Origin of the sequence: Curtobacterium sp. BNK-1 (assembly GCF_048685235.1) — a bacterium.
GTDB lineage: Bacteria > Pseudomonadota > Gammaproteobacteria > Enterobacterales > Enterobacteriaceae > Pantoea > Pantoea agglomerans.
In genome coordinates this window covers 114,635-172,305 of record NZ_JBLQTJ010000002.1, presented here as the reverse complement: position 1 = coordinate 172,305, position 57,671 = coordinate 114,635, and the positions used below count along the sequence as shown (strand labels likewise).

General features: G+C 53.0%; 48 protein-coding genes and 1 pseudogene (1 of these 49 cut by a window edge). 23 read left to right on the top strand and 26 right to left on the bottom strand.

All coding sequences use genetic code 11. The annotated features are described in order from the left end of the window. The first annotated feature begins 1,955 nt into the window (after positions 1–1,955). Positions 1,956–3,029, top strand: a complete 1,074-nt coding sequence (locus tag ACMGGP_RS19815; RefSeq protein ID WP_010256943.1) for a RepB family plasmid replication initiator protein — start codon at positions 1,956–1,958, stop codon at positions 3,027–3,029. Positions 3,030–4,395: 1,366 nt separating this feature from the next. On the opposite strand, the gene ACMGGP_RS19810 is transcribed toward ACMGGP_RS19815, so the two are convergent. The 4 genes from ACMGGP_RS19810 to ACMGGP_RS19795 form a co-directional block, all read right to left on the bottom strand. Further along, positions 4,396–5,583 carry a diguanylate phosphodiesterase gene (locus ACMGGP_RS19810; protein ID WP_498798758.1) on the bottom strand — a complete coding sequence of 396 codons (1,188 nt, stop codon included), beginning with the start codon at positions 5,581–5,583 and terminating at the stop codon, positions 4,396–4,398. A gap of 251 nt (positions 5,584–5,834) precedes the next feature. Next, entirely contained in the window at positions 5,835–6,044 is a 210-nt protein-coding gene (locus tag ACMGGP_RS19805; RefSeq protein ID WP_033759908.1) for a YdgH/BhsA/McbA-like domain containing protein, read from the bottom strand. A 199-nt stretch (positions 6,045–6,243) separates the two neighbouring features. Then, positions 6,244–8,028 carry an EAL domain-containing protein gene (locus ACMGGP_RS19800; RefSeq protein WP_346551378.1) on the bottom strand — a complete coding sequence of 595 codons (1,785 nt, stop codon included), beginning with the start codon at positions 8,026–8,028 and terminating at the stop codon, positions 6,244–6,246. Between the two features lie 520 nt (positions 8,029–8,548). After that, a complete protein-coding gene (locus tag ACMGGP_RS19795; RefSeq protein ID WP_033770153.1) occupies positions 8,549–8,773 on the bottom strand; it encodes a DUF3606 domain-containing protein in 225 nt (74 codons plus the stop codon). A 371-nt stretch (positions 8,774–9,144) separates the two neighbouring features. Here ACMGGP_RS19795 and ACMGGP_RS19790 point away from each other — a divergent pair, with 371 nt between their 5' ends. Together ACMGGP_RS19790 and ACMGGP_RS19785 are read left to right on the top strand one after the other, a co-directional pair. Further along, entirely contained in the window at positions 9,145–9,381 is a 237-nt protein-coding gene (locus ACMGGP_RS19790; protein WP_250489641.1) for a hypothetical protein, read from the top strand. Positions 9,382–9,556: 175 nt separating this feature from the next. Then, on the top strand, positions 9,557–10,045 hold the full coding sequence (locus ACMGGP_RS19785) for an Hsp20 family protein (protein WP_010256958.1): 489 nt from the start codon (positions 9,557–9,559) through the stop codon (positions 10,043–10,045). Positions 10,046–10,118: 73 nt separating this feature from the next. On the opposite strand, the gene ACMGGP_RS19780 is transcribed toward ACMGGP_RS19785, so the two are convergent. From ACMGGP_RS19780 to ACMGGP_RS19765, 4 genes are all read right to left on the bottom strand, one after another. After that, positions 10,119–10,883, bottom strand: coding sequence for a MerR family transcriptional regulator (locus ACMGGP_RS19780; protein ID WP_167423798.1), 765 nt, complete (start codon positions 10,881–10,883; stop codon positions 10,119–10,121). Between the two features lie 195 nt (positions 10,884–11,078). Next, complete coding sequence (locus ACMGGP_RS19775; protein WP_010256969.1) at positions 11,079–11,288, bottom strand: CsbD family protein; 210 nt, start codon at positions 11,286–11,288, stop codon at positions 11,079–11,081. 171 nt (positions 11,289–11,459) lie between these two features. Then, positions 11,460–12,677, bottom strand: coding sequence for a diguanylate phosphodiesterase (locus tag ACMGGP_RS19770; protein WP_010256973.1), 1,218 nt, complete (start codon positions 12,675–12,677; stop codon positions 11,460–11,462). Between the two features lie 1,268 nt (positions 12,678–13,945). Beyond that, complete coding sequence (locus tag ACMGGP_RS19765; protein WP_010256979.1) at positions 13,946–14,275, bottom strand: hypothetical protein; 330 nt, start codon at positions 14,273–14,275, stop codon at positions 13,946–13,948. Positions 14,276–14,917: 642 nt separating this feature from the next. On the opposite strand from ACMGGP_RS19765, the gene ACMGGP_RS19760 reads away from it, so the two are divergent. Both ACMGGP_RS19760 and ACMGGP_RS19755 read left to right on the top strand, forming a co-directional pair. Then, complete coding sequence (locus tag ACMGGP_RS19760) at positions 14,918–16,576, top strand: methyl-accepting chemotaxis protein (protein WP_498798757.1); 1,659 nt, start codon at positions 14,918–14,920, stop codon at positions 16,574–16,576. 1,622 nt (positions 16,577–18,198) lie between these two features. Beyond that, a pseudogene (locus ACMGGP_RS19755) lies at positions 18,199–19,104 on the top strand (methyl-accepting chemotaxis protein); the annotation flags it as partial. A 55-nt stretch (positions 19,105–19,159) separates the two neighbouring features. Here ACMGGP_RS19755 and ACMGGP_RS19750 read toward each other — a convergent pair. The 3 genes from ACMGGP_RS19750 to ACMGGP_RS19740 all read right to left on the bottom strand — a co-directional run bounded on the left by ACMGGP_RS19750 (position 19,160) and on the right by ACMGGP_RS19740 (position 23,718). Then, positions 19,160–19,960 (bottom strand): MBL fold metallo-hydrolase, encoded by an 801-nt coding sequence (locus ACMGGP_RS19750; RefSeq protein ID WP_498798756.1) that lies wholly within the window; start codon positions 19,958–19,960, stop codon positions 19,160–19,162. A gap of 77 nt (positions 19,961–20,037) precedes the next feature. Beyond that, complete coding sequence (locus ACMGGP_RS19745) at positions 20,038–21,153, bottom strand: metallophosphoesterase (protein ID WP_033759918.1); 1,116 nt, start codon at positions 21,151–21,153, stop codon at positions 20,038–20,040. A gap of 237 nt (positions 21,154–21,390) precedes the next feature. Next, positions 21,391–23,718, bottom strand: a complete 2,328-nt coding sequence (locus ACMGGP_RS19740) for an FdhF/YdeP family oxidoreductase (RefSeq protein WP_498798755.1) — start codon at positions 23,716–23,718, stop codon at positions 21,391–21,393. Positions 23,719–23,985: 267 nt separating this feature from the next. On the opposite strand from ACMGGP_RS19740, the gene ACMGGP_RS19735 reads away from it, so the two are divergent. Next, positions 23,986–24,516 carry a cyclophilin-like fold protein gene (locus ACMGGP_RS19735; RefSeq protein ID WP_223566300.1) on the top strand — a complete coding sequence of 177 codons (531 nt, stop codon included), beginning with the start codon at positions 23,986–23,988 and terminating at the stop codon, positions 24,514–24,516. Positions 24,517–24,689: 173 nt separating this feature from the next. On the opposite strand, the gene yajD is transcribed toward ACMGGP_RS19735, so the two are convergent. Then, positions 24,690–25,037, bottom strand: a complete 348-nt coding sequence (gene yajD, locus ACMGGP_RS19730) for an HNH nuclease YajD (protein ID WP_003850685.1) — start codon at positions 25,035–25,037, stop codon at positions 24,690–24,692. 791 nt (positions 25,038–25,828) lie between these two features. Here yajD and ACMGGP_RS19725 point away from each other — a divergent pair. Beyond that, positions 25,829–28,933 (top strand): efflux RND transporter permease subunit, encoded by a 3,105-nt coding sequence (locus tag ACMGGP_RS19725; RefSeq protein ID WP_045139847.1) that lies wholly within the window; start codon positions 25,829–25,831, stop codon positions 28,931–28,933. Between the two features lie 59 nt (positions 28,934–28,992). Here ACMGGP_RS19725 and ACMGGP_RS19720 read toward each other — a convergent pair whose 3' ends face one another. Both ACMGGP_RS19720 and ACMGGP_RS19715 read right to left on the bottom strand, forming a co-directional pair. Then, positions 28,993–30,018, bottom strand: coding sequence for an alpha/beta hydrolase (locus ACMGGP_RS19720; protein WP_033759924.1), 1,026 nt, complete (start codon positions 30,016–30,018; stop codon positions 28,993–28,995). 68 nt (positions 30,019–30,086) lie between these two features. Further along, positions 30,087–31,280, bottom strand: coding sequence for an MFS transporter (locus tag ACMGGP_RS19715; protein ID WP_498798754.1), 1,194 nt, complete (start codon positions 31,278–31,280; stop codon positions 30,087–30,089). Between the two features lie 133 nt (positions 31,281–31,413). On the opposite strand from ACMGGP_RS19715, the gene ACMGGP_RS19710 reads away from it, so the two are divergent. Next, positions 31,414–32,310: a LysR family transcriptional regulator gene (locus ACMGGP_RS19710; RefSeq protein ID WP_498798753.1), complete on the top strand. Its 897-nt coding sequence runs from the start codon at positions 31,414–31,416 to the stop codon at positions 32,308–32,310. 63 nt (positions 32,311–32,373) lie between these two features. Here the strand turns inward: ACMGGP_RS19710 and ACMGGP_RS19705 are convergent, their stop codons facing one another. The 3 genes from ACMGGP_RS19705 to ACMGGP_RS19695 all read right to left on the bottom strand — a co-directional run bounded on the left by ACMGGP_RS19705 (position 32,374) and on the right by ACMGGP_RS19695 (position 33,431). Then, positions 32,374–32,550 carry a con-10 family general stress protein gene (locus tag ACMGGP_RS19705; protein WP_010257023.1) on the bottom strand — a complete coding sequence of 59 codons (177 nt, stop codon included), beginning with the start codon at positions 32,548–32,550 and terminating at the stop codon, positions 32,374–32,376. A 354-nt stretch (positions 32,551–32,904) separates the two neighbouring features. Beyond that, complete coding sequence (locus tag ACMGGP_RS19700; protein ID WP_033759930.1) at positions 32,905–33,192, bottom strand: type II toxin-antitoxin system RelE family toxin; 288 nt, start codon at positions 33,190–33,192, stop codon at positions 32,905–32,907. Next, positions 33,192–33,431 carry a type II toxin-antitoxin system RelB/DinJ family antitoxin gene (locus tag ACMGGP_RS19695; RefSeq protein WP_010257033.1) on the bottom strand — a complete coding sequence of 80 codons (240 nt, stop codon included), beginning with the start codon at positions 33,429–33,431 and terminating at the stop codon, positions 33,192–33,194. Before ACMGGP_RS19695 ends, ACMGGP_RS19700 begins: the two co-directional genes overlap by 1 nt. Before the next feature lie 359 nt (positions 33,432–33,790). Between ACMGGP_RS19695 and ACMGGP_RS19690 the strand changes: the two genes are divergently transcribed. Together ACMGGP_RS19690 and ahr are read left to right on the top strand one after the other, a co-directional pair. Continuing rightward, positions 33,791–35,764, top strand: a complete 1,974-nt coding sequence (locus ACMGGP_RS19690) for a methyl-accepting chemotaxis protein (RefSeq protein WP_498798752.1) — start codon at positions 33,791–33,793, stop codon at positions 35,762–35,764. A 104-nt stretch (positions 35,765–35,868) separates the two neighbouring features. Next, positions 35,869–36,885, top strand: a complete 1,017-nt coding sequence (gene ahr / locus ACMGGP_RS19685) for an NADPH-dependent aldehyde reductase Ahr (protein ID WP_010257039.1) — start codon at positions 35,869–35,871, stop codon at positions 36,883–36,885. A 49-nt stretch (positions 36,886–36,934) separates the two neighbouring features. On the opposite strand, the gene ACMGGP_RS19680 is transcribed toward ahr, so the two are convergent. Continuing rightward, positions 36,935–37,603 (bottom strand): DUF2268 domain-containing putative Zn-dependent protease, encoded by a 669-nt coding sequence (locus tag ACMGGP_RS19680; protein ID WP_031292291.1) that lies wholly within the window; start codon positions 37,601–37,603, stop codon positions 36,935–36,937. 350 nt (positions 37,604–37,953) lie between these two features. On the opposite strand from ACMGGP_RS19680, the gene ACMGGP_RS19675 reads away from it, so the two are divergent. Beyond that, positions 37,954–38,733 (top strand): MBL fold metallo-hydrolase, encoded by a 780-nt coding sequence (locus ACMGGP_RS19675; RefSeq protein ID WP_346437355.1) that lies wholly within the window; start codon positions 37,954–37,956, stop codon positions 38,731–38,733. Between the two features lie 75 nt (positions 38,734–38,808). Then, the gene (locus ACMGGP_RS19670) at positions 38,809–39,801 is read left to right on the top strand and encodes a GlxA family transcriptional regulator (protein ID WP_045139854.1); all 993 of its coding nucleotides are present in this window, start codon (positions 38,809–38,811) and stop codon (positions 39,799–39,801) included. 91 nt (positions 39,802–39,892) lie between these two features. Here ACMGGP_RS19670 and ACMGGP_RS19665 read toward each other — a convergent pair whose 3' ends face one another. Next, positions 39,893–40,294 (bottom strand): H-NS family histone-like protein, encoded by a 402-nt coding sequence (locus tag ACMGGP_RS19665; RefSeq protein ID WP_010257048.1) that lies wholly within the window; start codon positions 40,292–40,294, stop codon positions 39,893–39,895. 361 nt (positions 40,295–40,655) lie between these two features. Between ACMGGP_RS19665 and ACMGGP_RS19660 the strand changes: the two genes are divergently transcribed. Both ACMGGP_RS19660 and ACMGGP_RS19655 read left to right on the top strand, forming a co-directional pair. After that, positions 40,656–42,131 carry a sensor domain-containing diguanylate cyclase gene (locus tag ACMGGP_RS19660; RefSeq protein WP_498798751.1) on the top strand — a complete coding sequence of 492 codons (1,476 nt, stop codon included), beginning with the start codon at positions 40,656–40,658 and terminating at the stop codon, positions 42,129–42,131. A 68-nt stretch (positions 42,132–42,199) separates the two neighbouring features. Beyond that, on the top strand, positions 42,200–42,646 hold the full coding sequence (locus tag ACMGGP_RS19655) for a VOC family protein (RefSeq protein ID WP_010671933.1): 447 nt from the start codon (positions 42,200–42,202) through the stop codon (positions 42,644–42,646). Between the two features lie 229 nt (positions 42,647–42,875). On the opposite strand, the gene ACMGGP_RS19650 is transcribed toward ACMGGP_RS19655, so the two are convergent. Next, positions 42,876–43,277, bottom strand: a complete 402-nt coding sequence (locus ACMGGP_RS19650) for an H-NS family histone-like protein (protein WP_010257055.1) — start codon at positions 43,275–43,277, stop codon at positions 42,876–42,878. A 773-nt stretch (positions 43,278–44,050) separates the two neighbouring features. On the opposite strand from ACMGGP_RS19650, the gene ACMGGP_RS19645 reads away from it, so the two are divergent. After that, on the top strand, positions 44,051–44,335 hold the full coding sequence (locus ACMGGP_RS19645; protein WP_498798750.1) for a DUF2256 domain-containing protein: 285 nt from the start codon (positions 44,051–44,053) through the stop codon (positions 44,333–44,335). A 52-nt stretch (positions 44,336–44,387) separates the two neighbouring features. On the opposite strand, the gene ACMGGP_RS19640 is transcribed toward ACMGGP_RS19645, so the two are convergent. The 3 genes from ACMGGP_RS19640 to ACMGGP_RS19630 form a co-directional block, all read right to left on the bottom strand. Further along, positions 44,388–44,690, bottom strand: coding sequence for a hypothetical protein (locus tag ACMGGP_RS19640; RefSeq protein ID WP_029519489.1), 303 nt, complete (start codon positions 44,688–44,690; stop codon positions 44,388–44,390). 105 nt (positions 44,691–44,795) lie between these two features. Beyond that, positions 44,796–45,338, bottom strand: coding sequence for a YfaZ family outer membrane protein (locus tag ACMGGP_RS19635; RefSeq protein ID WP_010257062.1), 543 nt, complete (start codon positions 45,336–45,338; stop codon positions 44,796–44,798). Between the two features lie 63 nt (positions 45,339–45,401). Further along, positions 45,402–45,638, bottom strand: a complete 237-nt coding sequence (locus ACMGGP_RS19630; protein ID WP_010257065.1) for a YgdI/YgdR family lipoprotein — start codon at positions 45,636–45,638, stop codon at positions 45,402–45,404. A 972-nt stretch (positions 45,639–46,610) separates the two neighbouring features. Here ACMGGP_RS19630 and ACMGGP_RS19625 point away from each other — a divergent pair. The 3 genes from ACMGGP_RS19625 to feoB all read left to right on the top strand — a co-directional run bounded on the left by ACMGGP_RS19625 (position 46,611) and on the right by feoB (position 49,344). Then, on the top strand, positions 46,611–46,991 hold the full coding sequence (locus ACMGGP_RS19625) for a YgiW/YdeI family stress tolerance OB fold protein (protein WP_010257071.1): 381 nt from the start codon (positions 46,611–46,613) through the stop codon (positions 46,989–46,991). A gap of 494 nt (positions 46,992–47,485) precedes the next feature. Beyond that, positions 47,486–47,710 carry a FeoA domain-containing protein gene (locus tag ACMGGP_RS19620; RefSeq protein WP_187512494.1) on the top strand — a complete coding sequence of 75 codons (225 nt, stop codon included), beginning with the start codon at positions 47,486–47,488 and terminating at the stop codon, positions 47,708–47,710. Continuing rightward, positions 47,710–49,344: a Fe(2+) transporter permease subunit FeoB gene (gene feoB / locus ACMGGP_RS19615; RefSeq protein ID WP_498798749.1), complete on the top strand. Its 1,635-nt coding sequence runs from the start codon at positions 47,710–47,712 to the stop codon at positions 49,342–49,344. Before ACMGGP_RS19620 ends, feoB begins: the two co-directional genes overlap by 1 nt. Here feoB and ACMGGP_RS19610 read toward each other — a convergent pair. The 3 genes from ACMGGP_RS19610 to intI1 all read right to left on the bottom strand — a co-directional run bounded on the left by ACMGGP_RS19610 (position 49,321) and on the right by intI1 (position 54,239). Next, a complete protein-coding gene (locus ACMGGP_RS19610) occupies positions 49,321–52,287 on the bottom strand; it encodes a Tn3 family transposase (RefSeq protein ID WP_039615449.1) in 2,967 nt (988 codons plus the stop codon). The two genes, feoB and ACMGGP_RS19610, sit on opposite strands and share 24 nt — an antisense overlap. A gap of 3 nt (positions 52,288–52,290) precedes the next feature. Continuing rightward, positions 52,291–52,851 carry a recombinase family protein gene (locus ACMGGP_RS19605; RefSeq protein WP_039615448.1) on the bottom strand — a complete coding sequence of 187 codons (561 nt, stop codon included), beginning with the start codon at positions 52,849–52,851 and terminating at the stop codon, positions 52,291–52,293. Between the two features lie 374 nt (positions 52,852–53,225). After that, a complete protein-coding gene (gene intI1, locus ACMGGP_RS19600; RefSeq protein WP_000845048.1) occupies positions 53,226–54,239 on the bottom strand; it encodes a class 1 integron integrase IntI1 in 1,014 nt (337 codons plus the stop codon). 145 nt (positions 54,240–54,384) lie between these two features. On the opposite strand from intI1, the gene ACMGGP_RS19595 reads away from it, so the two are divergent. From ACMGGP_RS19595 to ACMGGP_RS19575, 5 genes are all read left to right on the top strand, one after another. Continuing rightward, positions 54,385–55,176: an ANT(3'')-Ia family aminoglycoside nucleotidyltransferase AadA2 gene (locus ACMGGP_RS19595; RefSeq protein WP_001261740.1), complete on the top strand. Its 792-nt coding sequence runs from the start codon at positions 54,385–54,387 to the stop codon at positions 55,174–55,176. Positions 55,177–55,339: 163 nt separating this feature from the next. Next, positions 55,340–55,687, top strand: a complete 348-nt coding sequence (locus tag ACMGGP_RS19590) for a quaternary ammonium compound efflux SMR transporter QacE delta 1 (protein WP_000679427.1) — start codon at positions 55,340–55,342, stop codon at positions 55,685–55,687. Further along, complete coding sequence (gene sul1, locus ACMGGP_RS19585) at positions 55,681–56,520, top strand: sulfonamide-resistant dihydropteroate synthase Sul1 (protein WP_000259031.1); 840 nt, start codon at positions 55,681–55,683, stop codon at positions 56,518–56,520. Before ACMGGP_RS19590 ends, sul1 begins: the two co-directional genes overlap by 7 nt. 127 nt (positions 56,521–56,647) lie before the next feature. Further along, positions 56,648–57,148 (top strand): GNAT family N-acetyltransferase, encoded by a 501-nt coding sequence (locus ACMGGP_RS19580; protein ID WP_000376623.1) that lies wholly within the window; start codon positions 56,648–56,650, stop codon positions 57,146–57,148. 506 nt (positions 57,149–57,654) lie between these two features. Then, a protein-coding gene (locus tag ACMGGP_RS19575) for an IS6-like element IS6100 family transposase (protein ID WP_001389365.1) crosses the window boundary here: on the top strand, positions 57,655–57,671 show its beginning. Its footprint extends 748 nt past the window's final position; the window shows 17 of its 765 coding nt (coding positions 1–17); it begins with the start codon at positions 57,655–57,657; its stop codon lies off the right edge, out of view.

Sequence of the window (57,671 nt, the reverse complement as noted above, 5' to 3'; positions counted from 1 at the left end):
CAAAAACCTGGATTTTTTCTCCGCGATGGTGAGATGCAAGCAGTATTACTTTTGTGAATCACTGGAAAGTGAATCGCTTTGCTTTTTTGTCTTACAGGCTGGTTGAGACAGAGAACTTAAAATGGCGACATTAAACGAATATTTTAAGGACTAATGATTCGGAGCGGTGCATTCCGATTCTGATGAATCATCTGCCAGTCTGCAGGTTGCTCGTTAAATTGTTTTCGTGTTTTCAATGGTGTTTTCAGCATGAAAATTCAATAAAAGTTATTATAAATCATTTAATTACGTGTGAAATGGCTTGGTGAAAAATTTCCAGGATTAATGTACTTTCACTCAACATTTATTGCTGACGTAGAGTTTTACTCAGAAGCTATTACAGTGCTTTTGAACCTGAAGGAGTAGGCATAATGGTAAAGTACGCAAGTAATCGTTACCGCTATCATTGCTAAATTAAGATCACTGCTTCCAAATCCATACCTTTTATGCCTTGTCATTATGTAGCGTTCATAATCTGCGTTGCTGCCTGTCAACATAATGTCAGGCGTTTTTCCGCATAGGGTTTTTATTGCAAGGCTTAATCCAGAAAAGATAGGGATTTAATTCCCTTCATCATTATGTGATGTCACGAATCAAAATCATGTAAGAGTTAAGACTGCCGATTTAACAGCATGAGTAGGAGTAGAGAACAGGCTTAATGCGGCAAGGCTTAGAGCAATATTAATTGGGGCAAGTCACCATAATGTAGCTATGCCGGACAGTCAGAATTAACGCTCTGCTGTGCTTGATTCAGATCCGGATACTATCTTTTCATCTTCATGTCATTCTTACATTCCTGAAATTACTTCATTCACGCTAAGCCTATTTATTAGTTTAAGTTATTATGCCGAACGCATTTTTCTTACTGTCGTTCTTCCTGTTGTTCCTTCACTGGCACCTTATTAATTTCTTCCGGGAAAGTTATTTTAAGTGCCTTTTTAGTATGTCTGACAGATTCTGAGTACTGACAAAACAAAGATATTACGTTAAGTAAGAATCTTATGGTGTTTTCATCATGAAAATAAAAAATAATCCATTATTTATCAAATAGATAGGCGATTAACATCATGGTGAGTTTTCTGTATTTTCACTGACCGATTTTCTGAGGCCTGATTTAAACTTATAACCCTAAAGATTTAATGGTTATAGGTGTATGCAACATTCCAGTCTTACCTATGCTCAGCGTTAGATCGTTTTAGCAGTAAAAGACCTTCACAGATGTGCTTCTGATAAACCGCACATTCAGAACTGAAGGTGAAAATAACTTCTGACCGGGACTCTCAGCTAATTCTTTGTTTTGTGTGTTTTATCCCCGTTATTCACAGGCCAGATCCAATTGGTCGATCCTCAATAGATCAAATTGAGATCCTTAACAGATCCCTGCAGCGTCTGAAGCCTTGTAACACAAGGCCTGGAAGGGGGTCAGTAACCACTGTAGCGAGAAGAATAACCACTATAACGAGTATAACAACCACTATAGCGAGAAAAGCAACCGCGCTGGCGAGTACTCAACAACCACTATAGCGAGTAATTGGCCTGAATCGGTGTGCATAACCCTGATTATGCGTAGATGACGGCTTCTTCCAGGGTGCTTGCGATGAAAGAGGGAGATCCAGTAAAGGGGGAGGGCGGTGGCTCGACTCTTTTTCAGTTAGTTTTCTCAGGTTATCCACTGAATAGATCCAATAACAGATCCATTTAAGATCCTTATTAAGTTCCTTAAAGATCCCAGCACCGCCTCAGGCCACGGTATGACTACGTTAAAGCCGGGTCGCTAACCACTATAACGAGTAAAACAACCACTATATCGAGAGAAATAACCACTATGGTAAGTAGATTAACCGCTGTAGTGAGTGATAGTATCCACTGTATCGAGTAACAGCGGCTCTCGCCTGTTCACATCACGGATCTTCCTAATGCCAAGAAAAGAACCAGATATCCTGAACATAGCTGATGCGTTTAGCGAAACAGATAAACGTACAGGTGAAGTTGTTACTCTTACCCCCAACAGTAACAACACCGTCCAGCCGGTAGCATTGATGCGACTCGGTTTATTTGTTCCGACGTTAAAATCCACAGCGCGCAGTCAGAAAAACCAGATGAACGCCATGGATGTGACCCAGGATCTTAAACAGTTATCCCTGGTCAGGTCAGAAGGCTATGACAACATTAAGATTCTGGGTGCCCGCCTGGATATGGATAATGATTTCAAAACCTGGGTCGGGATCATTCGTGCATTCGCTACGCATGAGTGTCTGGGAGACACGGTAACGCTCTCTTTCGTTGAATTTGCCAAACTATGCGGCATACCCTCAGTGCGTCTCTCCTCGAAGCTCAGGAGCCGTCTGGATGCTTCGCTGACGCGTATTGCCTCTAACACCCTGACTTTTACCAGCAAGGGCGGAGAGAACTACACAACGCACCTGGTGCAGTCTGCGAAATACAGCATCAAGAAGGACACGGTAACGCTGCAGGCCGATCCCAAGATCTTTGAGCTGTATCAGTTCGACAGAAAGGTTCTGCTGCAGCTTAAAGCCATCAATGAGCTGGCACGCAAAGAGTCTGCTCAGGCGCTCTACACCTTCATTGAAAGCCTTCCGCCGAAGCCTGCGCCGATATCTATGGCGCGTCTGCGCGCAAGACTTAACCTGACATCGCGTGTGATTACCCAGAATGCCACCGTCAGAAAGGCCATGGAGCAGTTAAAAGAGATCGGCTATCTCGACTACACCGAAACCCGACGTGGCTCATCAGTCTACTTCTGGGTTCATTATCGTCATCCTAAGCTGCGCCCGGCCGAACTGCCGCTCAGTAAGTCAGGCCTGATCGATGATGAGATGGATGAGTTTGACGATCTTGATATCGATTCCGACGTAATTGACGTCAGCCTGCCTGAACCGGTGATTGAAGAGGATAGCAGTGAGCTGGTGATGGTCTCGCGTGAAGAAAAAGAGCTACTGAACAAAATCAGGAAGCAGAAGAAGCAATGACACGCTTTCTGCTAGCATGCATGCTACTCCGCTTTCAATCTCTTATCGGGAACGCCGGGCTGAAAGACAATAACCACTGTAGCGAGTAACGTTACTCACTATAGTGGTTACCAGCACGACAGCAACATACGTAACGCCTGTCTGAACAGGGCTAATCGCGCTATTCATTACTCTCCATCGGCAGGACCTGAATTGAGTCCGGTGCTGTGTTTACTCTCTATAGTGGTTAGTCTCTCCCGGAAGAGCGGCCTCAAAAGCGTAATAGCCAGAATGAGACCCAATGTTCACTCGCTATAGTGGTTACTTACCTGATCACAGCACAGAAAGTACGGCCGTCATGAAGTATTCACGCAGGCTGGGCAGGGGAATCGGTGTCATTACTCTACTCGCTATAGTGGTTATCTCCTCCGTTACCGCGCTTTTTCATCTCCCTTTTGTCCATCCAGGGTGGGTAAACTACTCGCTACAGTGGTTATCAGGTTGTTTTATCGCTAAAGCGTTCAGTTAATGATCGGATATTGGCGCTGATGAATGCGATATTCTCGCTACAGTGGTTGTTAATTGGGAGCAGAAATGAGGAGCTTACTCGCTATAGTGGTTGTTATTGTCACTGGCCTATGCTCGATATAGTGGTTACCTTAAATAGAGTAAGCACTCACTATCATTTATTGCACTGTCAGTAAAAGACTTCCTGTTAAATTGCCAAATTCCCACACCTAAAAATGGTTACTCGCCACAGCCGTTAAACGGTGTGCCGTGCTTCAGATTTTTGCAGTTAAAGAGCTTAGCTGCATTCATAAAAGCACCTTTGCGAGGACCCACACAGGGCGGATTCTGCAATCAAGGGTCAAAATTCATTGTTGAGAGGGAGATCGGTTTTTTACTCGCTATAGTGGTTATGACTGAATGAAACCGTACCTGGAGTACCTGAAACAAAGGCTAATGCGCCTTCGCGCTGCAATTTAGAAGGACGGATGACGATTTACTTGCTCTGCTTACTCGCTACAGTGGTTTCCGAACCCTGAATATCGTTACTTTACTCGCTACAGTGGATAGGCGATGAAGTTCGATCCTAAAAAGGATCCGCCACTGATTTGCTTACTGGAAGAGTTAAACAGGTAACTTTACTCGCTACAGTGGTTATCAAATAGAGCTAAGCCAGAATGAGTACAGAGATTAAGGTATGGCCAGAACCATCAGGAAGGAGCTGCCGTTATCCCTGTCACAAGATCGGGTCCGATGGGGGCGCGGGGGAGGGGAGGTGTTTAGCGGGGCCGCTGCGGCTTTGATACTGCTCTGCAGGACATCGGTGAAGAAAGCGGCCTCGCGCTGACGTACCGCTTTATCACCATTGGGACAGAGAGTGTTACATCGCCTCCCGGTATTCCGGCCAGGCAACGGATTGTGCTTCATAGCGCCCTGCGGCTGCGAACAGCGTGCCCTGGAAGTTGATCACACCTGCAGCCTCCAGCCACATCCACTCTTCTGCCTGTACGATCCCTGCTGCGATGACGGTAATTTCCAGCGCGGAACAGCATTTAATAATCGCCTGAACCACCGCCTGCTTTGGCCCACTGCGATGAACATCGCGGGTGATACCGGCATCAATACGAATGCGGTCGGGCTGAATGTGAGTCAGCAAGGACAATCCCGCAGAGCCGTCACCAAAATTGTCGATCGACAGACTGATTCCGACCGCTTTTAGCGCGCGTACGGCTTCAGAGAACGCTTCCAGCTGCGAGATCACTGCGGTTTCACTTACGCCAACTACAACCTGCTCAGGAACCAGTCCCGCCTGCTGAATAGCGGCCACAATATGATCGACGGCATTGGGTATCACTACAAGCGTCATAGGCAGCAGGCTGACGTACAGTGTCATACCGTCCGGGCAGACCAGGCCAGCATGGGCAAACGTCTTTTTCACGGTTTCCAGATCGTTAACATAAAGCTGATCGCCTGAGGTGTCGTCGGCGGGAGCAGGTCGCAGAGTGGTCGCCTCAATCGCTGTGACCTGACGAGCGAGGGGATCCACCACCGGGCGAAAGCTGACGCCTTCTGTCTCCGGACGGGAGTCCGGCACATCATTGTGCTCAGAAATAAACTCCCAGTAACCCGGCGGGAGGACCTCGTAATAGTTCTCTTTCTCACGAGACTCTACAAACGTGCGCAGGAATTGCAGTGCCCGATCATCATAGGTCAGACGATATTTTGACGTCCCTTTATCCAGCACGGCCTGCAGGAGCGATGAGCGATCGTGTTCACGCAGGTCAAAGAGTGCCATGCCCGCATTACCAAAGCGGCGGTAAGGCGCATAGTCGCGCATCAGCTCCACCACATTGTGGTGCCGTCGATCTGCACAAATCCTCTGATAGACTGCCTGAATGCCTGCTTCCGGACCCTCAAGCAATTGAAAAAAATGGGTACCGTTAAATAATAAGATGCCGGTCACGTCGTGAGTCGCATTTATTTTGCTGGCGTTGTCGACCATCGCGGGCAGGGTTCTGATGGAGAAGTCATCTGAAATATGGCTGCGGTATATTATGGTAGTCAGCATGTGCAGCTCCGTTTTATAAGATTGTTGCGCACACGCTAGCATTGTTCAAAAAATGTTTCATCTCTCCTTATTCACTGTCGCACAGACTGCACCACGGCAGGTGGCAATAAGCGAAACGGCAAATTACGGGGCACGGTTCCAACAATCATAATGGGATCAGAGACGCTGAACCTGAGCAGACGAACTTATGCTTCCTGCATAATAAAAAAGGCCGCCGTAATGGCAGCCTCATCGTATTGAAGGGGTAAATGTTATTTGATCAGTTCAGCAGAGACATAAGCTCGATTATCAACGCGTGCACCGGTAATTTTATAGGATGCACCTGCATCTTTGGCCTGTGCCGCGACTTTAGCTTCAGCAGCATCCAGGGTAGACGCGGTAGCGGTAATAGTCTGGGCAAAACTACCGAATGAAATCAGAGAAAGTGCAGTAACAGCAACGAAAATTTTGATGGGGTTCATGGTCAATTCCTTAGCGTATTTCAGTCAGGGAGAGGCGTTTTGCCTCGATGGAATGAATGATAGGCGCGATCTCGCCAGACTGATATAGCTAACTTTTGCTTATATTGATCAAATATTTTGAATATGACTTATAGGGAATATCAGAGCTCGATCTGATAGCTGAAAATGCAATCTGATATCAGATTGCGCCAGCTCCAGATTAATGACACTCGCCACGCAGCTTCCAGTGCAGCCAGTAATCCAATGCTTCTTCGTTCAACGGCTTCGAATAGAAATAGCCCTGAGCCTGATCGCAGCCATACTCGGTCAGGGATGTTACTGCATCCGGACACTCAACCCCTTCTGCCACCACGGTATAGTCCAGCTCTTTAAGCATGGCGATGATGCTGCGTGCAATGATGCGTGAAGCCGTGTCAGAGGAAAGCTCACTGATCAGGGAACGATCCAGCTTAATCACATCAAGCGGCATGCGACGCAGATAACTGATATTGCTGTAGCCGGAACCGAAATCATCGAGTGAAATAGTGAATCCTCGTGCTCTGAGCATCTCCAGCCCGCGCAGGGCGGTCGGGCTTTCAAGGATACGTTCGGTTTCCAGACATTCGATTCCCAGCAGAGAGGTTGGGAGCTTAGATTTGACCATCTTACTTTCCAGCGCTGAAGCGAACCCCTCGCGCGCAAAGTCACGTACGCTGACGTTTATCGTTAGCGGCAGCTGGATGCAGTTATTCCTCAGCCGGCTAAGGCGCTCAACCGCCCGATCGATAATCCAGGCTGTCAGCACAGAGAGCAGATCGGTCTGCTCAGCCAGCGGGATAAAGGCGGCAGGTGAAAGCTCGCCCCGGCTGGGATGTTGCCAGCGGATAAGCGCTTCCAGACCCACGGGTTTACCACTTTGCAGGCAAATTTTCGGCTGATAGACCATATACAGCCCGGTGTTCTCGCGTAATGCCGTTTTAAGATCGGTCATCAGCAGGAAATCTTCTGAACGCTGCGTTTCAGCCTCAGCGTCAAAGCGCTGAGAGGGCAGTCCGCGGCCGACCGCTTCATGCAACGCACTGACCGCACGGCCTAATATTTCAGATGCTGGCATGCTGCCAGCGACAAAGTCAGCCTCACCGGTATGGGGAGTCAGCGCGACCGACAGACCTTCATCCATGTCCGCACTGATACCTTCCAGACGACCGGCTACCCACGCGGCACTGAGTCGGCTATCCGCTCGGGTCAGGATAGCAAAGCGGCCGGTGGCCACCGTATAGATCATCTCCCCAACCGCCGGCCGCAGGCGCAGCGGCAGCAGAGTGGCCATATCTTTCAGCAGGCTCTCAACCGGGCTCATTCCCATGGTGCGGGCCAGTTCATAAGCACGCGACATATCGATGCAATCAATCAGAACCAGACGGCGTGGCGTGGTATCGCCGGCAACGGCAAGATATTGCAAATCACGTATCAGGCGCTGACGGTTAGGTAGCCCGGTCACCGGATCGGTAAAACCCGCCGAGTGCCAGGCTTCAAGAAAAGACATTACCAGCGTAGAGAGCAGCGTTAAGGTCGTCACCTGGTCACTGGGAAACGCATGCGGTTCGGTGTCGGTCACACATAGTGTGCCCAGAATAATGCCATCGCGTGTTTTCAGTGGCACACCGACATAAAAGCGGATAAAGGGTGAGCCAGTGATCAGGGGATGCGTGACAAAACGCGCATCGTAATAAGTATCAGGGACGATCACCGCACTGTCGCTATCAACCACGTGACGACAAAGTGAATCCGCACGCGTTGAGCGTTGCAGTTCAAAATTGTGTGATGCCCGAACGGTCTGGAACTCATCATCCAGCACCGATATAAAGCTGCCCGGGATACCCAGGGCCTGACTGGCTAACCGGACAAACTTCCGGAGAACTTCATCGCGGCTTTCATCAGGGTCGCGCAACGCCTGTAAGGCGCGGCTGCGGCGCTCATTGTCGCCGTTTAAATTGTTTAACATGTGTGTAGAACCCCCGCACCGGCTGATTACGGAGCGAAAAAAGAAAACTGTCCGGAGCGAAATGTGATTCGGGCGGCAGGAATTATGGCGTGATTTTTTATTTTCAACTTGATAATAAGGGACTATGCAGCGGGTGTCTCTTAATATTTTCTTTAACGCATTAAAGGGGTTGTTACGATTCGAAAATTTAATCGAAGATGCGCCTGATTATTTACATTTGTACATTTTATATAGCCAGGAGAGGGTTTTTACGGTTGTTAATGTTTATTTTCCGTCAGGAGATGAATAAGCATTCAGGGTGGTTAATGTTATTTCTAAGTCAGTTTTACAATTAAACAGGTCTGCAGCCAGAGACGGATCGCTATCCGCTGGTTGCTCAGGAAGATAACCTATTAAAAATACAGGTAAAAGCCTGAAAAAATGAAGACCGGCAGATATGACCTGTCAGTGTACTCCTGACTGCTATAGGTCAATCCACCGCAAGACCGCCAGTAACGCGTCGCTTCAGACAGTAATCAATTTAACCTTTCATGCCGTGTATGAATTGTGTCGGACGACGTGGCGGCGGGTTTTGCTCCAGCCAGTCACGAACCTGTTCGGTCCGCGGCCCTCGCTCGCGGATCGCGCGTGTCAGCCTTTCCTGTGTTGTCCTCAGTTCCTGGGTCCAGTAGGTGATTTGCCACTGTTCACGAATTTCCACCTGCGACAGATCGTCGGGCGAGCGACGCTGGATAGGATTTTTCATTCATTATCCTCCTCTTTTTCAATGATGCTGCCTGAACATGACCCTCAGGCTATACCTCTATCCTGATGAAGAAAGGGCGCTTGAGGTAGCGGATTAATCCCTGAATGGCCCTTAAGGCAAATAACAGGATAATTCCTGGCAGGAGGAATAAAGCACTCTATGGAAATAGAAAAGTCTCCGTCAGGGCGAAATATGCCGCTTCGCTTATAAAAAAGCATGCATGATTTTTAAACCTGAAATTTGACATTTATTTAAAATAGTCAATTATTCTGTGGTCTTTTCGTTATGGCCGCTCTCAGGTTGCTTCGCTTTTATTGATGGCGAAGCGCTGTGCCTTTGCGGTTTAATCATGTTGAAGGAGTCTTTGTTTGGTGAATCGTCCCCCCAGGCCGCCTGTGGTCGTCCAGAGTAATGTGCGTGAACTTCGTCTTGCCGCCGGGCTCTCACAGCAGAGCGCTGCTGAGCGTTTTGACCTTAGCCTGCGCGTCTGGCAAACCAAAGAAGCCGCAGGTAACCCGACACTATTAAGTCAGGGAGAATATGAGTTGCTGTTATTACTGGCTGGCTGTCATCCCCATTTTGCTCTTGCACCTCAGAGCAAAAAGTAACGGCTGCGTTAATACCCTGAAATTTATTTCTGTGGTAACCGGCTGTCTGATAACGGTAAAAAAATTATATTTACCAACTTGAAAACTGACTACTGATCCCTATTTATAGAGATGATCGGAAATATGATACCGATCAGATGAACTTTTGGATGAACCTGTTCAGGAGATTATCACCATGTCAGTACAACAATTTTCAGTGTTCCCTTCGCTGTCTGATTCAGTCTTTTCAGACCGCTTTAACCGCATCGATAAATTGTTCAGTCAGCTTACTGGCGACAGCCCGGTAACGTCGGTTCCCGCTTACGATCTGCAACGGGTAGAGGATAATCGCTATGCGTTGACCGTCAGTGTACCTGGCTGGAAAGAGCATGAACTGGAGATCGAGTTACGAGGCGGACGGCTTTCAGTGGCCGGTCACAGAGAGAAACCGTCACAGGAAGCGTCTGGCGAGGCCCGGGAAGAGAACACCAGCTGGATCCACCGCGGCATTTCCCGACACGATTTCCAGCTGAGCTTTTCCATTCCAGAGCACATGAAGGTCACCGGAGCCAGCCTGGCGGAGGGTCTGCTTAGCATTGATCTGATCCAGGAAATACCGGAGAGCGAGAAACCGCGCCGTATCCCGATTGCGATCGGCGGTCAGCGTACTCTTGAACATCAGTAACATGAACAGGGCGGAAACGGCACAGGCTGTTTCCGCCTTTTTATTCACTGGCAGGTAAGAAGGTCAAAAGAGTTCAGGCGCTGGCTGCCATAAGGCTGATTTGCGACGGTAAGCCGGTATTCGTTCCGGTCAGCATGATCGGTTCACCCGCCTCAAGACTGGAGTGAAATGCAGCCTTCATCGATGCACTGATACCATCACCACACCACATCAGATGATGCTCAAAGCGGCGTTGCGCCACGGCGGGGATACCTGACGCATCTGCTGCAACTTCAACCCGAAAGCCCTGTCCGTTAAGCCGTATCGCTTCCATCCAGATCTCGGTTTCATCTGTGACGCTGACTGCTTCAAGAAACAGCGGTACGGTGCTGCGTCGTTGTGAGGCCAGCGCCAGGCGCTCCCACTGATTGACTACCGCTGAATGAAAGCGCTGCTGGCGCCGCGCCGCACCTTCGCTGAGGTCAGTGCGCAGCCAGAGGTTGAGCGGCCGCAGGTAGCGATTAACATAATCATCACCACAATAGTCGGTATTCATCATCTGTAGTTCGCGATCAACATCTGCGTCCGTATTATGCGCCAGCAGATGCAACATATCCTCTTCCCGACAGGCCCAGCCGCCAGGCAGCACAACGCTGGGCCAGTTAAATGCAGTATGGATATCAAAGAGCGTATGACCCCCTGAGGTCATTTCACGCACACAGAGCGCACGCGTAAGCTGATTATCTGAGTAACCAGCAGGGCCAGGCGGCGTTATTAGCCCGGCACGGCGCCAGCGGCGCAGAGTTTCAGGAAGAACACCGACGAGACCACATACGGTGTCGGTAGAGTGCTGGGGCATAATTGATATCCGAAAGGCATTGAGATCCCATGAACAGGGAAGATGACGCAGTATGCGCGTCAGGAATAAATAAAGAAACAATCATTTCCAAAATCTGCCGGTGTATCGTGTGCTGAGATGGCAGTGGGTGCGGGGGATTAAACAGGGGTACAGAGCAGATGCCGGACGCAGAGACGCCCGGCGATTAAGCACACGTTACCAGTGGTACTTGTTGGAATCTTCCCACTCTTTCACTTCTTTTTCGGCACGATCTTTCTCGTAGCCGTAGCGTTCCTGAATTTTACCGACCAGCTGATCGCGCTTCCCTTCTACAACGGTCATATCATCATCCGTAAGATCACCCCATTTTTCCTTAACTTTACCTTTGAACTGCTTCCAGTTACCGCCAATGCGATCTTCGTTCATGGTGACTCTCCCATTTCCGGTTGTTGTCCAGTGACCTGATGAATATCTGTGTTGCCTGAAGGCTGTCAGATGAATCAAGCATGGCACAGCTTTTGCCTTTTGCAGCGAAGCGGTGTGAGCCGCATCAAATTATGGGCAAAAGGGAAGGAAAGGGGATTATCACGGCGGGGTCTATTCCGGGCGTCGTGCTGGCCAGCTTACTGCAGGCAGGGCATTGAGGGCTGGACGGGCAAACAGAAAGCCCTGGTAATAGCGTACCCCGGCACCTTCCAGCCAGAGCCACTCTTCAATTTTTTCAACCCCTTCCGCAATAACCGTAATTTCCAGCGCCTGACAGCATTTAATGATGGCCATCACTATCGCCTGACGCGGGCCACTGCGGTGGATATCGGTGATCAGCTTGCGATCGATTTTAACTTTGTCGGGCTGGAAATCGGCTAACAGCGACAGGCCGGCGAAACCGGCGCCAAAATCGTCGAGCGCCAGGCTGATCCCGGCCGCTTTCAGCTGCTGGACAGCAAACTGGAATGCGTCGAAGCGCGAGATGATCTCATCTTCGGTCACCTCAACCACCACCTGCTCTGGTCGCAATCCCTGCTGCCTGATCTGCTGGATAAGATGTTCAACAGCGTCGTCAATGACCACCAGCGACATGGGCAGCAGGTTGACGGAGAGCGTTTGCTCGCGCAACCCCAGATGTCTGGCCAGCTGGAAAGCGTAGGTTTTAGAGTGCAGATCGCCCTGATAACGCTCGCTTTCTGGCAACTGTGAAAAGTAATCAGCGGGTGATGCGCCGTGCTGACCACGTATCAAGGCTTCACAGGAGACAATCCGGCGATTCGCTGTATCCACGATAGGCTGTAGCGCAAATTCACAACGCTGACCCGGTGCCGGTTGCCAGGCTGGCTGAGATTCGGAGGTGACGGGTGTTGTCAGCGTCCACTGACTGGCAGGATCAATTTTGATAAACGTCTCTTTATCCCGCCCCTCGACGAAAGAACGCAGGAACTTCACCACCCGGTCATCTCTGATCCGTTCATCACTCAGGGTGACCCGCTTAAGCAGGGCATCCACTACGGTGTGTTTCTGATAATCACGTAAATCAAATAAGGCCATACCGGCATGACCGAAGCGACGCGCAGGGGCGTAATCCCGCATCAGCTCAATCAGGTTAAAATGCCGCTCATCCTGACTGATACGCTGGAAAACCGTGTGAACGTTGTCGACGCTACCCTCCAGCACCTGAAAAAAGTGCTGTCCGTCATAGAGCAGTATCCCGGTGACTTCAGCCTCAGCATTTTTGATACTGGCGCGCTCCACCAGCGCTTTCAATCTCTCTGGCGAGACAGAACCCGCAAGCTGGCTACGGTAAATAAGGGTGGAGAGCATAATCAGACTCACGTGGCAGAAAGTTACTGATTAAACATATCACAGAAATATTGCTGGTTAAGGGCACAACTACGACCATTATGCCGTTATATTTGCAGCATTAATTTAATCGTAGATTCAGGTAGTACTAAAGGATTCGACAATCAGGACATCAGATCGCAGTGCGGCAATAACCGGGCATAGAAATGAAGGGAAAAGAAAAACCCCCATAAAATCGGGGGCGAACAGCAGATATAGCGCATTATTATAACGTTACAGCATCCCTGGTGAGGCGCTGGTCAATCTGATATTGCCAGATTATTACGCACTTTTTATTCTCCTTACCACGTCATTCTGGCGAGGCTTTTAAGCGGGTAAAAAATCCGTTTATTTGCTATTTCGGAAAATTGTTTTGAGATTCAATCCACTGTTTCAGGCTTCAGGCGATGTCAGCACAACCAATGAATTATCAGGTTACAAATCAACCACTTTTCCAGACACTCCCTTAACGTCATCAGCACAGTAGTCAGCAACGCATGAACGTTGTCGGTCTGCAGAGACAATCAGATGTTGATATCTGCCTTATCTGAAAAAAGTGCCCCCTGTAAAAGGGGGCAAGGGTAGGAGTCAGATCGCTCTGTAAAAGAAGTGGATTTCATTACAGAGCCATTCAAAGATAGGGCAAAAACGATGTTTATGCCGCTACGGTTAACTCTTTTTTTAATTAGATATCAAACAATTAAAAAGCTAACAATATTCAATGGCTATTTAAATCAATACCTTAATCAGATATGAAAACGATTTCTAAGATTAGGATTAAAGTCCTGTTTCGGCTGCTGCTTCTGCTATAAATGGCCACAATTAAGCCATTGCTTAGCGATCTGAGACTGGTAAACAGAGCAGACTTGACCCTTAAAGCGAATAATTGTACTGTTTATATATACAGCATATTATCGATTGAGAGCCGGTGTGGGGTAGAGATGTCACAGGATGATGAGGTCTGGTCAGCATTCAGAGAAGCGATGAGGCGGGATGATACCGGTCAGTGCACAGTGAGTACCCGGGATTTTGTGGCTGAACTGGAACAACGCAAATCACCTCACACGCTTCGGGCCGCGAATACCTGGATCGAGATGCATATCACGACTTTCAGTGATATCTCAATTGAGCCTGGAGAATGTCGACTGTTCCGTGTGCCTGCGGCGCGTGATTAAAACGTGCCGCAGCGCAGACAGGATAAGAAAGGGTTTCAGCCTGACTGCTGTAACAGATACAGGCTGAAGCAGGCATCAGAGCCTGGATGTGTTCCGACGCATGTCAGACCGATCCTGGAATTTAGGATTCGCGGGGAAGCTCTTCTCGCACGCCATGCGCGCCAGATTCAATGCGACTTTGCGTTTTTTAAGCTTTAACTTCGGCAACCACTCTTTGAACTGTGCCGTTAGCGACGCTGCCTGCTGCTCGTTGGTGACACGACAGATAAATAGCTTGCTCTTGGTCTGACGACTGACATCAATGGCATAGATCTCTACACCTGCGCTGCACACTTCATATTCAACATCCGTAAACTGCATGTGTGGCCAAAGACCGGTTCTGGTTTCAAATGTGGCTAAATCCATGACGACTACCTTTTTTTATTTTAAGCGTTATTGCTACCCAACAGACTAAAGCCTGGTCGGGCCAGTGAGCATAGACCAGATTCAGCATTCCGCCAGCGATTTCACTGATTTAATCTGGCCCTGACACAAAAGGCTAAAATCTCCCACCGTCGCCTGTTATCTGACAGGTAGCCAGTCATCCTCTTATCAGAAAATCTGATGACAGACTGTCATGCTGGTTTTTCACCCCTTCAGCTCTTCAGCTTTACAAGCCCTGCCTTTGCTGCGTCTGCGACGGTATCCCACGAATTTAAATCGCCTTCTCCTTAACAATTATCGTCAGCATCGCTGTTGAATTAGCGGGCTAATTATCAGATCCAAATGAATGGCTGCTTCCGCTTCATTGTGACCATCCGGCAGTGGAAATCTTCTGACAGGAGATGTGGCAAATTTATCTCAGATGATGAGATGTAAAAAGGTGTGTCAAAATAAAAATGAATAAATGGCAGAGTAGTGTTCTGGCTAGTTCACTCTGTACCATTCGCAAGGAAAAATAAAAAAATATATTCGCCATGCTTAATTAAAGCCCTGCAGACAAGAGCCGATAAGAACGATCCAACTTTGAATTATGTCCAGATTATTCTTTTTTTGCCGGGGGCAAGTATGACTATTACACAACGTCTGGTATTGATTTTCTCACTGCTTGCAATGTCACTGATTGCGCTGGTGATTATCTCTTTATCAGTAATTTCGGGCTTTCAATCCCGCTTTGAATATGTACAGATGAACGCAATACCCAGCATTCGCGATCTCAATAAATCGATCAGCGTGACCAATCAGTTGGGGATTGCGCTTTATCGCCACCACAGCACCAGCGATGCGACAAAATTCCCTGCTGCGGAAGAGCGCATTGAGAATCTGCTTTCGCAGATTAAGTCGCTTAATGATTACTACATGGCTAACGACATCTCGAACGATGAAGACAAAGCGATGACGGAACAGGCCTATAAAAATCTGGATGCGGTCCGCAGCGCATTGCCGGCATTTCTTGCCGCGTCACGCGCCCATAATGATGCGGTCACGCTGCCGTTATTGCAGAGTGAGGGCGGTATTGGTGCCGCATCCCGTAAGATGGAAGCGGATTTCACTCGTCAGATTCAGCTGAATATCGATATTGGCGAACAGCTCAGGGCGGAGAACAAGCGCGTTTATAGCCAGACCCTGTGGGCGATGTCTGGCGGATCGCTGCTGCTTATTCTGATACTGGCCGGTTTCTCCACTAAGGTGATTCTCGGCATCAAAAAGAGCCTCTCAGGCATGGTCAATACCATGACGCAGGTGAGTCATACCCTCGACCTGACTCATACCGCGGAGGTCCGCAGTAAGGATGAGATCGGCAAAACGGCGATGGCATTTAATCAGCTACTGGCGCGCGTCTCCGGCACGCTGCTCTCCGTCAGCCACGCCGCGCAATCGGTGAGTACCGGATCAACGCAGATAGCGGCGGGCAACGAAGATCTCTCTGCACGCACGGAAGAACAGGCGGCTTCACTGGAGCAAACCTCAGCCAGCATGGCGACACTGAGCGAAACGGTGCGACAGAACTCAGAGGGTGCGCAACAGGCCAGCAGCCTGGCAAATAACGCGAATCACATGTCAATCCAGAATGGGACGGCGGTGAAGCAGATGCTCAGTACCATGGATGAAATCCGCGCCAGCTCTGCCAAAATCTCTGAAATTACCGGACTGATTGAAGGCATCGCGTTTCAGACCAATATTCTGGCGCTGAATGCGGCAGTCGAGGCAGCGCGTGCAGGCGAGCATGGTCGCGGCTTCGCCGTTGTTGCCTCTGAAGTGCGCAATCTGGCGCAGCGCTCCTCTTCTGCCGCCCGTGAAATTAAGGATCTTATCTCAACATCGGTTTCACAGGTCGAGCACGGTTTAGAGCAGGCCAGCGGCGTTGGATCTAACAGTGAAAATGTCCGTCAGGCGATTCAGCAGGTGGCCGATCTGGTCAATGAGATTGCGGCGGCTACCTCTGAGCAGAGTAAAGGCATTGAACAGGTTCATCAGGCCATTGGCCAGATGGATGAAGTGACGCAACAGAACGCCTCGCTGGTGGAAGAGGCCTCATCCGCCTCTAAGTCGCTGCAGGAGCAGGCAGAAACGCTGTCGGGGCTGGTGGCGACCTTTAAGCTGGAAAGCGATAACCGTGCAGTACAGTCGCAGCAGACCGCTGCAGTACGGCGTCCGGTATTACACACAAAGCAGCCTGAGCACCAGACCATCGACCTGACTAAGGCGAACTGGGAAAGTTTTTAATAGTTGAGCAGTAACTTAAGGGCCTCCACAATGTGGGGGCTTTTTTTATCTTAAATCAAAATAAATAAAGCGGCTTTTCCTGAAATAAATATAATATGAAATCGATTTCATTTTAAAATCGCAAATAACTCTTTAGGGTTATAAGGTTTAAATTGGAATTTGCCGGGCGTAGATATTTGTTTTGATAGTCTGGTGATAATGAGTCAGATACAGGCAGGATGTCAGTTATCGGCTATTCATGATGTAACTTGAATTTATTTATCTTCAAAACAATAACGCTGAAGTCAGGCTCGTTGCTTAATGCTTTTTGCCAGGTGTTTTTATTTCAATTTTATGATTTGTAAGGTATTTTTTTAAGTTTGGCTTAGGCGGATATTGAAGTAAATATTGTCATTTTATTCACTGTAAAATAACGCAGCGCAATCTATACTCCCTTCCGTGTTATATGTACTTCTGATTTTTTTACGAAACTCCTTTCTTCATAGCGACATTGTGCTGCATGAGGCATCTCTGGCTATGTCAAAGAAACGGTAAAAATAATATTACGAAAGCTATTTCGTGCGCTACACACCTGCACGTCTCACACATCAGAGCGGAAAAGAATGAAAAAAATACTCGACCGGATTAATTTGCCAGCGAAATTCCTGTTACTCGGATCCTTTGCGCTGGTGCTGTTTATTTTACCCACCTTTCTGTTTATTCAGACGGGCAACCAGCTTATTGATACAAAGAATGTGGAACTGACCGGTATACCGGTCGAAAGAAAGGTGCTCAAGTTGCTGAACCTGCTGCAGCGGCACCGTGCGGAAAGCGCGATCGCTATCTCGCTGAACAAGCCAGATAACGCGCCACGTATGGCGTTGGTCAGTGAGGTTAATCGCTTATCTCAGACGATTGCTGACGAATTACGTCAGAATAATGAGCAGGCGCAGCCGCTGAAGCGGCTGGAGCGGGTTAATCAGGAGTGGAGCCAGCTGCAGAACGATATTAACGCGGGCAAACTGACCCTGGCAACCAGCCTGACGCGACATGCTCAGCTGATTCAGGTGCTACTCGATACGAACCAGGATGTACTTGATTTTTATCAGCTATCGCTGGATGCCGATCTGAATACCTACCAGCTGATTGTCAGTATCTTTAGTCGCCTGCCGCAACTGACTGAAACGCTGGGACAGATTCGTGCTAGCGGCACGTCGCTGATTGCGGGTGGGAATGTGTCGGATGCCGATCGCAGCCGCATGGCATTTCAGCTTGATTATGGCAAAACGGCGCTGAGACAGTTTAGCGGCAACATGGATAAAGTATTTTCCATTGAGCCAGATCTTAAAACCACCTTTGGCAATCTGGCACAGGATGCGAACCAGCAGGCGCTGAGTGCGCTGAATCTGGCTGATAGTGTCTTTGTCAGCGGTCACGCCAGCGTGACGCCGGTTGACTATGTACGGATCTTTACCCAGGCGATTAACCGTTACGGCGAGCTGGGTGAACAAACCAGCCATCGTCTGGAAGGAATGATGCAGACGCAGATCCAGGAACGCCGCTATGCGCAATATCTGTTACTGGCAGGTCTGTTTGCCGTCGCGCTGCTGGCCATTCTGCTGGCCGTGATGATCACCCGTTCTGTTACCCGGCCGGTTAAAGAAGCGGTCGAAGTTGCCAGCCGCGTCGCGGCGGGCGATCTGACGGCACAGCTGAACGTTTCCGGCAGCAATGAGATGGCTGAGCTTCTGAATGCACTGATGCGGATGCAGCAGCGCCTTGCTCAACTGGTGTCGGATATCAAAGGTAACGCGGCCACCATCGCCAACTCCTCAGAAGAGATTGCCCGTGGCAATGGCGATCTGTCGTCACGCACCGAGCAACAGGCGGCTTCACTGGCTGAAACGGCTGCCAGCATGGAGCAGCTGGCGGCAATCATTCAGCAGAACGCGGATAACACGCGCTTTGCCTCCGCCCGTGCGGAATCTGCCACGCAGGCTGCACTCTCCAGTGGTGCAGCAATGGATTCGGTGATGGAGACCATGCACAAAATTCGTGGCAGCTCAGGTAAAATTGAAGAGATTACCTCGGTGATCGATAGTATCGCCTTCCAGACCAACATTCTGGCACTGAATGCGGCCGTGGAAGCGGCACGCGCCGGTGAGCAGGGTAAAGGTTTTGCGGTTGTTGCATCGGAAGTGCGGGCACTGGCACAACGTTCAGCCAGTGCAGCTAAAGAGATCAAGGGTCTGATTGAGCAGTCAGTCGGCCACGCGCAGGAAGGGATCGCCATGGCGCAGAACGCAGGCGATAAGGTGAAACAGAGCGTCAGCGCCATTGAACAGACCTCTCAGCTGATGCGCGACATCACTTCTTCATCCGAAGAGCAGAGCAGTGGTATCTCGCAGGTCAATATTGCGGTGAACCAGATGGATCAGGTGACGCAGCAGAACGCCGTGCTGGTTGAAGAGTCGGCCTCCTCAGCTGATGAGCTCGCCGCGCGCGCAGGGCAGTTACGTACGATGGTTGCGGTGTTCCAGACCGCATAATGGTGTTAAACAGCCGCCTGTGGGTGGCTGTTCTCTTCTCAGCGTTTATTCCGCGCTACGCCTGATGATCCTGCAGACAGGCCAGATACTTCTCGCCCGACCGCATCACCTTCTCTTTTGCCTGCTGATGGATATCCTGCCCTTCAAACGCGCCATACAGTTGCCCGAATGTCACGCCGGAGAGCCTATGCAGTATGTCGCCTACCGTAGCGGCTGACAGCGGAAGCATATTCGGGTAGCTCCACATAAACGACACGCCATGCGCACCCGGCGTGACCTGGATAATATCACCCGCCAGAATCATCCCTTCTCCTTCGTCCCAGTGCAGCACGCTGCCGCCGGGAAAATGACCGCCCAGCTGTAACAGCGTCACAGAGGGCATCAGCGTCAGCGACTCGCCCTGCCATAACTGGATATGTGGACTCTTCCGCACAATCCATTGACGATCGCGGGCGTGCAGATGAATGGGCGCATTAAACGCTTCAGCCCACTCCTGCATGGTGGTGTAGTAGTGCGGATGTGAAATGGCGATAGCATCAATGCCGCCCAGCGCCGCGATCAGCGTATAGGTGGCATCATCAAGGTTGGCAATGCAGTCCCACAGCACGTTGCCGTGCGGCGTGCGCAGCAGAAAAGCGCGCTGGTTGATGGCAAACTCAGGCACGGTTTTAAGACTTAACAGCGCATCGCTGTGAGCCGTCCACTTATTGGCGTGGCTGGCGCGCAGTTCATCAAACGCGATCCAGCGCTGACCGGCGGCCGGAACGTACTGGCGTTCATCATCACAGATTTTACAGTGCTGATGAGTGGAATGAGCGGGATAAGCCGTTCCGCAGGCGGTACATAACATCGTCATGGTGATCTCCTTTGTCTCACTCAATCTTATGCACACCTGCGAAAACCGCACTTTCCTGAGGCTATTTCTTCACGCAACTACGGCTGGCGGCGAAGGGTAATCCGGGTGAGTTCTGAGGGACGACCCAGCCTCACCGCCATGCCTGGCCAGAGTGCCGTGCCGTTATTCACATAGAGCTGCATTCCGCCGACCTGATAAAGCCCGGAAACAAACCCGGCGTTGGGTTTAGCAAACAGCCTGTCCAGCCCGATAATCAGGCCGCCATGTGTATGTCCTGAGAGCTGCACATCCACGCCCTGCGCTGCGTTCTGGCGTGCATTGCGTGGCTGGTGATCCAGCAGGATTACCGGCGCGTTTTCAGGTGCCTGTTCCAGCGCGCGGGCCAGATCCGGGCCGACCGCGTTTCTGCCGGGTGCGGAGGCGTCCGGCAGGCCGGCAATCACCAGCTTTGCGGTTCCGCGCTGGATCACGGTATGGCTGTTGAGCAGAGGTTGCAGACCCAGTGAGGCCAGATGCGCCGTCCAGATTGCCTGATGGAAGAAATATTCATGGTTGCCGGTGATAGCCCATACGCCGTCAGGCGCTGCGAGCCCGCGCAGCGGCGCAACGTCCTGCCGCCGATGCGCCAGGTTGCCATCGATCACATCGCCCGTGACCACAATCAGATCGGCTTTGAGAGACATTGCCCGTTCAACCATTGCGGCGGTCCAGGCCGCATTAAACAACCGGGTGATATGCAGGTCGGTCAGCTGCAGCAGCTGATAGCCATCGAATTCAGCGGGCAGGTTGGGCAGCGCAAGAGTCACCTCTTTGACCGGCGGCACGCGTATCGCCTGCTGAACGCCAAAGGCAGCCAGTCCCATCGCCAGCACAACGGCCAGATAGCGAACACCGGGAACCAGCTCCAGCGGATGACGCAACAGCAGGGCAATCAGCATAACCGCATCCATCAGCATCTGAAGCAGCGCCAGCAGCAGCACGGTGCTGTACGCCCAGTTAAACAGAATGATGATGATGCGGGGCATTTCAGCGGAGAAGATCCCGCCCGAGGTAAAACGGCTCACCAGAAGATATTGTGACGCCAGCAGCACCAGAGCGGAGAGCAGGATCTTTACAACAAGTGGCAGGGACAAAGGAATAATGACGCGCGCAATTACATACCAGCTGGGTAAGCTGAAAATCAGGTGAAACATGGCATTTTTCCGGTAGGGCGCTGAACATCTGCGCAGGCAAAAAAGAGTCGATCGTTTATAGAGCCGTTTTCAGGACTGTAGTGTATATGATGTTACCGTCAGGCTTGCTTCACGTCGGGTGCTTTACAGGCGGTAAAGCAGGCAGAGAGGATCGATAAAACTTCAGAGTGAAACAAGGTAAACAGCGTGACCGGAGCACCGGCCACGCTGGCAACATTCGCAAATTGAGACGCCTGACTAGCGTAAAACGCCTGAGGTCGTCCGGGTCTCGTCAGTGACACGTTTCATGGATATCGGAATACTTTTATAGGCGGGAATGCCGCTTTTGGTATCGTGGCTGTCGAGCGGAACCATCACATTGGCTTCGGGATAGTAAGCGCCGACCGAACCTGGGGCCATATCAATAATCACGATGGTCAGGTTTTTCATCTGGCGCGAGGTGGGATTGCCATCCGGGTCCAGCGCCATCAGATCGACACGGTCACCGACCCGTAACTGTCGCTTCTCCGCCTCTTCTGCATTGATAAACAGCACATCGCGGCGGCCTGTCACGCCACGATAGCGGTCATTCAGCCCGTAAAGCGTGGTGTTGTACTGATCGTGACTGCGCAGGGTAGTGAGCACCAGATCATGGCACTTCAGTGACCGGGGATCTTCATTGATGCCCTGCATCACTTTAAACTGCGCACGGCCAGATGGCGTCAGCCAGACGCGCTCTGATGCGGCGTTATAGAGCCGGAATCCACCCGGATGCTTAATCCTCTCATTGAAGTTTTCAAACGCCGGGAACACCGCTTCAATGGCATCGCGGATGCGGCTGTAATCGGCTGCCATGGCCGACCAGTCAACCACGCTGTCCGGCAGCGTTGCCTTCGCCAGTGAGGCGACCAGCGCCGGTTCAGACTTAAGATGGGGTGAGGCGGGATCCAGCGAACCGCGTGAGGCATGCACCATCGACATCGAATCTTCCACGGTGACGCTCTGCGCGCCGGTTGCCTGAACATCGGTCTCTGTTCGGCCCAGCACCGGCAGCAGATAATTATGTTTACCCAGTAACAGGTGCGAGCGGTTCAGTTTGGTCGCCATATGCACCACCAGATCAAGATTGCGCATCGCCGGGAACGTGACCTGTGGATCGGAAATCGCTTCCGCCAGGTTGCCGCCCAGACACAGCAACGCTTTGGCTTTGCCGTCGCGCATCGCCTTTATTGCCTCAATGGCGCCGTGACCATGCTTCTGCGGCGGGCGGAAACCAAACACCCTCTCTATGCCATCCAGCAGCGACTGCGGCGGGATCTCTGTGATGCCCACTGTGCGATCGCCCTGCACATTTGAGTGACCGCGTAACGGACAGATACCTGCACCCGGCTTGCCGATATTGCCGCGCATCAGCAGCAGGTTAGCGATTTGCTGCACGTTCTGAGTGCCGTACTGGTGCTGGGTAATTCCCATGCCATAACAGATGATGGTACGTTCAGCGCTGGCGTAGAGCCGGGCAATATGCTGGATCTCCTCACGCGCCATGCCCGAGACTTTCAGGATATGCTCCCAGTCCGTGCTTTCCAGGTCGGCTTTCAGGGCGTCAAAGCCTTCAGTGTGCTCAGTAATAAACGCTTCATCAATGACGCCGGGTTCGCCTTTGCTCAGCGCCTCCTCGTGCATAGTGAGCAGGATCTTCATCACCCCTTTCAACATCGCTGCGTCACCGCCAACCCTGACCTTGTAGTAGGTCGATGCCAGCTCAGTGGAGCTCATTGACAGCATCTCAATCGGGCTCTGCGGCGAAGTAAAGCGCTCCAGGCCACGTTCACGCAGCGGGTTGATCGCCACAATAGTGGCACCGCGTTTCGACACTTCCCGTAGCGTGCCCAGCATGCGCGGATGGTTGGTACCTGGATTGTGACCGATACAAAGCACCAGGTCGCAGTGATCAAAATCTTCCAGCTCTACCGTTCCTTTGCCGACGCCAATTGACTCCGGCAGCCCGACACTGGTCGGTTCATGGCACATGTTTGAGCAGTCAGGGAAGTTATTGGTGCCATATTCGCGGGCGAAAAGTTGCCACAGAAACGCCGCTTCATTGGAGGCGCGTCCCGAAGTATAAAACTCTACGCTGTCCGGATCGTCGTAGCTGCGCAGATGCTCTCCAATCTCCCGGAACGCCGTCTCCCATTCGATGGGCTGATAGGTATCCGTAGCGGCATTGTACTTCATCGGATGGGTCAGGCGGCCTTCGCCCTCCAGATGCAGTGCGCTGCGCTCCCACAGCTCAGTCACGGTATGAGCGGCAAAAAATTCCGGTGTGGTGCGTTTGCTGGTCGCTTCCCAGGAGACGGCTTTTGCGCCGTTTTCGCAGAACTCAAATGATGAGGCATGTTGCGGGTCGGGCCAGGCGCAGCCCGGACAGTCAAAGCCCTGCGGCTGGTTGACTTTGAACAGGGCGATCACATCCTGTTTCACAGACATCTGGCCGCGGATAGCATCGGCAACCGCCTTCAGTGCGCCCCAGCCTCCGGCGGCACCCCCATAAGGAGCGATGCCATTTGTGCGATTTTGCTCTTTCATAATGCTCCACATTGTCTCTGTTGTTATTTGTTAAGCCTGGTACAGAAATAGTTGCAACAACGTGGAAACCGGCTGTTATTCAGGGAAATTATTTCTCAAAATGTTTCGACAGTCCGAAACGTAAGCCGCAAATCAGTTCAGCACATCAGATGAAGCGCAGCGCATCCGGGCTGTTGCAGAATAAGCGGCGCGCGAGTTCCGCCGACAGGGTGATGGTGCAGCGAAAGGGTGAAGGATAAATCTTTACCATCAGATAACGGCGGGTAAGTGAGCCAGTTTATTCAGGGCTGGACGGCGATCGCAGTAACGCACTCCATGTCTGAACAGATGCGCCATAATCCGGAGAGCAACCTTATGAAAAGAGCCTTACTTTTTCTGATCTTACTTTCCACCTATAGTCTGATACCCGCTAAAGCCAGTGGCCCGGTTCGGGCAGGAGAGCTGCGTCCCATGAAGATTATTATGACGATCAACCATCAGTCGTATGAGATTGCGCTGGCGGATAACGCCACCGCGGAAGCATTTGTACAGCAACTCCCGCTGACCATGACGATGGAGGAGCTGAACGGCAATGAGAAGTTTGCAGACCTGCCTGCTGCTCTTAATAGCGATCCGCATAAACCCGGCACGATCCAGCAGGGCGATGTGATGCTGTATGGCAATAAGACGCTGGTTCTTTTTTACGAGACATTCCAGACCTCCTATAGCTACACGCCAATAGGAAAGGTGCTGTCGACAGATAGCCTCAAAAAGCGTGTCGGTGAGGGGGGGATTGACGTACGGTTCTCCCGGCCATAACTGATATCAAAATCTGAAATAACCGGCTGGTAAAGGATTCATATCGCGCTGAGTCTGGCCAGGGTGGCATCTGGCATGACGGACTACGTTATGTTCTGGCCGCGGCCAGACATTGTGATTCTCTTCGGGAAGCGACACTGTCAGGCAGGTTGGCCAGCCTGACAGTTCAGCCATTACTTCTTCTTATTCAGCATCGACTTCAGGTCAGCAAAGGGATTGTAGGTGGCCTCACCAACATCTTTTTGTGCGTCCTCGCCAGCCACTACACGGGTGCCATACTGGTCAGCCTCGGTGTACTTTGAGTGCTCGTGGTCATGACAATAGAGACACAACAACTCCCAGTTACTGCCATCTTCCGGGTTGTTGGTGTGGTCGTGATCGATATGGTGGACCGTCAGTTCGCGCAGGTTTGAATAAACAAACTCGCGTGAGCAGCGTCCACACACCCACGGATAGATTTTAAGTGCTTTCTCACGGTAGCCGCTTTCCAGCCGCGTGTAGTTTTTAGGGATCAAAGCCATTGCCGGGATAACCTGTTATGAAGAGAAAATTTCACGATAGTGATGCCAATATATCCCATAACGGAACAGAAGAAGAAATCATCGTGTTCCTCGGGACGGGAGGCTTTAAAATCCAGAGGGTTAGCTGAAAATCAGCATAGCCGCCTTATATGATTTTTCCAGCACGTCTCGCAATCCTGAATAACTGCCGGGCCTGTGAGAAGGCACAAAATCATGTCGCTGTGATGAAAAATCAAAAATGATATATCTCTACGTTCCCGCTCACGCTAACCCAATTAATCAGCAGGATAGCGCCCAAAACATCCCTGTTTACCGCTTTGCTTAAAAAATGATATCAAATGTAATGCATGACACCATAAACGGCCCAGAAAATGGCGTTAGCACCTAGATAAGTCCAGCATCCCAGTAGGCTATGGGTTCACGACGGGTGCGGAGTTTAGGCAGGAAGGCCAGTAAATAGAGGGCAGAGGCGATAAGCGAAACGAAGTAGAAAAATTTCATGGTTTTCTCCTGATCATTATCCTTTATTTGAGAATAGTCAGGGCTCACCATTTTGCTTAATGCATCAGCAGATTCGTTATGGATCGGCTTTCTCTTTGATGCCCACATCGGATGTCAGCACAGTTAAATCCGCGATAAATCGAAAATGCAGCGTCACGGTACGATCAGCCAGCCTTAAGAAAAGATCACGTCAGGATGTTCAGCCTGAGGTTACACCCTATAATCAACGCTGTTTGTTAGCCTGCAGGAATGCAGGTTTTGCACCCGCCCAAAAGGAAGAGATCCCGCTGATGTTTTCTCGTTTTTTTATTTATCGTCCCGTTTTTGCATGGGTTGTTGCCATTTTAATCATGCTGCTTGGCGCGCTCTCTATTACCCTGTTGCCGGTTGAACAATATCCCGATGTTGCACCGCCTTCGGTGAATATCAGCGCAACGTACACCGGTGCTTCTGCAGAGACGCTGGAGAACAGCGTCACGCAGGTGATCGAGCAGCAGCTTACCGGGCTGGATAATCTGCTCTATTTTACCTCCAGCAGCAGTTCACAGGGGAATGTGTCGGTTACCGTCACCTTCAGTCAGGGCACCGATCCGGACACGGCTCAGGTGCAGGTGCAGAACAAGGTGCAGCAGGCGCTCTCCCGTCTGCCCAGCGAAGTGCAGCAGCTTGGTGTTACCGTGACCAAATCGCAGTCAAACTTCCTGCTGGTGATGGGGTTGTATGACACCACGGGCAAAAGCAACAGCACGGATATCGGTGACTGGCTGGTCAGTAATATGCAGGAGCCGCTGGCCAGGACCGAAGGCGTCGGTGACATTCAGGTGTTCGGCGGTCAGTACGCGATGCGCATCTGGCTCGATCCCTTCAAACTAAACTCCTTTGCGTTGCAGCCCTCCGATGTGTCGGCGGCGATACGCTCGCAGAACATTCAGGTTTCAGCCGGTAAAATCGGCGGCCTGCCATCGCCCGACAATCAGCAGCTTACCGCCACGGTCAGAGCGCAGTCGCGACTGCAGACGCCAGAGCAGTTCCGAAACATCATCGTCAAAAGCGATAAAAGCGGTGCCATCGTGCGCGTGGGTGATGTGGCGCGGGTGGAGCTGGGCGGCGAATCCTATGACATGACAACCCGACTCAACGGGCATCCTGCGGCGGGTGTCGGTGTGATGCTGGCGCCGGGCGCGAATGCGCTGGCCACAGCGACGCTGGTGAAAAACAAAGTTGAAGAGTATCGCCACTCAATGCCGGAAGGTTACGAGGTGGCCTATGCGCTCGACAGCACTGACTTCATCAAAATCTCCGTTGAGGATGTGGTGATCACCCTGATTGAAGCGATCGCGCTGGTGGTGGTGGTGATGTACCTGTTCCTGCAGAATATCCGTGCGACGCTGATCCCGGCGCTGGCGGTGCCGGTGGTACTGCTCGGCACCTTTGGCGTACTGGCGCTGTGCGGCTACACCATCAATACCCTGACGCTGTTTGCTATGGTGCTGGCCATCGGGCTGCTGGTGGATGATGCCATCGTGGTCGTCGAAAACGTCGAACGCATTATGCATGACGAAGGTCTGCCGGCGCGTGAGGCAACGGAAAAGTCGATGAAAGAGATCTCCGGCGCGCTGGTGGCTATCGCGCTGGTGCTCTCCGCAGTATTTCTGCCCATGGCCTTTTTCGCCGGGTCGACCGGTGTGATTTACCGGCAGTTCTCCATCACCATCATCGCCGCCATGACCTTCTCCGTGGTGGTGGCACTGACCCTGACGCCTGCACTGTGTGGCATGTTGCTGCGGCCGACCTCACCCCATCGTAAAGGCTTCTTTGGCGGTTTTAACCGCTTTTATGCCGCCACCGAGCGCCAGTATCGTCACAAAGTGGTGAGCACTCTGCGCCGTCCGCTGATCATGGTATCGCTTTATGCGGCAATGGGCGTTGTGCTGTTTGTGATGTTTACCCGCTTGCCGGGTAGCTTCCTGCCGACTGAAGATCAGGGCAGCATCATGCTTCAGGCGACATTGCCAGCGGGTGCCACGGCCAGTCGCACTGAGGCAGTCAATCAGCAGATTGTTGACTGGTTCCTGACTGAAGAGAAACAGAATATTGATGTGGTCTTCACCATCAACGGTTTTAACTTCAGCGGTGCTGCGCAGAATGCCGGTATGGCGTTTATTAAGCTTAAGAACTGGGATCAGCGACCGGGTAGTGAAAACTCTGCCGAAGCGATTGCCGGGCGCGCCACCTACGCGCTGGCGTCGATTCGGGACGCGCAGATCTTTGCGCTGACGCCGCCGTCGGTGCCGGGTCTGGGACAGAACAACGGCTTTACTTATGAGCTGCTGGCCAGTGGTGGCACCACGCGTGAGCAACTGGGCAACCTGCGCGATCAGCTGCTACAAAGCGCAGCGCAAAGTCCGGAACTGCTCGGCGTACGGGCCAATATCCTGCCGCAGACGCCGCAGTTGCAGGTCGATATTGATACCAGCAAAGCGGTGGCACTGGGACTGCAGCTGGATGACGTGACCGATACGCTGACCAGCGCCTGGGGCGGTGCCTATATCAATGACTTCATCGACCGGGGTCGGGTAAAGCGGGTCTATGTGCAGGGCGACGGTCAGTATCGTTCATCACCTTCGGATCTGGATAAATGGTACATCCGTAACAGTGAGGGCACCATGACGCCATTCTCGGCGTTTGCCTCGACCCGATGGACCATGGGACCCGAAAGCCTTAACCGCTACAACGGTTCTGCCTCCTACGAAATACAGGGGCAGAACGCCGAAGGGTTCAGCTCCGGCGATGCCATGAACACCATTGAGCGACTGGCCAATGAACTCCCGGCAGGGACCACAGGAGCATGGAGCGGTCTTTCGCTGCAGGAGAAGCAGGCGGGCGGGCAGTCAACCACGCTGTATGCGATCTCGATTCTGGTGGTGTTCCTCTGTCTTGCTGCGCTGTATGAGAGCTGGTCGGTGCCTTTCTCCGTGCTGTTAGCGGTGCCGCTCGGCGTGCTGGGTACCGTGCTGGCGGTGGCACTGCGCGGATTAAGCAACGATATCTACTTCCAGGTGGCGTTGCTGACCACGGTCGGACTCACCTCCAAAAACGCGATACTGATCATCGAATTTGCGGAGGATGCGGTTCGTCGGGGAAGTTCGCTGAGCGCGGCTGCGTTGCAGGCAGCGCGAACCCGTCTGCGGCCGATTATGATGACGTCGCTGGCCTTTATCGCCGGGGTGATCCCGCTGGCGGTGGCGACGGGTGCCGGTGCTAACAGCCGCATCGCCATCGGTACCGGTATCATCGGCGGTACGCTGGCAGGTACGGTACTGGCGCTGTTCTTTGTTCCGCTCTTCTTTGTGCTGGTGAAGCACTACCTGACCCGCCATCGCAAAGGCCAATAACGCAGAAAGCCCGTCTGCAGGCGGCTGCAGACGGGCTGGGATCAATGATTAGCGGAAGATTACAAATGCTGTTTAAAGAAGGCGGTCAGCTTCGCAAACGGGATCAGGTCAGTGCGGTCATAAAGGTCCACATGGCCTGCATCAGGCACGATATAGAGCTCTTTGGGCTGTGCCGCACGCTGGAACGCATCTTCGCTGAACTCGCGTGAATGCGCTTTATCACCCGTGATGAAGAGCATCGGGCGCGGTGAGATGGTCTCAATGTCATTAAACGGATAGAAGTTCATGAATTTCACGTTGCTGGTGAGCGTCGGGTGCGTGGTGAGCGCAGCTGAACTGTTTTTCGGTGTGAACTCACCGCGAGGCGTCCGGTAAAAATCATAGAACTCTTTGGCTATCGGAGGCGAATCAGCATCGATTTTATGTGGTGTACCACTGGTGTACTCAGTTTTACCCCCGGTGAACTCTACATAGCGTTGCTGTGCCGCCGCTTCAATGATTTGCTTACGCTGCGCCAGTGTCTGGCTTTTATTCAGCGCATTACGGTTGGCTGACCCCATGTCATACATGCTGACGGTAGCAATGGCTTTCATGCGGGGATCAATCTTCGCTGCGCTGATGACAAAACTGCCACTGCCACAGATGCCCAGCACACCAATCCTGTCGCGATCGACAAATTCGCGGGTACCCAGGTAATCCACGGCTGCGCTGAAGTCTTCGGCATAGATATCCGGAGAGACCGCGTTGCGTGGCTGACCTTCACTTTCGCCCCAGAATGAAAGATCAATTGCCAGGGTAACAAAACCCTGCTCAGCCATTTTCTGCGCATAGAGGCTGGCGCTCTGCTCTTTGACTGCGCCCATCGGATGACCTACCACAATTGCCGGAAGGCGCGCCGTTTTACCGGCCTCTTTTGGTCTGTACAGCGTGCCGGTCACACCCATCTGATACTGGTTTTTAAAGGTGACTTTCTCGCGGGTGACTTTATCGCTTTGATAAAAGTTATCGGCGCCGCGTGACATATCGGCAGCGCTGGCCGCAAATGAACTGATCAACAGTCCAAACATCAGGGTTAATGCTCTCATAAGAAGATCCTTATCGGGGTTGACGACGTGAGGGCAACGGGTTGCCCGGTTAAACAACACATCTGCTATCAGGCAGCGCTTTCCTTACGGGCGGTGATCATCGCCAGTCCGGCGGCAGTGACCAGTAACGTGGCGCTGATGGCAAAGGTGGTCTGCCAGCCTGCATGGTCAAAGGCCAGGCCACCCAGCGTCGACCCCAAAGCAATCGACAGCTGTACGATGGCCACCATTAATCCGCCGCCGGTCTCGGCATTTTCCGGAAAGGTTCTGGCGATCCAGGCCCACCATCCGGTTGGTGCCGCTGTTGCCACCAGTCCCCAGATGCCAAGCAGTGGCGCCACCAGCCACAGGTGATGACCAAACACCATGAGCAGCACCGCAACCAGCGCCATAATCAACGGGATGATCATCAGGGTCAGATAGAATCCGCGCTGCAAAACAGCACTGATAATCAGCGTGCCGATAAAGCCGGCGACACCAATAGTCAGCAGCACCAGCGACAGCGCAGAAACGTCAACCTGCGTCACGGTTTCCAAAAAGGGACGGAGATAGGTAAACAGGGTGAACTGGCCCATAAAGAGCAGGCCGCAGGCGGTCATACCCACCGTAACCAGTGGCGAACGCAGCAGCTGCAGAATTTTTCCTCTGCGCTGCCGGGCCGAGTTGACCGGCATCGATGGCAGCGTGAACGCCTGCCAGATCAGGGCGATCAAGGCTACCGGCACCAGGCTGAAAAAAGCCCCGCGCCAGCCAATGACAGAACCGAGATAGCTGCCCAGCGGTGCAGCGATAACCGTCGCCAGCGCATTGCCGCCGTTGAAAATGGCCAGCGCGCGCGGCACCTGCCCGGTAGGGACCAGCCGGATAGCGACCGCCGCTGACATCGACCAGAAACCGCCAATCACCACGCCAATCAATGCCCGGCCAGTCATGTAAGTCAGATAGTTGGGTGCCATCGCCACCATCAATCCGGATAGTGCCATTACCAGCGTGAGCGCCAGCAACAGAATTTTGCGGTCGAGGTTCCCTGCGATGCGGGTTATTGAGAGGCTGGTGATCACTGCCAGTGCGCCGGAGATAGCGATGCCCTGTCCGACCAGACCTTCGCTGACCGCCAGATCTTGTGATAACGGCGATAACAGGCTGACCGGCATGAATTCAGAGGCGATGAGCGCGAATACACACAGCGTCATTGCCCATACACCACCCCAGTGCGCTTCTTTATGCCGGGGGGAACAGTCAGTTGTTTCCGTGGAAGTCATGTTGTGTCCTGTTTCATTGTTTGCGGTGCTGATGAACTCAGGAAATTTTACTGTTTCGCTTTATATTGACTAGCTAATGAATCCTTAATGGGGTTATAACCAGAACTTATAAATCTATCGGCGGGAGTGCAGTATGAAGCGCAACATGAATGACCTGCAGGCTTTTATTACCGTGGCGCGTGAGGGCAGCTTTACCCGCGCGGCAGCGCTGCTGGGCGTGACGCAGCCCGCGTTAAGTCAGACCATTACCGCGCTGGAAAACCGGATGGAGATTCGGCTGCTTACCCGCAAGACCCGTAACGTCTCACCGACCGCGGCGGGTGAACGGTTAATCCAGGCGATTGGCAATCGGTTCGATGAAATTGAGGCGGAACTGGATATGCTGACCGCGATGCGGGACAAGCCAGCCGGCACGGTACGGATCACCTGCGGGCCGCATATTCTGAGCTCACTCCTGATGCCAAAGCTGACGCCATTGCTGGCGGCTTATCCTGATATCCGGCTTGAGTTCGATGCTAATCATGGCTTACGCAATATCGTGGCCGATCGATTTGATGCAGGGGTCAGGATGGGAGACACCATTGATAAAGACATGGTGGCGATGCCGATAAGCCAGCCATTACGGATGGCTGCGGTGGCCACGCCCGACTACTTTCGTCGTCATGCTGCGCCGCAGGTTCCGCAGGATCTGCTGCATCACAACTGCATTAATATGCGGCAGGCCACAGCGGGTGGGTTGTACGTCTGGGAGTTTGACGGTGAAGAGGGGCCGTTAAATGTGCGGGTGGATGGACAGCTGACGTTCAACACTTCGGCACACATTGCAGAAGCGGCTCTCGCCGGGCTGGGGATCGCTTTCCTGCCTGAGCAGGAAGTCGCAGAAGGGCTGGAGCAGGGCACCTTGATCCGCGTGCTGGAGCGCTGGTGCGAGCCGTTTCCCGGCTATTACCTCTACTATCCCAGCCGCAAGCAACATTCACCCGCTTTTACCCTGGTCAGAGAGGCATTAAGGCTAAAAGAGGGGGCATGATGAACCTTATTGGAATAGATGCCATTCCATGGCGTAATACGTCCTAAAGCGCTTTATTCAGAATTACTTAGAAGGACGGCGACTAATTTTGCCTCCTTTCCGACCGGCTTCCCTGGCTTTTTCAGGATCGTTTTTGAAATTGCCCCCACTGGCCTTGCCTCCTGCACTGCCAGCTTCACTCGCCCGTTCTGGATCGTTGGCAAAATTGCCGGCACCACCTCTGTATTTCTGTTGTGTCATAGGAAGACCTCATATCAATGTTCCATTAGATAAAAAGGACTAGCTAGTCACACCTGCAAGCATAGTCGCCCGCTTCGTTTATGCAAATGCACAGACTTAAATTATTGATAGGTCTGATTTTAATTTTTCGCAGAGGGATAGCTGGCAGCAGCTGGATGAGAAAATCACGTTCGCCGCGCAGGATGAACAGCAGGAAGCGAGGGGATCAATGGGCTACGGTTCCGGCGACACGCTGCCAGATTTACGCGACCTGCCTGCCGAAGCTCGGGAGCGCTGCGAACAGCACTGGAACCAGCAGAGTGACAGATAAACAGAAATAGCGCCGCTTTGTTTGTTAGCGGTGAAGTCTCCTGTTTAAGAGAGACGCCTGGAAGCGGCAGAATAAACCTCTGAGCGCTCTCTTTTCCCGACAGCCACCACAAAAACCACCACCCGGTCATCAATAACCTGGTATACAAGTCGATAACCGGATGACTTTAGCTTGATCTTATAGCAGTCAGGCATCCCGCTGAGTTTGTTCGCCTCAATTCTGGGTGACTCAAGACACTCAGCCAGCTTCTTTTTAAGCTGTTCACGTACTGTCGGGCCCAGCTTGCGCCACTCTTTCAGTGCCCTCTGATCGAACTCCAGTTGCCAGGTCATTAAAGGTCATCCAGTGTGACCCGGACAGGCTCAGGGTTTCGCAGGCGTTCTTTAACTATGTCTACTAACGCCGCATCTTCGTCACTGAGTAACGTTTGCTTAAAGGGAAGACGTTCATTATCTGCAATATATTCAAGCATCAGGCGCAGCGCATCAGAAGGAGTCACACCCATTTTTTCGAGCGCAGCATAGGATCGTGTCTTCAGGTCATCATCGATTCGAATGTTAATTGTGCCCATAGCGAGTTCCTTTGTATTTACACTTGACATTACAATTGTCGCACTGATGAGTCTGTATCGCAAACAGTAAACATCAGTCACCCGCACAGCCTTATATCTTCCCGGTAAAATCACGCTAAAGCTTATTTTATGCTACGAAAATATAACATCTTCATCCATTAAACCAACTGCAGCAATCGTTAAAGGTTTTCCCGCTACTGGCGATAACCAACAGGCGTTGAGCGCGCCGATCATTGATGAACCCGGCACTCCGCGACGAGTTCTGAACGCGAACGGACCTGCTTTTAGCCCTCCTTTTATACACACCAGAAAGCGCTAATTTAAGCGCAAATTACTCAAATAAAAGCGAAAATAATAATATGTCGATCATTAAGACGATCAAAAGACACCTGCCTGTTGCCCGTCTTAGGCGTAGCAGTCAGCCTGCCAATGGCACCTACGATTGTCGTGCGTTGCCAGATTCACTGGCCTCCGTGGGTTTAAGCTCGCGGGCGGGCGGCATCCTGATGACCTTCGTTCCGCCTGAAGCCGATTTTCAGCGGGTCAGTCAGGCCTGGCAGCGATTCAATTCCGCCGACCTGACGGTATTGACGCTCTCTTCCAACGGCGCGCTGAGCAGCAGCAGATCGCAAAGCACCTACTGTGATGGCAATGGCCCGGAGGGAAGCTACCTCTGGCTGCCGGACACACTGATCGCACGCCATGAGACGCATATTGTTGATCTGCATGTCGCCGACACGCAGACTGCCAGCCAGCGCATCACCGCCATCCAGCAGGAGCTGGCGCGCTTGCAGGTGCGGATGCCGCTCTCGGCCGATCGTACTTTCGCCATGATTTACTGCGACGGATTATCGGCATCCGAAGGCTTTCTGATGCAGGCCTGGTATAACAGCGGGCGCTTTCCCTGCCTGGCGATTGGCGGTTCGGCGGGAGGCAAAATCACCTTTGATGGCACCTGGATTGGTACAGGTGGCAAGGTGTTGCAGGGCAAGGCTGTGATTGTGTTCTGCCAGATGGCGCCAGGAAAATCATTTGCTCCTTTTAAAAGCCAGAACTTTACGCCACGCGATCAGAGCTGGCTGATTGCTGAAGCCGATCCGGTTGCGCGTACTGTAACGTCAGTATTTAACCGCCAGGGGCAGCAGCAATCGTTTGTTGCGGCGCTATGTGAACATCTTAACTGCAGCGAAGCGCAACTCAGCGAACGGCTAAAGGGACTCACTTTCGCCGTTAAAGTTGGCGGCGAGTACTTTATTCGCTCGATCGCCAAAATTGAATCGGGCGGCGTACACTTTTTCTGCGATCTTGAGTTTGGCGATCGACTGTTCCTGATGGAAGAGAAAGACTTTAAACAGACGACGCAGCAGGAGTGGCAGGCTTTTACCGCTCAGCATGGCAAACCCGCGGCGATCCTGATGAACGACTGTATTCTGCGCCGTGTCGGCAATGCCGATAAGCTGCATAATGCCCATTTCTTCAAAGGCATTGCCGCCGCCGGTTTTTCCAGCTTCGGCGAAATCCTGGGTGTGCCCATCAATCAGACGCTCTCCGCGCTGGTGTTCTTTAATCATGACGTCAAAGCGATGAGCCAGTTCCCGGTAGAGTACGCCGGCTACGCGGCACACTACGCGCAGCGAGCGTTGCGCCGCTGGGAAGCGCTGAACAGCATCCAGACGCGGGTGCTGGATCGGGTTATCACTTATCAGCAGGCGCTGACGCCGCTGATGGAGGCGCTGCCGGTGCTGGAAACAGCCACTCAGAGCCAGGGAGAAACCCTGAGCCTGGCAGAGAGCAGTATCCGTAACATCAGTAACATCGCCACCGAGAGTCAGCAGGCGCAGGGCCGGCTGGATGATGGTCTGGACGATCTGGAGAAAATTTCCAACGGCATCAATGAGATTACGCATGGCATCAGCAATATTGCTTTCCAGACCAACATCCTGGCGCTGAATGCCGCAGTAGAAGCGGCTCGTGCAGGCGAGGCTGGGCGGGGATTTGCTGTGGTCGCGGGCGAAGTTCGTCGTCTGGCGCACTCCTCAAAAGAGCAGGCTGAAGCTACGGCCAGTAACATCGGTGAGGCAGTCAGCACCATCTCACGTATCCGGCTGGTGGCCAGTGATTCGGCGCAGACCGCCGCCCAGATGGCAGAGCGCAGTATCAGTGCAGCCGATACGCTGGCGGCCATGAATCAACAGACGCGACATGAGCGCGCTGACATTGCGAAGCATCTCGGCAGCCTGCGTGAACTGACGCAGGGGATGGATGCAATGCAGGAGGCCGTCGCGCAGCTCAAGGTGTTACAAACTCTTTCCGGTGGGCAGGTTAAGGCCTGATTTATCAGCATAAAAGACAAAAAAGTGCGGTGTAAGCGTAACGACCAGGCAGGGCGGGCTTTCAGTTGTTACACTTGTCGGTGATTAACCACGCAGAGGTATGAATGAAAATTAAAAGTTATGCAGCCATGCAGGCTGGCCAGGCCCTTGAACTCTATGAGTACGATGCCGCCGAACTGGCAGCCGAAGAAGTCGAAGTCCAGGTCGAATATTGTGGCGTCTGCCACTCAGATCTGTCGATGATCGACAACGAGTGGGGCATCTCTCAGTTCCCGGTGATTGCAGGACATGAAGTGATTGGCCGGGTTTCTGCCCTGGGCGAAGCGGCTAAGAACAAAGGTCTTTCAGTCGGCCAGCGTGTAGGAATCGGCTGGACAGCAAAAAGCTGTCAGCACTGCGATGCCTGTATTAACGGCGAGCAGGTTAACTGTCAGCAGGGCAGCATCCCGACCATCATGAACAAAGGTGGTTTTGCCGAGAAGCTGCGTGCTGACTGGCAATGGGTTATTCCGCTGCCAGAAAAACTGGATGTGGCGAGCGCCGGTCCGCTGCTGTGTGGCGGTATCACCGTGTTTAAACCGCTGCTGATGAGCAACATCACGGCAACCAGCCGTGTGGGTGTGATTGGTATCGGCGGACTTGGCCATATCGCAATCAAGATCCTGCACGCGATGGGTGCCGAAGTGGTGGCATTCAGCTCAACGCCAGATAAGAAGCAGTCGATCCTGGATATGGGCGCGGATGAAGTGGTTAACAGCCGTGATCCAGAAGCTCTGAAAAAGCAGGCAGGCCGTTTTGACCTGATCCTGAGTACTGTGGCGGTCGACCTGGACTGGAAACCTTATTTCGCTGCGCTGGCACCTCAGGGTAAATTCCACACCGTGGGTGCCGTGATGAAGCCGATTGAAGTGAGTGCTTTTGATCTGATCCTGGGCGACAAAGCGGTGACCGGTTCATCAACCGGCTCACCAGGCCAGCTGCGTTCGCTGCTGCGACTCGCCTCGCGTGCGGATATTGCGCCACAGGTTGAGTTCTTCCCGATGTCTGACATCAATAAAGCGCTGGATCACGTTCGCGCCGGTAAAGCCAATTACCGTGTGGTTCTGAAAGCCGATTTCTGATGCGAATCTGAAATGACATGCCGCAGCCTGCTGCGGCATTTTTTTATCCTCAATTTGTCAGCAATCCCTTAGCCAGCCCCGCGGCAATCACCTCATCGGCTGTCACGCTGAACCATTTCTCTGTAGCGCATTCCGCGTTATCACGTCGCCATGCGGCAACCATCTGGTAGCCCAACGTATAGCCATACCATCGGCGAAAGTCACCCGTGCCGAAGAACCAGGCAGAATGATCATAATGAGGACTTTGCAGCGTGGTCAGCGGCACTGGATTAGCCTGCAACTCGCTTAGCTCTATGGCTTGCTCCCAGGGCTCTGCTGCCGTTTTAAGCAGCCAGCAGACGAACTGACCCGCCAGACCTTCGCTGACCAGCGCTTCACCCAGCGTCCAGCCATATCCCGGCCCGCGCATTCGCAAACAGTGATGGACTTCATGCACGATATGCCGCACCAGCGTGCCATTTTCCAGCATCCCGGGCAGATTCGGATTTGCCGGGTCAATGGCCAGGCCGAACAGGGTGGGCCCGTAAGCCCGGCCTGCAAAACCGGTTTCAGGTATTACTGCCTCCGGCATGCACTGAACCAGAATATCCAGACGAGGGACACGTGTCACGGAGGAGAGGTGCTCGCAGGCGAGCTCAGCGGCCCTGACTATTGACGATTTATAGGGCCCAACATCACCCGATGCCTCAAGCCAGTGCAATTTCCATAAGTCGTTCACAAACTCTCCTGTCAAAGGTTGATAATCAGAACACAGGTCCGGGACCCACCAGAGCTACTAATACCTTAACCGGCAATGCTTTAAACAGACACCGGAAGAAAGCGTTATCGTTGTCGGTAAAGAGTTAAAAGCAACTTCCGGAACGCCTGCCATTCCTGAACATTCAGGGCTGTCTCGTCGCGACGCCAGCACCGATAGATACCCTGCCACAAGAAAATAGTGCAGTTTGGCCCGTTTCCATCGAACACTGTCCTCTGAGCCTGTCACGCGCAGGTAAACAGTGCCGTAAAGTGATCTTATGGTAGCCAGTAAGCCTGGCTGATTTCACTGAAACTGTTTACGGAGCCAAAATGAAGCTGACCCAGATTCGTAATGCCACCCTGCTACTGGACTATGCAGGCAAAAAATTCCTGATCGACCCGATGCTGGCCGAAAAAGAGGCCTGGCCCGGATTTGCCGGAAATGCCCGTCCCCATCTGAGAAATCCGATGGTTGAGCTGCCTGTCCCGGTCGCTGCACTGCTGGCAGTCGATGTGGTTATTATCACCCACACGCATATGGATCACTGGGATGAGGCTGCGCAGCAGCTAGTGCCGAAGACGATGATGATCTACAGCCAGGATGAAACGGATGCAGCGCTGATTCGTTCGCAGGGGTTTGAAAATGTTCGCGTGCTGCAGGATGAGAATCCGTTTGTTGATGGCCTGACGATTTATAAAACCGACGGTCAGCACGGCAGCAATGCGTTATATGCCGACAAAGTGATGGGCGATATTCTGGGTGACGCCTGTGGCCTGGTCTTTACCCATCCGGCAGAAAAAACCCTCTATATAGCTGGCGATACCGTATGGGTCAAACCCTATGTCAGAGCGCTGCAACGTTTTCAGCCGCAGGTGGTGGTAATGAATATCGGCAATGCAACCAACGATCTCTATGGGCCGATTATCATGGGAAAAGAGGATACCCAGCGCACGCTGAATATCCTGCCTGACGCAACGCTGGTTGCCTCACACATGGAGGCGATCAACCACTGTTTGCTGACGCGCGCAGAGCTGCGAGCCTGGACTACCGAACAGGGTATTGCTGACCAGGTGCTGATCCCGGAAGATGGTGAAACAATGACGTTCTGAGCGTCGTGGCACTAAACCGGCACAATTGTGCCGTGAGTTCTCAACACTACGCTTTCACACAATAAGGGGGAGAGGATGGCTGCTCTGAGAGTCGCGGTGCTGGCAACGGCCGGTTTTAGTCCGTTTCATTTTTCAGTTCCCTGTATTCTGTTCGGCTCAGCCCTGCCGCAGCCGGATCTGTTTCATGTCGATATCTGCGCACTGAAACCAGGCCCGGTCATCTCAGAGATGGGGTTGTCAATTACGGTGGAACAGGGTCTTGACCCGCTTGATCAGGCGGACATTATTATCGTGCCCTACTGGCATAATCCGGCTGAAAAACCTGCGCAGGCGCTGCTTGATAAGCTGGTGGCAGCCTGGCAGCGCGGCGCAGAGATCGTTGGACTATGTCTGGGCACTTACGTACTGGCTTATGCAGGTTTGCTCGATAAGCATCGTGCTGCCACTCACTGGGAATTTGAGCGTGACTTCAGCGAGCGCTTTCCACAGGTTCACCTCGACAGTAATGCTCTTTATACCCGTGACACTCGTCTGATCACCTCTGCCGGCACCGCGGCGGGCATCGACTGCTGTCTGGATATCATCCGTCACCACTATGGCAGCGCCATGGCTAATCGGGTAGCCAGACGCATGGTGGTGCCGCCTTACCGTGAAGGCGGTCAGGCGCAGTTCATTGAGCGACCGGTTCCGGAAACAACGCGTGACAGTAAGATCAACGCGTTGCTGGCTTCCCTGCGACAGAAGCTGGATCAGCCACAGGATCTTGACTCACTTTCGCGGACGCTTGGCATGAGCAGGCGAACGCTGACGCGTCATTTTCACAAGGCGACAGGCATGTCCCTGGGAGAGTGGCTGACAGCAGAGCGTCTGCAACGCAGCCAGCTATTACTCGAAACCACCGGCATCAGCATTGAATGTGTGGCAGAAAAGGCGGGTTTTGATTCGCCCGTATCATTTCGTCAGCGTTTTAAATCCCGGTTTGGCGTCTCTCCCAGCGAGTGGCGCCGGACATTTCGGGGGCCGCATCCGGTGATGAGTGATGAGACATTACGACAGGACGATGAGTGACCAGGCCCGGATGAATTTCTGCGCCTGTGACTTTGCCTGCCGGAATATTCCCGCGTAATGACGGTCACTATTCCGGCAGAAATAAATGCGACTACAGCAGGAAATCATCCAGCGACTGGCCGTTTTCAATGGCCGCTTTAATTACGGAGGGCGTTCGGCCCTGACCCGTCCAGTAACGAACCTGACCATTTTCGTCATTGTAACGGTATTTCGCCGGACGCTTTGCGCGTTTCTTTTTGCCGGTTACCGAGGGGGATGCGCTATTCACCAGCTCCGCCGGGTTAATCCCTTCTTCCATTAACAGCTCCTGGTAGAACGCCAGTTTTTCTGCTTTCTCACGGGCTTCCGCTGCCCGCGCGTTTTCCTCTTCACGACGTTCATTTACCACGGTCTCTAATTTCTGGCGTAACTCTTCCAGCATATCTAAAGCCATATTGCGCGCCTCTGCACGAAGCGTGCGGATATTGTTCAGGCTGCTCAGGTTCTTACTCATAACAAATCCTCAAATACTCAACTTAATCAATGAAGTGCAAATTATTCAGCTGGCAAGGGTAACATTTAACCACGTGATATTTGAAGCGCTAGTGTAGTCTTATTCGCTATTAATCCTCTATTAATGGTGCTGGTTGAACCAATAAAGAAGAAATTTTAAGCGAAATCTGCTGGTTAATTGCGGATTATCATTGTTGAAACAGGATTGTGGGATTTGCATTTTTGCTTTTGATTAACTGTGCTTAAATCAGTCAACAGGGTTTATTAAGGACAGGCATGAAGTTTCGCCAAAAAATGAGGGTTCAGCGCCAAAAATCTCGCCGCTGCTAAGAAGTATTATCCTTTCAGGCGTATTGCTCAGCGTGGCGGTGATTGGCTTAAATGTGTGGACGCTGCGGGAAGACTGGAATGAAACCGTCGATAAAGCTGAAGATACGGCGGTTAATCTGTCGCTGTCACAGGCGCGCCAGGCGGACGATACTTTTTTGCAGACCGAGCTCTCTTTGCGCGAGGTGCAACGCGAGCTCGAAAAGCAGATTGCCACAACCGGTGTAGATGGCGAGTCGCTGAGCCAGACGATGCGCCTGTTGCAGAGCCACCTGCCACAACTACACGGCTTGTTCTACTATGATGCGCAGGGGAAATGGATAGCCACTTCTATGAGCCGGATACCGCCTGACATCAATAATTCCGATCGTGAATATTTCGATTATCACCGCACCAGCCCGCGCGATACCCTGCACGTCGGCCCGGTGCTTCGCAGCCGCACCACTCACGAGCTGGTGATCCCGGTTACGCTGCGTGTGAACGATGCCTTTAACGGCTTTCGGGGCGTCTTACTCGCCACCGTCAAAGTGGACTATTTCCGCCGTTTCTACAGCTATTATGAACTTAGCGAAGGCGATGTACTGGTACTGATGCTGGCAGACAGTACCGTGCTTTACGCCCGTCCGATGCCGGATAGCTACATCGGCAAAAACCTCTCAGTGAGTCCGCTTTTCCTCAGGATGCTGGCCCATGCGGATAAAGGCAGCGGTCAGTGGACCGCTGCGCTTGATGGTAAAAAACGCATCTTTGGCTTTGTCCGCTCACAGCGATACCCGCTGGTGGTGGCCGCGGGATATGACAAGCGCGCGCTGTTTAACCACTGGCTCAAAAGCTGGGTACATGATCTGATTCTGAGCCTGGCGCTGCTGATTGTTATTCTTTTACTGGGTGCATTTGTACTGCGTCAGGCACGGCATACGCTGCGTTATCAGCTTGAGCTGACCCGATTACGCGATGATCTGACCGCGGCTAATCGCGCACTGGAAAATCTGGCACAGAGTGACGGGCTGACGGGTGTTGCCAACCGGCGCCATTTTGATCACATGCTGACTGAATGCCTGCAGAACGCGGAGCGCAGTGGCCAGCCGGTGTCATTAATCCTGCTCGATATCGATTATTTTAAACGTTTCAACGATACCTACGGCCATGTGGCGGGTGACGACTGCCTGAAAAAAGTGGCTACTGTTCTGAAAAACGCCGCCCGCCGCAAAAACGAACTTACGGCCCGATATGGCGGCGAAGAGTTTGCCATTATTCTGCCCGGACAGCCGTTGTCAGCCGCCTTGAACTTCGCTGAATTGATCATCGACGCCGTTGACAGGCTCGATATTCCGCATCTCACCACGGAACTGCCGCAAAAGCACGTCACCCTGAGTGCAGGCTGCGCCGTCTATCTTGCTTCAGACTCACAACAGGAAAAAGAATCGCTGATAGCGCGCGCGGATGAGGCTTTGTATCACGCGAAACGGGCAGGGCGTAACCAGGCCATGTGTGAAGAACCTAGCGGCTGAGCATCCGTGATCAAATCCTGAATCCTGCCTGTGGCATGGTGACAGCTCAACTTAAACAGGGAGCGGCCATGTCAAACGATACCGGTTTCACTCATCTTGCTTTACAGGTACGGGATTTAGAGAAGAGCGTAGATTTTTATCAGCGTTATGCCGGGATGCAGGTGATACATCAGCGTAAACCTGGCATTCCTGAAGCACAGAAAGTGGCATGGCTGTCGGATTTAACCCGACCTTTTGCGCTGGTGCTGGTGCAATCTGACAACAATGAAGATACGCCGCTGGGTCCATTTGGTCATATAGGCGTGGCCTGTAGCAGCCGTGAAGAGATAGATGAAAAAGTGGCACTCGCTCGGCTCGAAGGTGTGTTGCGACGCGACGCGCAGCAATCTGGTGTGCCAGTCGGCTACTGGGCATTTTTTGCCGATCCTGATGGCAATACGCTTGAGCTCTCTTATGGTCAGCAGATCGGACTGGAAATTATCACAGCCCGCAACACGCAATCGCTGAATAAATAAAGCGGTTGAGAGAACAGAATGAATCCCATTATCTGTTGCGTGACTGCGTAAAGCTTTTCAGTTATTGAGTTCAGGGTAACGCCTGAGCAGGATTATGGATGGAGAGACAATATCAAGATGAGAAAGGAAAGGGTACAGGCTGGCCGGTAATTGAGATGCTTGAGCCTGACGATTTATGGTGAAAAAACCGCCTGCCTGACGCAGGCGGTGTTTCATTATGCATACTGAATTAAATCAGGAAATCATCCAGCGATTTACCTGCATCAATGGCAGATTTAATAGCAGATGGGGTACGGCCCTGGCCAGTCCACTGCTTAACCTCACCATTTTCGTCGGTGTACTGATATTTAGCCGGACGAGGAGCGCGTTTTTTCTTCACGGCTGGTGCAGTCGGCATACCATTTAACAGTTCGTTAGGATCGATACCTTCCTGCAACAGTAATTCACGGTATTTTGCCAGTTTCTCAGCTTTTTCACGATTAGCTGCTTCAGAAGCCTGTGCTTCTTCACGTCGCTCACTCACCACAACCGACAGTTTTTCCAGCATTTCTTCCAGGGCAGCAAGGTCAAGTTCGCGAGCGTTTGCGCGAAGGGTACGGATATTATTCAAGCTGTTGAGAGTGTCACTCATCAAAGTCACCATAGTCATGTTCAGATAATAAAATACAGAGCGGGTTCACGCTGATGCTTTTCGTCAGACCTGCTTTTTTAAGATGCTTGCCTTCGAAGAATCAAAATACAGAACCGATAGTTCAACGCCAACATATTAATCGCTTTCTCAAAGAGTTTAAACTGTAATTAACGTAAGACCCTTAAACAAAAGTAAAGTTACTCTTTTTTTTACACTCTTCGCTCAAAATGTCAAAAAGGTGCCTCATCTGATGATGTTCAATAATTTAGTTACGTTATGGATAAACCGGGCTTTCACGCCGCTTTTCCAGCGGAATCGCTTCGCTAATCACGGAGCTGCTTTGTTCCGAGAGGCAGTCACCGTGCATACTTCTCCAGATAAAGCTGGATATGTCCATGAGGCCACCATAATAGGGTTGTAAAGGACGCATAGCAAAATTACTAAAAAATAACCATCAGGCGGCTGATTTATTCAGACTATATGTAAGGTCATGAAATCAGATTAATTTATCACTTAATTAACGTTCTGGTTAAGGCGATCATCACCAGACGGGTTATGGCTTTGTTTTAAAAGCCTGGAGAGACAAACCCCAGTAAAGGGGGATAAAACAGTCAGAATCACGCGTGACCTGTATGACCCTGGATTGATTATTTACGGGCGTAATGACTTTTTAGCCGCCGTATGGGGCCAGAGAGGCTGTCCGCTAATCAAGGCAACCTGAGCCACATCATCCGGGTACCATATTGCCTTATGCGCCGATGAAGCGGTAAACAGTGCGATCTCAATTGCCCTCAATACTTACTCACAAGCAAGCTAAACCGTATAAGAGACGCTATTGTCAGCGTTATAAGGGGTTTTCAGGAGAGACTGGCGTGTTCAAAGGCAATAAAAAGTCATTACCGGTTCGCTACTGCAAAACGTGTAATAAACCGATGTCATGGCGAAAAAAGTGGGAACGATGCTGGGACGAGGTGTTGTATTGCTCGGAACGGTGCCGGCGGCAGCGTACTGATCGGCAAGAGGATGATACAGAAATAAAACCTGAACCTGACCTCTGACGCTGATCAAAGCCGGCCAGGGATTGACCTAGCCTCAGTCAGGGGAATGGGGCTATTGCTGTACCTCGATCTGTTGCCAGCCTCTTTTAAACATACAATCTTTAACCAGTATCTCTCGCTGGCTTTCATTGGCGTCGCTGGTGGAGTAATCGGTGTCAGTGGTTTTATATTTACTGTCTTTTGAGGTGTATTTACCGCTAACGACATTGTCAGGGGGTAAATCCCGCAGTGCCTGGGCCCGACAGGCTGTTTCCGTTATTGTTTCCTGCTGTTCAGATGCATCTGGCTTGACCCATTTATACTGCACACATCCGGTCAGACAGAGAGTAAATAACATCAGCATAAGAGGTTTCATAATCTGTTTCTCAGTGCTCCCCGCCTGAGTTGAGACGAGTGATTGAGTAAGGAAACCGATCGGCAGGGTTTCCTCACCACAAAAAAAGGGAAGAGTCATCCGACGTTAAAATGTCAGGCCGCCACCGATATAGGGACCATCGATCAGGGTATGACCCGGACGTCCATCTTTGCCATCAACACCCGCATAGCGATAACCCACTTTTAAAACCAGTGGATCCACAGGTGACCAGCTGACACCGCCATTGGCCTCAACGAAATTCTTAACGCTGTTGGTCAGCTGTTCCGGGGCGGAATAACCTTCTCCATACAACGCAAAATTAGCGGGCAGATTGATTTTCACACCGCCGCCAACAGGAAACGCAACGCCGTTATCTCCTTTTTTGCCGCCGATGTAAGCGGCTTTAACGCCAGCCGTCAGCATCACAGGTCCAATTTCAAGGTTATAACCGGTACCCGCCTGACCAATCTGAACACCATCCGCCGTATTTTTGATCCACTGACCATCAACATAAAGCCCGCCGGATGAACGGCCGATTTCTGCGTCCAGCACCGAGGTGTTTTTACTTTGTTCGGCATTCAGGCCAATGGCCATGGCTGAGGAGGATGCACACAATAATAAGCCAAAGCCAATTACAGAAAATTTCATTGCTCAGTTTTCCCACAGAATCAGATTTTCAGGATAATGATTAAGATTGCTATTAAAGCAGGTTTACTTTTGCACAATCTCTTTAACATCGTGCTGTTGTAACTGATGCATGTTTCCATCCGTGTCTTTATAAGAGATCATGCCTGTTTCTTTATCTTTTGCGGGTTTGCCATGAGTCGTAATCATGTGCCCATCGTTGGTGGAGATCACATAATTGCTTGAGCAGGCGGAAAGGGACATAACAGAAGTTATCATCGCAATAGCAAAAGCGAATTTCTTGCCAGAATTAAAAGATGTCATTTTACTTTCCTGTCGTTTCTTTTTAAGAAGATGCGGCATTATTCGCTGTGATTGTTAAACGACATGCTAACAATCCGGCAGTTTGCCTCTTTATCAGGATGATAATGATCTGGATCAATATCATGGGTTGCTCAGGAGTAAGCAACCATGGCGGGTATTGATTGTTTTGCGACCAGTACTTGCGGAAGCGAAGGCAGAAGGTCGTACTGAGAGAATCAGGAAGAAAACCAGCAAGGTAGAGGAAAAGAAACTTAAGCTCGAATCCGCAAAAATGAATCTGAAAGAAGCATAGGCTGATGCTCAAAGACTGAATTAAACTCATTTACTCGTAGGCTCACGCTGGCGAATCTCCGAACTTCGGTAAATTCCGCATGATCCTTTATCTCTTGTCAGTTTGGGTGGGCATCAGGCTATCACCACTCTCCTCTTCTGTTTATGCATTTTCAGACAGTATCAGGCAACATTCTTCCCCTTTTAATGCCAGAAAGGGCTGCATTCCGAATGGGAGCCGTTGTCGATACACTGCATACGCAGCGTTACTGGGTTCTGTTACTATCATCGGGAACCGGGCATAGAAAAAAACCACTCAGTTGAGTGGTTGTAAAAAGAAAAAAATAGTTAATGAGCAAAACTGCGATACATAATGTTTTAATACTGGGATATATCTATGCCAGGAAATAATATCCGTTAACAGACATGTTAGCTATGGGATTTATAAAAAATGATGCAAAGTGAAAGCGTAACAATGACCATAATACAGTGAATGTTAAAAGTTCAGCTCTCACGTAACTGTTTATCTATCAATTTATTTTGTTAACAACATGGATTTAACTTTGATTGTTTTTCTGATGCGGATTTATCGTGCGCATCATGCTCATTACATTTTTAAAACACATGGAGGTAATCAATTTTCTTAAGATCCCGTTAAGATCTGCATCGTAAATTAGCCCGACAATTTTAACGGAGATAAATATGAAAAAGTTTCTTTTAGCAGCATTGTTTGCCGGTATGAGTTTTGGAGTTGCTGCACAGGAAGGTTTTGTTAATCCAGCAGGGCAGGGGTATTCTCAGGGCGGATTTAAAGGTCCGACACCCGGCGTCTCTTCTGTCGCTCAGGTTAAGACGCTGCGTGATGACGCATGGGTCGTGCTGGAAGGTAACATCATCAGACAAGTGGGGCATGAACTTTATGAGTTCAAAGATGCTACCGGAACGATTAATGTCGATATTGATGACAAGCGCTGGATGGGACAATCGTTATCACCGAGTGATAAAGTCCGTCTTGAAGGTGAAGTTGATAAAGACTGGAACAGTGTTGAGATTGATGTAAAAACGGTTCGGGTTCTTAAGTAATTTTTATTCGCTCATCATCTGGCGGTGGCCTGAAAATCAGGGCACTGCCATTGTGAAAATGATCCTTCCAGGACGCCTTTCTTTCATTACAGCAGCCGCAATTTAGTTACAACACCCTATTTGAGCAGATTACGTTACCGGCGCTATCCTGCCAGATTGGTTTTTTGATTAAACCTGAACGGAGCCGTTCTGTGAATCCGAGTGCTCATTGACCAGCCGCCCCGCACGGCCCGAAGGGCCGTAATAGTTATTTACGGCAGATTGAATGATGTAACTAAATGGATACTCTCTGCTAGAGTGCGGGAATGATTCTACATTCTCCACATCCGCCTTTAACTGTTGAACCCGCGCCTGGAAGAACCCCCATTTAATGCGCTGTTGACCTGCCGTTGACCCTGACGGCCGTTTTCTTCTGCCTGCCCGATGCCAGATCAAAAACCGAAACGAGTATCATTTATAGAATGAGTACTTCTTACTTTTAGGCAGGGCGTGATATGGCAATGAATATGGGCAGCACCTACCGGATCCTTGGCTATCAGCCATCGGTAAATTCCGCCTGGCGCCAGAAATTACTGACAATGGGTATGCTTCCCGGCGCAGTTATTGAGATCATTCGCGTGGCGCCAATGGGCGATCCGGTGCAGATCTCTACCCGCCGTGTCAGCCTGGCGGTGCGGCAGCGTGACCTGGATGACATCATCCTGGAGGAAATCGTCTGATGAAGAAGATAACCATCGGGCTGATTGGTAACCCTAATACCGGCAAAACCACGCTGTTTAATCAGCTCACCGGTGCCCGACAGCGGGTCGGGAACTGGGCTGGCGTCACGGTTGAGCGCAAAGAGGGTCAATTTTTTACCGCGCAGTCAGATGTCAGGCTTATCGATCTGCCAGGCACCCGATCGCTGACAACGCTATCTGCTGAAAGCTCGATAGATGAGAGCATCGCCTGCCAGTATCTCTATCAGGATCACGCCGATGTGGTGATTAACGTCGTCGATGCCTCCAGTCTGGAAAGTAATCTGTTCCTGACCTTTCAGCTGCTGGAACTGGGCGTGCCCTGCATTGTCGTTTTGAACATGCAGGATATTGCCGCCAGCCAGAACATCACTATTGATGTCGCAGCACTGTCAGCTCATCTCGGATGTCCGGTCGTTTCACTGACCTCAACCAAAGGTGATGGCATTGCCCAGCTCAAAGCGCTGATTGACCAGCCCCATATTTACCGCGCACCGGAACGGGTACGTTATCCGGCCGCGATTGAAACGGCCATTGAGCAGCTCTGCCAACAGATGCCAGCCGCCATAGCCCCACAAAAACGCTACTGGCTGGCCTTGCAACTGCTGGAAGGGGATATCAACAGTCAGAAACTTTGTCCGGCGCTGGTTCCGCATTTGCCCGAGATTATGCAGCAGGCCGGAGGAGAGACCGGCGTACAGATTGCCGATTACCGCTATCGCACCATCAATGCGCTTTGCGCGGCAGTGAGTAACATTCATCACGCAATGCCCGCCGGTCTGACCCGCAGGATCGATAAAATTGTGCTGAACCGCTGGCTGGGCATTCCGATATTCCTGGCGGTGATGTATGTAATGTTCGTGCTTTCAATTAACATCGGTGCTGCGCTACAGCCACTGTTCGACAGCAGTTCGGTGGCGATATTCATTCATGGTGCGCAATGGCTGGGCTATGTCTGCCACTTCCCTGACTGGCTGACGGTTTTCCTGGCGCAGGGTATCGGTGCCGGTATCAATACCGTGCTGCCGATCATTCCGCAGATTGGCCTGATGTTCCTGTTCCTCGCTTTCCTTGAAGACTCCGGCTACATGGCGCGCGCCGCTTTTGTGATGGATCGTCTGATGCAGTCACTGGGCCTGCCGGGAAAATCCTTTGTGCCGCTGATTGTCGGCTTTGGCTGTAATGTCCCGTCGGTCATGGGGACACGGACGCTGGATACACCGCGTGAGCGTCTGCTGACGGTGTTGATTGCGCCTTTTATGTCATGTGGCGCACGGCTGGCGATTTTTGCGGTTTTCGCTGCGGCATTCTTTAACACCCACAGTTCCAGCCTGGTTTTCTCCCTCTATCTGCTGGGCATTGTGGTGGCCATCGCGACCGGGCTGGTGCTTAAGCATACCCTGCTGGGCGGAGAAGCCTCGCCGTTTATCATGGAATTGCCGGTCTATCACCGGCCTCACCTCAAAAGCCTGCTGTTGCAGACCTGGCAACGGCTGAAAATGTTTGTGGTGCGAGCCGGACAGGTGATTATCCTGGTGAGCATGCTGATTGGCGTACTGGGGGCGAATAGAGAAAACGGAAAAAATCGTACGCTAAGGTTTTCCGGGCAGCCTTAGCGGCCGAAACTTCCCGTCTTCCAGTCTGCGGCTCTGCCGCCAGACGTAATCGCCGGTTAGGTTGATGTGCTCCCAGCCCAGCGGCGACAGGAATTGCAGCAGCTCGCCGTCCACCGGCTTGCCGGCCTCGACCAACCCCTGGGTGGCGCGTTCCAGGTACACCGTGTTCCACAGCACGATAGCCGCCGTCACCAGGTTGAGGCCGCTGGCCCGGTAGCGCTGCTGCTCGAAGCTCCGATCCCTGATTTCCCCAAGGCGGTTGAAGAACACCGCCCTGGCCAGCGAGTTGCGCGCCTCACCTTTGTTCAGGCCGGCATGCACGCGGCGGCGCAGTTCAACACTTTGCAGCCAGTCCAGGATGAACAGCGTGCGCTCGATCCGGCCCAGCTCGCGCAGGGCCACGGCCAGTCCGTTCTGGCGCGGGTAGCTGCCGAGCTTGCGCAGCATCAGCGAGGCGGTGACGGTGCCCTGCTTGATCGAGCTGGCCAGGCGCAGGATGTCGTCCCAGTGGGCACGCACGTGCTTGATGTTCAGGGTGCCGCCGATCAGCGGGCGCAACGTCGGGTAGGCTTGCACGCCCTGCGGCACGTACAGCTTGGTTTCGCCGAGGTCGCGGATGCGCGGCGCGAAGCGGAAGCCTAGCAGGTGCATCAGGGCAAAGACGTGATCGGTGAAGCCGGCCGTGTCGGTGTAGTGCTCCTCGATCCGCAGGTCGGACTCGTGGTACAGCAGGCCGTCGAGCACATAGGTGGAATCGCGGACGCCGACATTCACCACGCGGGTGCTGAACGGCGCGTACTGGTCGGAGATATGGGTATAGAACAGCCGTCCCGGCTCGCTACCGTACTTCGGGTTGACGTGCCCGGTGCTCTCGCCCCGGCCACCCGCGCGGAAGCGCTGGCCATCGGAGGATGAGGTCGTGCCGTCGCCCCAGTGGGCGGCAAAGGCGTGGCGATACTGGTGGTTGACCAGCTCGGCCAAGGCCGCCGAATAGGTTTCGTCGCGGATGTGCCAGGCTTGCAGCCAGGACAGCTTGGCGTAGGTCAGGCCGGGGCTCGACTCGGCCATCTTGGTCAGCCCGAGGTTGATCGCATCACCGAGGATTGCGGACAGCAGCAACGTCCTGTCTTTGGCCTCGGCCCCGTCCTTCAAGTGGGTGAAGTGGCGGCTGAAGCCCGTCCAGTCGTCCACGTCCATCAGCAGTTCGGTGATCTTGATGCGCGGCAGTAACTGGCTGGTTTGGTCGATCAGCGCCTGCGCCCGATCCGGCACCGCCGCATCCAGCGGGGTGATTTTCAGCCCTGACTCGGTGAGGATGGCATCGGGCAGCTCGTTGTCCTTGGCCAGGCGGGTGACGGTGGCCAACTGCTCGTCCAGCAGCTGCAAACGCTCTTCCAGGTACTGGTCGCTGTTCGGGTTGATCGCCAGGGGCAGGGCCTGCTCGCGCTTGAGTGCGGCGAACTTCTCGGCCGGCAGCAGGTAGTCGTCGAAGTCGCGGAACTGCCGCGAGCCCTTGACCCAGATGTCGCCGGAGCGCAGGGCGTTCTTCAGCTCGGACAGGGCGCAGATTTCGTAGAATTTCCGGTCGAGGCCTTCCGGGGTGATCACCAGCGGCTTCCAGCGCGGCTTGATGAAGGCCGTGGGTGCATCGGCCGGCACCTTGCGCAGGTTGTCGGCGTTCATCTCACGCAGGGTCTGCACGGCTGCCAGCACGCCTTGCGCGGCCGGCGCGGCGCGCAGTTCCAGCACCTCCAGCAAGGCCGGCGTGTAACGGCGCAGGGTGGCGAAGTTCTCGCCGACCAGGTGCAGGTGGTCGAAGCCTTCCGGCCGGGCCAGCAGCTCGGCCTCGCTGACGCTCTCGGTGAACTCGTCCCAGGGAATCACCGCCTCGATGGCGGCATAGGGGTCGCTGCCGCTTTCCTTCGCTTCCAGCAGCGCCTGGCCGATCCTGGAGTACAGGCGCACCTTGTCGTTGATCGCCTTGCCCTGCTTCTGGAACTGCTGCTGATGCTTGTGCTTCGCGCCGCTGAACAGCTTGACCAGGATGCGGTCATGCAGATCGACCAGCTCATCGATCACGGTCGCGGTGCTCTCCAGCACCACGGCGGCCAGGGTCGCGTAGCGGCGCTGCGGCTCGAACTTACCGAGGTCTTTGGGCGTCATCTGCCCACCCTCGCGGGCCAGCTTGAGCAGGCGGTTCTGGTGGATGTGCCGGCCCAGGCCTTCGGGCAAGTCCACCAACTGAAATGTCTTCAGCCGCTCGATGTGTTCCAGCATGTGCCGAGAGTTGGGTTTCAGCGGTGCCTGGCGCAGCCAGGTCAACCAGGTGATGCTGCTGCCGGCCTTGAGCTTCAACAGCTCGTCCAGCTTGGCCCGATGCGAGTCCGTGAGTGGTTCGACCAGGGCGCGGTAGACCCGCCGATTGGCTCGCGCAATGGCTTCCGAGCAGGCCCGGTCAATCACGCTCAGCGCCGGCAGGATGCGTCGTTTCTGCCGTAGGCTCTCCAGGGCCTGACCGGCCAGCAGCAAGCCTTTGTCGGTCTGCTGGGCCAGCTCGGTTAGCTCGCGCACCAGGGCGCGGAAGTCGGACAGGCCGAACGGGGCCAGTTGCAGGTAGGTGCGCAGTTCCTGGGCATGCTCGCGACGGGTCACGTCGCGCTCGCCGTACTTTGCCCAGCTCGCCGGCTCGGCCTGGACTTGCTTCGCCACCCACAGGATGACCGGCTCGGGCAGCTCGCTGTCGGTTCCCAGCGCGTAACCGGGGTAGCGCAGCAGGCAGAGCTGCACGGCGAAGCCGAGGCGGTTGGCGTCGCCGCGTCGCTGGCGGATCAGCGACAGGTCGGAGTCGTTGAAGGTGTAGTAGCGGATCAGGTCATCCTGGCTTTCCGGCAGCGCAAGCAGGGTGTCCCGCTCCGTGGCCGAGAGGATCAAGCGACGCGGCATGTGTCAGTCGTCCGTGCGGAGGTACTGGTAGAGGGTTTCCCGGCTGATGTTGAACTCGCGGGCAAGCTGCGCCTTGGGCTCGCCGGCCGTCGCTCGCTGCCGCAGGGTAGCAGCCTGCTCATCGGACAGGGCTTTCTTGCGGCCCCGGTACGCGCCACGCTGCTTGGCCAAGGCGATGCCCTCACGCTGCCGCTCGCGGATCAGGGCGCGCTCGAACTCAGCGAAGGCCCCCATCACCGACAGCATCAGGTTGGCCATCGGCGAGTCCTCGCCAGTGAACACCAGGCCCTCCTTCAGGAACTCGATGCGCACACCGCGCTGGGTCAGCTTCTGCACCAGGCGGCGCAAATCATCGAGGTTTCGTGCCAGGCGATCCATGCTGTGCACCACCACGGTGTCGCCTTCGCGAACGAAACCGAGCATGGCCTCCAGCTGGGGACGCTGGGTGTCCTTGCCCGAGGCTTTGTCGGTGAACAGCTTGCCGACCTCGACCTGTTCAAGTTGGCGTTCCGGGTTCTGGTCGAAGCTGCTGACCCGGACGTAACCGATGCGTTGTCCCTGCAAGATGCCTCCATGGGCTGGATGGGCGGCAGGGCTTGCGTTGGTTTTTGGTTCCATTGCGCCCGAAGCCTTGAATTTGTCAGGCTGAAATCTATGACCTTGGCAAGCATGTGTCAAAGAATGTGAAAGCGGACTCTATTCTGACGGCGTGATGCGCCTTGCCTGACATCCAGTTTGTCGTTTTCAGAAGACGGCTGCACTGAACGTCAGAAGCCGACTGCACTATAGCAGCGGAGGGGTTGGATCCATCAGGCAACGACGGGCTGCTGCCGGCCATCAGCGGACGCAGGGAGGACTTTCCGCAACCGGCCGTTCGATGCGGCACCGATGGCCTTCGCGCAGGGGTAGTGAATCCGCCAGGATTGACTTGCGCTGCCCTACCTCTCACTAGTGAGGGGCGGCAGCGCATCAAGCGGTGAGCGCACTCCGGCACCGCCAACTTTCAGCACATGCGTGTAAATCATCGTCGTAGAGACGTCGGAATGGCCGAGCAGATCCTGCACGGTTCGAATGTCGTAACCGCTGCGGAGCAAGGCCGTCGCGAACGAGTGGCGGAGGGTGTGCGGTGTGGCGGGCTTCGTGATGCCTGCTTGTTCTACGGCACGTTTGAAGGCGCGCTGAAAGGTCTGGTCATACATGTGATGGCGACGCACGACACCGCTCCGTGGATCGGTCGAATGCGTGTGCTGCGCAAAAACCCAGAACCACGGCCAGGAATGCCCGGCGCGCGGATACTTCCGCTCAAGGGCGTCGGGAAGCGCAACGCCGCTGCGGCCCTCGGCCTGGTCCTTCAGCCACCATGCCCGTGCACGCGACAGCTGCTCGCGCAGGCTGGGTGCCAAGCTCTCGGGTAACATCAAGGCCCGATCCTTGGAGCCCTTGCCCTCCCGCACGATGATCGTGCCGTGATCGAAATCCAGATCCTTGACCCGCAGTTGCAAACCCTCACTGATCCGCATGCCCGTTCCATACAGAAGCTGGGCGAACAAACGATGCTCGCCTTCCAGAAAACCGAGGATGCGAACCACTTCATCCGGGGTCAGCACCACCGGCAAGCGCCGCGACGGCCGAGGTCTTCCGATCTCCTGAAGCCAGGGCAGATCCGTGCACAGCACCTTGCCGTAGAAGAACAGCAAGGCCGCCAATGCCTGACGATGCGTGGAGACCGAAACCTTGCGCTCGTTCGCCAGCCAGGACAGAAATGCCTCGACTTCGCTGCTGCCCAAGGTTGCCGGGTGACGCACACCGTGGAAACGGATGAAGGCACGAACCCAGTGGACATAAGCCTGTTCGGTTCGTAAACTGTAATGCAAGTAGCGTATGCGCTCACGCAACTGGTCCAGAACCTTGACCGAACGCAGCGGTGGTAACGGCGCAGTGGCGGTTTTCATGGCTTGTTATGACTGTTTTTTTGTACAGTCTATGCCTCGGGCATCCAAGCAGCAAGCGCGTTACGCCGTGGGTCGATGTTTGATGTTATGGAGCAGCAACGATGTTACGCAGCAGGGCAGTCGCCCTAAAACAAAGTTAGACATCATGAGGGTAGCGGTGACCATCGAAATTTCGAACCAACTATCAGAGGTGCTAAGCGTCATTGAGCGCCATCTGGAATCAACGTTGCTGGCCGTGCATTTGTACGGCTCCGCAGTGGATGGCGGCCTGAAGCCATACAGCGATATTGATTTGTTGGTTACTGTGGCCGTAAAGCTTGATGAAACGACGCGGCGAGCATTGCTCAATGACCTTATGGAGGCTTCGGCTTTCCCTGGCGAGAGCGAGACGCTCCGCGCTATAGAAGTCACCCTTGTCGTGCATGACGACATCATCCCGTGGCGTTATCCGGCTAAGCGCGAGCTGCAATTTGGAGAATGGCAGCGCAATGACATTCTTGCGGGTATCTTCGAGCCAGCCATGATCGACATTGATCTAGCTATCCTGCTTACAAAAGCAAGAGAACATAGCGTTGCCTTGGTAGGTCCGGCAGCGGAGGAATTCTTTGACCCGGTTCCTGAACAGGATCTATTCGAGGCGCTGAGGGAAACCTTGAAGCTATGGAACTCGCAGCCCGACTGGGCCGGCGATGAGCGAAATGTAGTGCTTACGTTGTCCCGCATTTGGTACAGCGCAATAACCGGCAAAATCGCGCCGAAGGATGTCGCTGCCGACTGGGCAATAAAACGCCTACCTGCCCAGTATCAGCCCGTCTTACTTGAAGCTAAGCAAGCTTATCTGGGACAAAAAGAAGATCACTTGGCCTCACGCGCAGATCACTTGGAAGAATTTATTCGCTTTGTGAAAGGCGAGATCATCAAGTCAGTTGGTAAATGATGTCTAACAATTCGTTCAAGCCGACCGCGCTACGCGCGGCGGCTTAACTCCGGCGTTAGATGCACTAAGCACATAATTGCTCACAGCCAAACTATCAGGTCAAGTCTGCTTTTATTATTTTTAAGCGTGCATAATAAGCCCTACACAAATTGGGAGATATATCATGAAAGGCTGGCTTTTTCTTGTTATCGCAATAGTTGGCGAAGTAATCGCAACATCCGCATTAAAATCTAGCGAGGGCTTTACTAAGCTTGCCCCTTCCGCCGTTGTCATAATCGGTTATGGCATCGCATTTTATTTTCTTTCTCTGGTTCTGAAATCCATCCCTGTCGGTGTTGCTTATGCAGTCTGGTCGGGACTCGGCGTCGTCATAATTACAGCCATTGCCTGGTTGCTTCATGGGCAAAAGCTTGATGCGTGGGGCTTTGTAGGTATGGGGCTCATAATTGCTGCCTTTTTGCTCGCCCGATCCCCATCGTGGAAGTCGCTGCGGAGGCCGACGCCATGGTGACGGTGTTCGGCATTCTGAATCTCACCGAGGACTCCTTCTTCGATGAGAGCCGGCGGCTAGACCCCGCCGGCGCTGTCACCGCGGCGATCGAAATGCTGCGAGTCGGATCAGACGTCGTGGATGTCGGACCGGCCGCCAGCCATCCGGACGCGAGGCCTGTATCGCCGGCCGATGAGATCAGACGTATTGCGCCGCTCTTAGACGCCCTGTCCGATCAGATGCACCGTGTTTCAATCGACAGCTTCCAACCGGAAACCCAGCGCTATGCGCTCAAGCGCGGCGTGGGCTACCTGAACGATATCCAAGGATTTCCTGACCCTGCGCTCTATCCCGATATTGCTGAGGCGGACTGCAGGCTGGTGGTTATGCACTCAGCGCAGCGGGATGGCATCGCCACCCGCACCGGTCACCTTCGACCCGAAGACGCGCTCGACGAGATTGTGCGGTTCTTCGAGGCGCGGGTTTCCGCCTTGCGACGGAGCGGGGTCGCTGCCGACCGGCTCATCCTCGATCCGGGGATGGGATTTTTCTTGAGCCCCGCACCGGAAACATCGCTGCACGTGCTGTCGAACCTTCAAAAGCTGAAGTCGGCGTTGGGGCTTCCGCTATTGGTCTCGGTGTCGCGGAAATCCTTCTTGGGCGCCACCGTTGGCCTTCCTGTAAAGGATCTGGGTCCAGCGAGCCTTGCGGCGGAACTTCACGCGATCGGCAATGGCGCTGACTACGTCCGCACCCACGCGCCTGGAGATCTGCGAAGCGCAATCACCTTCTCGGAAACCCTCGCGAAATTTCGCAGTCGCGACGCCAGAGACCGAGGGTTAGATCATGCCTAGCATTCACCTTCCGGCCGCCCGCTAGCGGACCCTGGTCAGGTTCCGCGAAGGTGGGCGCAGACATGCTGGGCTCGTCAGGATCAAACTGCACTATGAGGCGGCGGTTCATACCGCGCCAGGGGAGCGAATGGACAGCGAGGAGCCTCCGAACGTTCGGGTCGCCTGCTCGGGTGATATCGACGAGGTTGTGCGGCTGATGCACGACGCTGCGGCGTGGATGTCCGCCAAGGGAACGCCCGCCTGGGACGTCGCGCGGATCGACCGGACATTCGCGGAGACCTTCGTCCTGAGATCCGAGCTCCTAGTCGCGAGTTGCAGCGACGGCATCGTCGGCTGTTGCACCTTGTCGGCCGAGGATCCCGAGTTCTGGCCCGACGCCCTCAAGGGGGAGGCCGCATATCTGCACAAGCTCGCGGTGCGACGGACACATGCGGGCCGGGGTGTCAGCTCCGCGCTGATCGAGGCTTGCCGCCATGCCGCGCGAACGCAGGGGTGCGCCAAGCTGCGGCTCGACTGCCACCCGAACCTGCGTGGCCTATACGAGCGGCTCGGATTCACCCACGTCGACACTTTCAATCCCGGCTGGGATCCAACCTTCATCGCAGAACGCCTAGAACTCGAAATCTAACGTCCGTTCGGGCATCGAGGTCCATGTCGGGGTGGGACGGGCCCGTGGCTTCAAGATCACTTGCAGTCCGACCGCGATGTCTTGGTTGCGCGAGAGGTTGTCGATATCCTCCACTTCCATCATCAACCCTGGATAATGCCGCCGCCGTCATCGCCGCCGACGCCCGTGCCGGGCTTTTCGGGCCTGTCAGGCTTGCTCGGCCTTCAGCCTGCCTGGGCGAGATCTCCGGCGGACGGATTAACGGCGGAGCTTCGCCGCCTTTCGTGCGTGTGAAGGCCGAAGATAGTTCTCTCAAAAACATCCGTTTATGAGAGATACCAAATGTCATTTTCAGAAGACGACTGCACCAGTTGATTGGGCGTAATGGCTGTTGTGCAGCCAGCTCCTGACAGTTCAATATCAGAAGTGATCTGCACCAATCTCGACTATGCTCAATACTCGTGTGGGCTCTGTTGCAAAAATCGTGAAGCTTGAGCATGCTTGGCGGAGATTGGACGGACGGAACGATGACGGATTTCAAGTG

Coding starts and splice junctions, on each gene's coding strand:
- ACMGGP_RS19815 (WP_010256943.1), top strand. CDS start 1,956: ATGCCAAGAAAAGAACCAGATATCCTGAACATAGCTGATGCGTTTAGC.
- ACMGGP_RS19810 (WP_498798758.1), bottom strand. CDS start 5,583: ATGCTGACTACCATAATATACCGCAGCCATATTTCAGATGACTTCTCC.
- ACMGGP_RS19805 (WP_033759908.1), bottom strand. CDS start 6,044: ATGAACCCCATCAAAATTTTCGTTGCTGTTACTGCACTTTCTCTGATT.
- ACMGGP_RS19800 (WP_346551378.1), bottom strand. CDS start 8,028: ATGTTAAACAATTTAAACGGCGACAATGAGCGCCGCAGCCGCGCCTTA.
- ACMGGP_RS19795 (WP_033770153.1), bottom strand. CDS start 8,773: ATGAAAAATCCTATCCAGCGTCGCTCGCCCGACGATCTGTCGCAGGTG.
- ACMGGP_RS19785 (WP_010256958.1), top strand. CDS start 9,557: ATGTCAGTACAACAATTTTCAGTGTTCCCTTCGCTGTCTGATTCAGTC.
- ACMGGP_RS19780 (WP_167423798.1), bottom strand. CDS start 10,883: ATGCCCCAGCACTCTACCGACACCGTATGTGGTCTCGTCGGTGTTCTT.
- ACMGGP_RS19775 (WP_010256969.1), bottom strand. CDS start 11,288: ATGAACGAAGATCGCATTGGCGGTAACTGGAAGCAGTTCAAAGGTAAA.
- ACMGGP_RS19770 (WP_010256973.1), bottom strand. CDS start 12,677: ATGCTCTCCACCCTTATTTACCGTAGCCAGCTTGCGGGTTCTGTCTCG.
- ACMGGP_RS19765 (WP_010256979.1), bottom strand. CDS start 14,275: ATGGATTTAGCCACATTTGAAACCAGAACCGGTCTTTGGCCACACATG.
- ACMGGP_RS19760 (WP_498798757.1), top strand. CDS start 14,918: ATGACTATTACACAACGTCTGGTATTGATTTTCTCACTGCTTGCAATG.
- ACMGGP_RS19750 (WP_498798756.1), bottom strand. CDS start 19,960: ATGACGATGTTATGTACCGCCTGCGGAACGGCTTATCCCGCTCATTCC.
- ACMGGP_RS19745 (WP_033759918.1), bottom strand. CDS start 21,153: ATGTTTCACCTGATTTTCAGCTTACCCAGCTGGTATGTAATTGCGCGC.
- ACMGGP_RS19740 (WP_498798755.1), bottom strand. CDS start 23,718: ATGAAAGAGCAAAATCGCACAAATGGCATCGCTCCTTATGGGGGTGCC.
- yajD (WP_003850685.1), bottom strand. CDS start 25,037: ATGGCTTTGATCCCTAAAAACTACACGCGGCTGGAAAGCGGCTACCGT.
- ACMGGP_RS19725 (WP_045139847.1), top strand. CDS start 25,829: ATGTTTTCTCGTTTTTTTATTTATCGTCCCGTTTTTGCATGGGTTGTT.
- ACMGGP_RS19720 (WP_033759924.1), bottom strand. CDS start 30,018: ATGAGAGCATTAACCCTGATGTTTGGACTGTTGATCAGTTCATTTGCG.
- ACMGGP_RS19715 (WP_498798754.1), bottom strand. CDS start 31,280: ATGACTTCCACGGAAACAACTGACTGTTCCCCCCGGCATAAAGAAGCG.
- ACMGGP_RS19710 (WP_498798753.1), top strand. CDS start 31,414: ATGAAGCGCAACATGAATGACCTGCAGGCTTTTATTACCGTGGCGCGT.
- ACMGGP_RS19705 (WP_010257023.1), bottom strand. CDS start 32,550: ATGACACAACAGAAATACAGAGGTGGTGCCGGCAATTTTGCCAACGAT.
- ACMGGP_RS19700 (WP_033759930.1), bottom strand. CDS start 33,192: ATGACCTGGCAACTGGAGTTCGATCAGAGGGCACTGAAAGAGTGGCGC.
- ACMGGP_RS19695 (WP_010257033.1), bottom strand. CDS start 33,431: ATGGGCACAATTAACATTCGAATCGATGATGACCTGAAGACACGATCC.
- ACMGGP_RS19690 (WP_498798752.1), top strand. CDS start 33,791: ATGTCGATCATTAAGACGATCAAAAGACACCTGCCTGTTGCCCGTCTT.
- ahr (WP_010257039.1), top strand. CDS start 35,869: ATGAAAATTAAAAGTTATGCAGCCATGCAGGCTGGCCAGGCCCTTGAA.
- ACMGGP_RS19675 (WP_346437355.1), top strand. CDS start 37,954: ATGAAGCTGACCCAGATTCGTAATGCCACCCTGCTACTGGACTATGCA.
- ACMGGP_RS19670 (WP_045139854.1), top strand. CDS start 38,809: ATGGCTGCTCTGAGAGTCGCGGTGCTGGCAACGGCCGGTTTTAGTCCG.
- ACMGGP_RS19665 (WP_010257048.1), bottom strand. CDS start 40,294: ATGAGTAAGAACCTGAGCAGCCTGAACAATATCCGCACGCTTCGTGCA.
- ACMGGP_RS19655 (WP_010671933.1), top strand. CDS start 42,200: ATGTCAAACGATACCGGTTTCACTCATCTTGCTTTACAGGTACGGGAT.
- ACMGGP_RS19650 (WP_010257055.1), bottom strand. CDS start 43,277: ATGAGTGACACTCTCAACAGCTTGAATAATATCCGTACCCTTCGCGCA.
- ACMGGP_RS19640 (WP_029519489.1), bottom strand. CDS start 44,690: ATGAAACCTCTTATGCTGATGTTATTTACTCTCTGTCTGACCGGATGT.
- ACMGGP_RS19635 (WP_010257062.1), bottom strand. CDS start 45,338: ATGAAATTTTCTGTAATTGGCTTTGGCTTATTATTGTGTGCATCCTCC.
- ACMGGP_RS19630 (WP_010257065.1), bottom strand. CDS start 45,638: ATGACATCTTTTAATTCTGGCAAGAAATTCGCTTTTGCTATTGCGATG.
- ACMGGP_RS19625 (WP_010257071.1), top strand. CDS start 46,611: ATGAAAAAGTTTCTTTTAGCAGCATTGTTTGCCGGTATGAGTTTTGGA.
- ACMGGP_RS19620 (WP_187512494.1), top strand. CDS start 47,486: ATGGCAATGAATATGGGCAGCACCTACCGGATCCTTGGCTATCAGCCA.
- feoB (WP_498798749.1), top strand. CDS start 47,710: ATGAAGAAGATAACCATCGGGCTGATTGGTAACCCTAATACCGGCAAA.
- ACMGGP_RS19610 (WP_039615449.1), bottom strand. CDS start 52,287: ATGCCGCGTCGCTTGATCCTCTCGGCCACGGAGCGGGACACCCTGCTT.
- intI1 (WP_000845048.1), bottom strand. CDS start 54,239: ATGAAAACCGCCACTGCGCCGTTACCACCGCTGCGTTCGGTCAAGGTT.
- ACMGGP_RS19595 (WP_001261740.1), top strand. CDS start 54,385: ATGAGGGTAGCGGTGACCATCGAAATTTCGAACCAACTATCAGAGGTG.
- ACMGGP_RS19590 (WP_000679427.1), top strand. CDS start 55,340: ATGAAAGGCTGGCTTTTTCTTGTTATCGCAATAGTTGGCGAAGTAATC.
- sul1 (WP_000259031.1), top strand. CDS start 55,681: ATGGTGACGGTGTTCGGCATTCTGAATCTCACCGAGGACTCCTTCTTC.
- ACMGGP_RS19580 (WP_000376623.1), top strand. CDS start 56,648: ATGGACAGCGAGGAGCCTCCGAACGTTCGGGTCGCCTGCTCGGGTGAT.